The 55,627-nt window shown below is 60.7% G+C and carries 59 protein-coding genes (2 of these 59 only partly in view); 33 read left to right on the top strand and 26 right to left on the bottom strand.

All coding sequences use genetic code 11. From position 1 onward, the window contains the following. From flhB to AC2FML_RS16605, 7 genes are all read right to left on the bottom strand, one after another. Positions 1-864: the 5' portion of a flagellar type III secretion system protein FlhB gene (flhB, locus tag AC2FML_RS16635; protein WP_496783900.1), read on the bottom strand. 225 nt of this gene lie to the left of the window's left edge; 864 of the gene's 1,089 nt are visible here — the first part of the coding sequence; its start codon is at positions 862-864; its stop codon lies beyond the left edge, outside the window. Beyond that, positions 861-1,634, bottom strand: coding sequence for a flagellar biosynthetic protein FliR (locus AC2FML_RS16630; RefSeq protein ID WP_496783899.1), 774 nt, complete (start codon positions 1,632-1,634; stop codon positions 861-863). The genes flhB and AC2FML_RS16630 overlap by 4 nt, the downstream gene beginning before the upstream one ends. Continuing rightward, the gene (gene flhA / locus AC2FML_RS16625) at positions 1,631-3,658 is read right to left on the bottom strand and encodes a flagellar biosynthesis protein FlhA (RefSeq protein WP_174825253.1); all 2,028 of its coding nucleotides are present in this window, start codon (positions 3,656-3,658) and stop codon (positions 1,631-1,633) included. The genes AC2FML_RS16630 and flhA overlap by 4 nt, the downstream gene beginning before the upstream one ends. 63 nt (positions 3,659-3,721) lie before the next feature. Further along, the gene (locus tag AC2FML_RS16620) at positions 3,722-4,426 is read right to left on the bottom strand and encodes a lytic transglycosylase domain-containing protein (RefSeq protein WP_170372457.1); all 705 of its coding nucleotides are present in this window, start codon (positions 4,424-4,426) and stop codon (positions 3,722-3,724) included. A 72-nt stretch (positions 4,427-4,498) separates the two neighbouring features. Further along, the gene (locus AC2FML_RS16615) at positions 4,499-4,927 is read right to left on the bottom strand and encodes an Lrp/AsnC family transcriptional regulator (protein WP_093963783.1); all 429 of its coding nucleotides are present in this window, start codon (positions 4,925-4,927) and stop codon (positions 4,499-4,501) included. A 56-nt stretch (positions 4,928-4,983) separates the two neighbouring features. Further along, on the bottom strand, positions 4,984-6,303 hold the full coding sequence (locus tag AC2FML_RS16610; RefSeq protein WP_496783898.1) for an MFS transporter: 1,320 nt from the start codon (positions 6,301-6,303) through the stop codon (positions 4,984-4,986). After that, on the bottom strand, positions 6,303-6,557 hold the full coding sequence (locus AC2FML_RS16605; RefSeq protein ID WP_170343144.1) for a metal-sensing transcriptional repressor: 255 nt from the start codon (positions 6,555-6,557) through the stop codon (positions 6,303-6,305). The genes AC2FML_RS16610 and AC2FML_RS16605 overlap by 1 nt, the downstream gene beginning before the upstream one ends. Before the next feature lie 132 nt (positions 6,558-6,689). Between AC2FML_RS16605 and AC2FML_RS16600 the strand changes: the two genes are divergently transcribed. From AC2FML_RS16600 to ptsN, 7 genes are all read left to right on the top strand, one after another. After that, the gene (locus tag AC2FML_RS16600; RefSeq protein ID WP_170343143.1) at positions 6,690-7,304 is read left to right on the top strand and encodes a ribonuclease D; all 615 of its coding nucleotides are present in this window, start codon (positions 6,690-6,692) and stop codon (positions 7,302-7,304) included. Beyond that, on the top strand, positions 7,301-8,269 hold the full coding sequence (locus tag AC2FML_RS16595) for a KpsF/GutQ family sugar-phosphate isomerase (protein WP_496783897.1): 969 nt from the start codon (positions 7,301-7,303) through the stop codon (positions 8,267-8,269). Before AC2FML_RS16600 ends, AC2FML_RS16595 begins: the two co-directional genes overlap by 4 nt. A gap of 12 nt (positions 8,270-8,281) precedes the next feature. Then, positions 8,282-8,881: an LPS export ABC transporter periplasmic protein LptC gene (lptC, locus tag AC2FML_RS16590; protein ID WP_496783896.1), complete on the top strand. Its 600-nt coding sequence runs from the start codon at positions 8,282-8,284 to the stop codon at positions 8,879-8,881. Between the two features lie 39 nt (positions 8,882-8,920). Then, a complete protein-coding gene (locus AC2FML_RS16585; protein WP_170342617.1) occupies positions 8,921-9,376 on the top strand; it encodes an LptA/OstA family protein in 456 nt (151 codons plus the stop codon). Next, positions 9,376-10,134, top strand: coding sequence for an LPS export ABC transporter ATP-binding protein (gene lptB / locus AC2FML_RS16580; RefSeq protein WP_093963638.1), 759 nt, complete (start codon positions 9,376-9,378; stop codon positions 10,132-10,134). The genes AC2FML_RS16585 and lptB overlap by 1 nt, the downstream gene beginning before the upstream one ends. Positions 10,135-10,386: 252 nt before the next feature. After that, on the top strand, positions 10,387-10,950 hold the full coding sequence (hpf, locus tag AC2FML_RS16575; protein WP_170342438.1) for a ribosome hibernation-promoting factor, HPF/YfiA family: 564 nt from the start codon (positions 10,387-10,389) through the stop codon (positions 10,948-10,950). Positions 10,951-11,006: 56 nt separating this feature from the next. Continuing rightward, complete coding sequence (ptsN, locus tag AC2FML_RS16570; RefSeq protein WP_496783895.1) at positions 11,007-11,471, top strand: PTS IIA-like nitrogen regulatory protein PtsN; 465 nt, start codon at positions 11,007-11,009, stop codon at positions 11,469-11,471. Positions 11,472-11,531: 60 nt separating this feature from the next. Here ptsN and dalA read toward each other — a convergent pair whose 3' ends face one another. Beyond that, positions 11,532-12,050: a divisome-associated lipoprotein DalA gene (gene dalA / locus AC2FML_RS16565; RefSeq protein ID WP_093963636.1), complete on the bottom strand. Its 519-nt coding sequence runs from the start codon at positions 12,048-12,050 to the stop codon at positions 11,532-11,534. A gap of 169 nt (positions 12,051-12,219) precedes the next feature. Here dalA and AC2FML_RS16560 point away from each other — a divergent pair, with 169 nt between their 5' ends. Both AC2FML_RS16560 and AC2FML_RS16555 read left to right on the top strand, forming a co-directional pair. Further along, positions 12,220-12,819, top strand: coding sequence for a L,D-transpeptidase (locus AC2FML_RS16560; RefSeq protein WP_170343138.1), 600 nt, complete (start codon positions 12,220-12,222; stop codon positions 12,817-12,819). A gap of 138 nt (positions 12,820-12,957) precedes the next feature. Continuing rightward, positions 12,958-13,140, top strand: a complete 183-nt coding sequence (locus tag AC2FML_RS16555) for a hypothetical protein (RefSeq protein WP_005979327.1) — start codon at positions 12,958-12,960, stop codon at positions 13,138-13,140. Between the two features lie 74 nt (positions 13,141-13,214). Here AC2FML_RS16555 and hemH read toward each other — a convergent pair whose 3' ends face one another. Beyond that, entirely contained in the window at positions 13,215-14,264 is a 1,050-nt protein-coding gene (gene hemH, locus AC2FML_RS16550) for a ferrochelatase (protein WP_170367534.1), read from the bottom strand. A 55-nt stretch (positions 14,265-14,319) separates the two neighbouring features. Further along, positions 14,320-15,150: a methyltransferase domain-containing protein gene (locus AC2FML_RS16545; RefSeq protein WP_496783894.1), complete on the bottom strand. Its 831-nt coding sequence runs from the start codon at positions 15,148-15,150 to the stop codon at positions 14,320-14,322. A gap of 40 nt (positions 15,151-15,190) precedes the next feature. On the opposite strand from AC2FML_RS16545, the gene AC2FML_RS16540 reads away from it, so the two are divergent. The 4 genes from AC2FML_RS16540 to AC2FML_RS16525 are packed head-to-tail and all read left to right on the top strand — an operon-like array spanning position 15,191 to position 17,475. Beyond that, positions 15,191-15,895, top strand: a complete 705-nt coding sequence (locus AC2FML_RS16540; RefSeq protein ID WP_496783941.1) for a double zinc ribbon domain-containing protein — start codon at positions 15,191-15,193, stop codon at positions 15,893-15,895. A 37-nt stretch (positions 15,896-15,932) separates the two neighbouring features. Further along, entirely contained in the window at positions 15,933-16,190 is a 258-nt protein-coding gene (gene grxC / locus AC2FML_RS16535; protein ID WP_170342430.1) for a glutaredoxin 3, read from the top strand. Next, positions 16,190-17,020, top strand: a complete 831-nt coding sequence (locus tag AC2FML_RS16530; protein WP_496783893.1) for a carbon-nitrogen hydrolase family protein — start codon at positions 16,190-16,192, stop codon at positions 17,018-17,020. Before grxC ends, AC2FML_RS16530 begins: the two co-directional genes overlap by 1 nt. A 14-nt stretch (positions 17,021-17,034) precedes the next feature. Next, positions 17,035-17,475 carry a MarR family winged helix-turn-helix transcriptional regulator gene (locus tag AC2FML_RS16525; RefSeq protein ID WP_170343133.1) on the top strand — a complete coding sequence of 147 codons (441 nt, stop codon included), beginning with the start codon at positions 17,035-17,037 and terminating at the stop codon, positions 17,473-17,475. 3 nt (positions 17,476-17,478) lie between these two features. Here the strand turns inward: AC2FML_RS16525 and ubiG are convergent, their stop codons facing one another. Continuing rightward, positions 17,479-18,225, bottom strand: a complete 747-nt coding sequence (ubiG, locus tag AC2FML_RS16520) for a bifunctional 2-polyprenyl-6-hydroxyphenol methylase/3-demethylubiquinol 3-O-methyltransferase UbiG (protein ID WP_496735550.1) — start codon at positions 18,223-18,225, stop codon at positions 17,479-17,481. Between the two features lie 48 nt (positions 18,226-18,273). Here ubiG and pip point away from each other — a divergent pair, with 48 nt between their 5' ends. The 6 genes from pip to infB all read left to right on the top strand — a co-directional run bounded on the left by pip (position 18,274) and on the right by infB (position 25,659). Beyond that, positions 18,274-19,251: a prolyl aminopeptidase gene (gene pip, locus AC2FML_RS16515; RefSeq protein ID WP_496783892.1), complete on the top strand. Its 978-nt coding sequence runs from the start codon at positions 18,274-18,276 to the stop codon at positions 19,249-19,251. Next, positions 19,248-20,069, top strand: coding sequence for an ABC transporter substrate-binding protein (locus tag AC2FML_RS16510; RefSeq protein WP_496783891.1), 822 nt, complete (start codon positions 19,248-19,250; stop codon positions 20,067-20,069). The genes pip and AC2FML_RS16510 overlap by 4 nt, the downstream gene beginning before the upstream one ends. A 182-nt stretch (positions 20,070-20,251) precedes the next feature. Continuing rightward, positions 20,252-20,842 (top strand): ribosome maturation factor RimP, encoded by a 591-nt coding sequence (rimP, locus tag AC2FML_RS16505; protein WP_170342422.1) that lies wholly within the window; start codon positions 20,252-20,254, stop codon positions 20,840-20,842. Continuing rightward, complete coding sequence (gene nusA / locus AC2FML_RS16500; protein ID WP_496783890.1) at positions 20,842-22,524, top strand: transcription termination factor NusA; 1,683 nt, start codon at positions 20,842-20,844, stop codon at positions 22,522-22,524. The genes rimP and nusA overlap by 1 nt, the downstream gene beginning before the upstream one ends. A 22-nt stretch (positions 22,525-22,546) precedes the next feature. Continuing rightward, positions 22,547-23,170, top strand: coding sequence for an RNA-binding protein (locus tag AC2FML_RS16495; RefSeq protein WP_170456629.1), 624 nt, complete (start codon positions 22,547-22,549; stop codon positions 23,168-23,170). An 8-nt stretch (positions 23,171-23,178) separates the two neighbouring features. Continuing rightward, positions 23,179-25,659, top strand: coding sequence for a translation initiation factor IF-2 (infB, locus tag AC2FML_RS16490; RefSeq protein WP_496783889.1), 2,481 nt, complete (start codon positions 23,179-23,181; stop codon positions 25,657-25,659). Between the two features lie 51 nt (positions 25,660-25,710). Here the strand turns inward: infB and AC2FML_RS16485 are convergent, their stop codons facing one another. From AC2FML_RS16485 to AC2FML_RS16460, 6 genes are all read right to left on the bottom strand, one after another. Continuing rightward, positions 25,711-26,538, bottom strand: a complete 828-nt coding sequence (locus AC2FML_RS16485) for an alpha/beta hydrolase (protein ID WP_480722340.1) — start codon at positions 26,536-26,538, stop codon at positions 25,711-25,713. Between the two features lie 3 nt (positions 26,539-26,541). Then, positions 26,542-27,429, bottom strand: coding sequence for a tryptophan 2,3-dioxygenase (locus AC2FML_RS16480; RefSeq protein WP_170359924.1), 888 nt, complete (start codon positions 27,427-27,429; stop codon positions 26,542-26,544). A 64-nt stretch (positions 27,430-27,493) separates the two neighbouring features. Continuing rightward, a complete protein-coding gene (gene tdh / locus AC2FML_RS16475) occupies positions 27,494-28,522 on the bottom strand; it encodes an L-threonine 3-dehydrogenase (protein WP_170343222.1) in 1,029 nt (342 codons plus the stop codon). Between the two features lie 20 nt (positions 28,523-28,542). Beyond that, entirely contained in the window at positions 28,543-29,493 is a 951-nt protein-coding gene (locus tag AC2FML_RS16470) for a PLP-dependent cysteine synthase family protein (protein ID WP_170445310.1), read from the bottom strand. Next, on the bottom strand, positions 29,493-30,677 hold the full coding sequence (locus AC2FML_RS16465) for a glycine C-acetyltransferase (RefSeq protein ID WP_496783888.1): 1,185 nt from the start codon (positions 30,675-30,677) through the stop codon (positions 29,493-29,495). The genes AC2FML_RS16470 and AC2FML_RS16465 overlap by 1 nt, the downstream gene beginning before the upstream one ends. Before the next feature lie 117 nt (positions 30,678-30,794). After that, positions 30,795-31,361, bottom strand: coding sequence for a helix-turn-helix domain-containing protein (locus AC2FML_RS16460; protein ID WP_170343122.1), 567 nt, complete (start codon positions 31,359-31,361; stop codon positions 30,795-30,797). Positions 31,362-31,478: 117 nt separating this feature from the next. Here AC2FML_RS16460 and AC2FML_RS16455 point away from each other — a divergent pair, with 117 nt between their 5' ends. Beyond that, positions 31,479-32,654 (top strand): acetyl-CoA C-acyltransferase family protein, encoded by a 1,176-nt coding sequence (locus AC2FML_RS16455; protein WP_496783887.1) that lies wholly within the window; start codon positions 31,479-31,481, stop codon positions 32,652-32,654. Positions 32,655-32,748: 94 nt separating this feature from the next. Here the strand turns inward: AC2FML_RS16455 and ubiB are convergent, their stop codons facing one another. Beyond that, positions 32,749-34,278 (bottom strand): 2-polyprenylphenol 6-hydroxylase, encoded by a 1,530-nt coding sequence (gene ubiB, locus AC2FML_RS16450; protein ID WP_480637736.1) that lies wholly within the window; start codon positions 34,276-34,278, stop codon positions 32,749-32,751. A gap of 3 nt (positions 34,279-34,281) precedes the next feature. Next, positions 34,282-35,034 (bottom strand): bifunctional demethylmenaquinone methyltransferase/2-methoxy-6-polyprenyl-1,4-benzoquinol methylase UbiE, encoded by a 753-nt coding sequence (gene ubiE, locus AC2FML_RS16445; protein ID WP_170367545.1) that lies wholly within the window; start codon positions 35,032-35,034, stop codon positions 34,282-34,284. An 86-nt stretch (positions 35,035-35,120) separates the two neighbouring features. On the opposite strand from ubiE, the gene mutM reads away from it, so the two are divergent. From mutM to recF, 6 genes are all read left to right on the top strand, one after another. Continuing rightward, positions 35,121-35,972, top strand: coding sequence for a bifunctional DNA-formamidopyrimidine glycosylase/DNA-(apurinic or apyrimidinic site) lyase (gene mutM / locus AC2FML_RS16440; RefSeq protein ID WP_496783886.1), 852 nt, complete (start codon positions 35,121-35,123; stop codon positions 35,970-35,972). Positions 35,973-36,038: 66 nt separating this feature from the next. After that, on the top strand, positions 36,039-36,815 hold the full coding sequence (gene acuK, locus AC2FML_RS16435; protein ID WP_073279647.1) for an acryloyl-CoA hydratase: 777 nt from the start codon (positions 36,039-36,041) through the stop codon (positions 36,813-36,815). A 230-nt stretch (positions 36,816-37,045) separates the two neighbouring features. Beyond that, positions 37,046-37,309: a 30S ribosomal protein S20 gene (gene rpsT / locus AC2FML_RS16430; RefSeq protein WP_093963612.1), complete on the top strand. Its 264-nt coding sequence runs from the start codon at positions 37,046-37,048 to the stop codon at positions 37,307-37,309. 542 nt (positions 37,310-37,851) lie between these two features. Next, positions 37,852-39,243, top strand: a complete 1,392-nt coding sequence (gene dnaA / locus AC2FML_RS16425) for a chromosomal replication initiator protein DnaA (RefSeq protein WP_496783885.1) — start codon at positions 37,852-37,854, stop codon at positions 39,241-39,243. Positions 39,244-39,464: 221 nt separating this feature from the next. Continuing rightward, on the top strand, positions 39,465-40,586 hold the full coding sequence (gene dnaN / locus AC2FML_RS16420) for a DNA polymerase III subunit beta (RefSeq protein WP_170342392.1): 1,122 nt from the start codon (positions 39,465-39,467) through the stop codon (positions 40,584-40,586). Between the two features lie 59 nt (positions 40,587-40,645). Then, positions 40,646-41,746, top strand: coding sequence for a DNA replication/repair protein RecF (gene recF / locus AC2FML_RS16415; protein ID WP_496783884.1), 1,101 nt, complete (start codon positions 40,646-40,648; stop codon positions 41,744-41,746). Positions 41,747-41,751: 5 nt separating this feature from the next. Here the strand turns inward: recF and AC2FML_RS16410 are convergent, their stop codons facing one another. Beyond that, complete coding sequence (locus tag AC2FML_RS16410; RefSeq protein ID WP_496783883.1) at positions 41,752-42,318, bottom strand: carboxymuconolactone decarboxylase family protein; 567 nt, start codon at positions 42,316-42,318, stop codon at positions 41,752-41,754. A gap of 97 nt (positions 42,319-42,415) precedes the next feature. Between AC2FML_RS16410 and AC2FML_RS16405 the strand changes: the two genes are divergently transcribed. Both AC2FML_RS16405 and gyrB read left to right on the top strand, forming a co-directional pair. Continuing rightward, the gene (locus tag AC2FML_RS16405) at positions 42,416-42,988 is read left to right on the top strand and encodes a TetR/AcrR family transcriptional regulator (RefSeq protein WP_496783882.1); all 573 of its coding nucleotides are present in this window, start codon (positions 42,416-42,418) and stop codon (positions 42,986-42,988) included. 125 nt (positions 42,989-43,113) lie between these two features. Further along, the gene (gyrB, locus tag AC2FML_RS16400; RefSeq protein ID WP_170343110.1) at positions 43,114-45,531 is read left to right on the top strand and encodes a DNA topoisomerase (ATP-hydrolyzing) subunit B; all 2,418 of its coding nucleotides are present in this window, start codon (positions 43,114-43,116) and stop codon (positions 45,529-45,531) included. A 220-nt stretch (positions 45,532-45,751) separates the two neighbouring features. On the opposite strand, the gene AC2FML_RS16395 is transcribed toward gyrB, so the two are convergent. Then, complete coding sequence (locus tag AC2FML_RS16395) at positions 45,752-46,786, bottom strand: alpha/beta fold hydrolase (protein ID WP_496783881.1); 1,035 nt, start codon at positions 46,784-46,786, stop codon at positions 45,752-45,754. 133 nt (positions 46,787-46,919) lie between these two features. Here AC2FML_RS16395 and AC2FML_RS16390 point away from each other — a divergent pair, with 133 nt between their 5' ends. After that, positions 46,920-47,744, top strand: a complete 825-nt coding sequence (locus AC2FML_RS16390) for an alpha/beta fold hydrolase (RefSeq protein ID WP_496783880.1) — start codon at positions 46,920-46,922, stop codon at positions 47,742-47,744. Between the two features lie 258 nt (positions 47,745-48,002). Here AC2FML_RS16390 and AC2FML_RS16385 read toward each other — a convergent pair whose 3' ends face one another. Then, entirely contained in the window at positions 48,003-48,302 is a 300-nt protein-coding gene (locus AC2FML_RS16385) for a hypothetical protein (protein ID WP_170445366.1), read from the bottom strand. Between the two features lie 559 nt (positions 48,303-48,861). On the opposite strand from AC2FML_RS16385, the gene AC2FML_RS16380 reads away from it, so the two are divergent. From AC2FML_RS16380 to AC2FML_RS16370, 3 genes are all read left to right on the top strand, one after another. Then, positions 48,862-49,377 (top strand): DUF805 domain-containing protein, encoded by a 516-nt coding sequence (locus tag AC2FML_RS16380; RefSeq protein ID WP_170366793.1) that lies wholly within the window; start codon positions 48,862-48,864, stop codon positions 49,375-49,377. 74 nt (positions 49,378-49,451) lie between these two features. Beyond that, positions 49,452-50,222 (top strand): hypothetical protein, encoded by a 771-nt coding sequence (locus AC2FML_RS16375; protein WP_496735584.1) that lies wholly within the window; start codon positions 49,452-49,454, stop codon positions 50,220-50,222. After that, positions 50,206-50,742 carry a hypothetical protein gene (locus AC2FML_RS16370; protein WP_496735585.1) on the top strand — a complete coding sequence of 179 codons (537 nt, stop codon included), beginning with the start codon at positions 50,206-50,208 and terminating at the stop codon, positions 50,740-50,742. Before AC2FML_RS16375 ends, AC2FML_RS16370 begins: the two co-directional genes overlap by 17 nt. 222 nt (positions 50,743-50,964) lie before the next feature. Here the strand turns inward: AC2FML_RS16370 and AC2FML_RS16365 are convergent, their stop codons facing one another. Together AC2FML_RS16365 and AC2FML_RS16360 are read right to left on the bottom strand one after the other, a co-directional pair. Then, on the bottom strand, positions 50,965-52,230 hold the full coding sequence (locus AC2FML_RS16365; RefSeq protein WP_496783879.1) for a DUF1254 domain-containing protein: 1,266 nt from the start codon (positions 52,228-52,230) through the stop codon (positions 50,965-50,967). Positions 52,231-52,411: 181 nt separating this feature from the next. Then, the gene (locus AC2FML_RS16360) at positions 52,412-53,326 is read right to left on the bottom strand and encodes an SdiA-regulated domain-containing protein (RefSeq protein WP_496783878.1); all 915 of its coding nucleotides are present in this window, start codon (positions 53,324-53,326) and stop codon (positions 52,412-52,414) included. 172 nt (positions 53,327-53,498) lie between these two features. Here AC2FML_RS16360 and AC2FML_RS16355 point away from each other — a divergent pair, with 172 nt between their 5' ends. Beyond that, positions 53,499-54,257: a DUF4956 domain-containing protein gene (locus tag AC2FML_RS16355; RefSeq protein WP_170391755.1), complete on the top strand. Its 759-nt coding sequence runs from the start codon at positions 53,499-53,501 to the stop codon at positions 54,255-54,257. Here AC2FML_RS16355 and AC2FML_RS16350 read toward each other — a convergent pair whose 3' ends face one another. After that, a complete protein-coding gene (locus tag AC2FML_RS16350; RefSeq protein WP_496783940.1) occupies positions 54,258-55,121 on the bottom strand; it encodes a metallophosphoesterase family protein in 864 nt (287 codons plus the stop codon). It abuts the gene before it with no gap. Positions 55,122-55,188: 67 nt separating this feature from the next. Continuing rightward, positions 55,189-55,627 carry the final stretch of a hypothetical protein gene (locus AC2FML_RS16345; protein ID WP_496783877.1) on the bottom strand. Its footprint extends 995 nt past the window's final position, so 439 of the gene's 1,434 nt are visible here — the last part of the coding sequence; the start codon falls outside the window, past its right edge; the stop codon is at positions 55,189-55,191.

Below are 55,627 nucleotides of genomic sequence, written 5' to 3'. Positions count from 1 at the left end.
TGTTCCACGGGCGCGGGTCCATTTCAATGCCACCGCAAAATGGGTGGGATTGACGATGATCACATCGGCCTTTGGAACCTCGGCCATCATCTGGTTGGTCGCAATTTCTTGCGCGCGCTGGCGTCTTTGCTGTTTGACATGCGGATCGCCTTCCGAGTCCTTCGTCTCGTCCTGCAGTTCTTTGCGCGACATTCGATTTTTACGCATGTGCTCGGAATACTGCCACAGGTAGTCGATGACCCCGATGGTCAGCGTGACGGCGACGACGATGAACAGGAACCGAAACAGTAGGTTCATCATCGGCGGGATGGAGGCTCGTGCGGGGCTGGCTGCAGCCGTCAGGATGTCCGCCAGGTTGGATTTCAAAAACACGGCAAGGCAGATGCTGTAGATCACCAGCTTGATGAAGCTTTTGAGGAACTCAAAAAGTCCGGCACGACCGAACTTGTTCTTGGCATTGGATGGGATTGAAATGCGGGATATCTTCGGCGTCAGTTTGCTTGGGGCAAACACAAGGGCGCGCTGTGCCAAGAGGTTCAGCAACACAAACGCCGCTGGAACCGCCAACAGAACACCCGCGGAAACGGCAACCTTTTCCATCAGCCCGCCGACCGGTGCAGCCGCGCTGCCAGACGTCAACAACCGTGACAGTTCCGGGGCCTGATCAATCAGAACCATCAGGGATGATCCCAAATGTTCGGTCGAAAACTGCCCGACCGCCACAAGAGCGATTGTCAGGCCGGAATAGGCGGCAACGGCGGACAGGTCATTTGATTTGACGACCTCACCCTTTTCCCGAGCCTTCTGCAGTTTCTGCGGTGTCGCCTCGAAGGACTTGTCGGTGTCGTCGTCCGTGCTGCTCATTCCGGTGCTCCGATCGGATCAAGCAAGTACTGGAACAGAACGTCAGACCAAACCGCAAGGATGATCGGCGCTCCCGCGAACAGAAGGAACAATCCGGCAAAGGTGATTGCCGGCGCGCCTACAAAAGCGACCATCAGTTGAGGCATGGCCCGGTTGATGACACCCAGGGCCAGGTTGTAGATCAATGATGCAATGACAAACGGCATGGCCAGTCCAAAGGCCAATGCAAAGCTGCGCGATACCTGCGACACCCCCCAACGGGAAAGATCGGTCGCTGTTGGGGCCGCACCCACCGGAAAAAGTGAAAAGCTGTCGATCAGGAATTGGGCCGCCCGGATGTGAACGCCCATCAGTGCGGCAAGGGCCAACACGGACAGGGTCAAGAAATGACCCATCGCCGGGGCCGGATCCGCAGCGGCGCCACCCAGGATCTGCGACAACGACGTGGCTTGCGCGGCCATCGACCCGGCGGTTTGAAGGGCGAGTACCAGTAGCCGAAGTCCGATCCCCAGGGTCAGGCCGATCAGGATTTCGGTCAGTATCAATTGAACCAGCGGCATCAGGCCACTGTCGGGCTCGGCAATGGAAACCGACGGCGCGACGACCAGCGTGAATGCCATTGCGACCCCCAGCTTTACGCGGGTTGGAATGCTGCGCTCCCCGAAAGCTGGTAGCAGGGAAACCAGCGCTGAAACCCTGAGAAAAACCACAAATGAGGACCACAGGACGCCCCCCAGCTGAGCCAGCAAGTCCGGCGGCAGCCCAATCACGCCGGCACCGTTCCGACCAGAGCCGGCCGCGCTTCGAGCCCAATTTCCTCGAACGACAGGACTGGATTCGAGATTCCCCGCGCGTGCATGATGGTACGCAGCAACCTGCGCCGCCGCGTCGAGGTTACCAACGCCGGGAACACACCCTGATCCGCGCTGCGTGTTATCGTCGTGACGACGCCATCGGCCAGTTTGTTGAACAGATTGGGGGGCAGCGCCACATCCAATCCAGCATTCGGAGTGTCGATCTGGTAGGTGGAGAACGTCTCCTCCCATTCCGGCGCCAACTGGATCAGGGGAATCGAGCCGTCGCCACGCTTCAGGTCCGCCACCAGCTGGAAGCCCAGTCGCTGGCGCACGATCTCGCAGATCGCCTCAGGCTGCGTCGTGGTCATCCGCGCTTCGGCCACGCTTTCCAGGATCAGCGCCATGTTGCGGATCGAAACCCGTTCTTCGAGCAGCAGCCTCAAAACCGCGTGCAAGGTGTCGATCGGAACCTTGTCGGGGATCAGCTCATCCAGCAGCTTTCGGTTCGCCTCGGCCCGGACCGGGTCGCTGAGGCGGGTCATCTCGGACAGGAGCCGACGCAGGGATTTCAGGGTCAGCAGGCGCGGGAAGTTCTGCTTGATGATTTCCAGCAGATGGGTCGCCAGAATCTCGGGCGGGGTGACGATGGTTGCGCCGCTCAGCGCGGCGGCCTCTTGATCCTTGGGCAGGATCCATCGGGCGGGTGCGCCGTAGACCGGTTCGGTGACGTCATTGCCTTCCGGCAACAGGTCCAGCCCGTCCTGCACCAGTGCCAGGATCAGGTCGGGGTGAAGCACCCCCCGGGCCTGTTCGACGCCCTGAACACGAATGACGTAAGTGCCCGTCGGCAAGTCGGCCCGGTCTGTCAGCCGGATCTCCGGCAGGATCAATCCAAAGCTCGACGCGACGTAGGTCCGCATGTTGGCGATCCGAGCGTCCAATCCGGTGCCGGGGTTCAACACCATGCTGACCAGATCCGGGGCAAATTCGAGGTGAACGTCGTCGAGGTCAAGGACGTCTCCGATGCCTTGTGTTGCCTTGGGCTCGGCGTCCGAAGCCGGCATACGTGCCGACTCTGTGGCAGCTGATTGTTTTTTGTGAACAACAAATGCCGCATAGCCCAGGATCACGCCGCCGAGAATGAACGGCAGAAAAGGCAGCCCGGGCACCAGCGCAAACAGCACCATCAGGATCGCAACGGTTGCCAGCGCAGCCGGATGACGCCCCAGTTGCGAGAACAAGGCAGTATCGGTTGCACCCTGCGTACCACCGCGGGCCAGCAACAGGGCGGATGCGATAGAGATGATGACCGCCGGTATCTGCGTGACCAACCCGTCACCAACGGTCAGGATCGCATAGGTTTCAAACGCCGAGGCGACCGGCATACTGTGCACGATCACCCCCATGATCAACCCCATCACCAGGTTGAGCAGGGTAATCAGCAGCCCGGCAATTGCATCGCCCTTGACGAATTTGGATGCCCCGTCCAGCGACCCGAAAAAGGTGGTTTCCCGTTGCTCAAGCTCGCGCCGTTCCTTGGCTTGCTGATGGTCGATGGCGCCGGCAGACATGTCGCTGTCGATGGCAAGCTGTTTGCCCGGCATACCGTCAAGGGCAAAGCGGGCCCCGACCTCGGCCATGCGCGCCGCACCTTTGGTAATCACCATGAAATTCACGATCAGCAGCACGCCGAACACCACGAGGCCCAGGAAGATGCTGCCGCTCATGACGAATTGGGCAAAGCCCTCGATGACGTCACCGGCGGCGTTGGGCCCGGTATGACCCTGCCCGATGATCAGCTTTGTCGACGACACGTTGAGCGACAGGCGCAGCATCAGCGAAGCCAGCAGGATCGTTGGAAAGGACGAGAAATCCAACGGTCGCTCGATGAACAGGGTCAGGGTGAAAATCAGGATGGCCAGCGCGAACGAGGCCGCAAGGCCAATGTCCAGCACCCAGGATGGCATTGGCAGGATCATCATGACGATCACCGTCATCAAGGCCAACGCCAGTAGAACGGTGGGTGAAAACAGGGATCGGGCGTCAAGCTTTGGCACGCGTCACTCCTGATCGAACGCGATGAACGCAGCAGCAGCGGCGGAGGAGGGAACCAATGAGCCCAAGCGGCCCGTCCCGGTTCGGCCACGACCGGGCGGGATCAAAGGCGCGGCCGCCCGGGAAAAAGGATCGCGGCCCGGGGGTCCCGGTTGCGCCAGCCGCACGCCGTCGAGATTGGCGAGGATGGTTTCAAATCGGTCCGTATACGCCTGTGCAAGGCCGGGCGTACGCGAGTGATAGGCGCCAACCGCATGCCCCCACGAACCCTGTTCAGTAAAAAGCGACTTCAGGAACTGCGCCGCGTAGGCAGCGTTCAGATCCGGATCAAACATAGCGTCTATGGACCGGAAGGCTTTGCCATGCCAGCGGTAGTTGATCTGGAAACAGCCAATATCAAAACTGCGCGCACCCGCTTTGAACACGTCGAAGACAAAGGCCTTGGCCTCGGTCTCGGTGGCGAACCAGTACCCTTTGCCCTCGACATTGACGGTCCAGGGCCAGGGTGTCAGGCGGCCCCTCATGCTGCGCCCGGTCTCGGTTCGAGTGACGGCCAACAGGATATCCTGCGGCACACCTTCGGCCATAGCCGCCCGGCGCGCGGCCCGGTCGCAGACATCAGTCGCGTGGCCATCCGACCATGCCAGGGCGGCAGGCGCGGCGGCGGTTAGCCAAACGGCGATCGAGATGAAAAACTTGAGCTCTGGCATTCTGCCGGTCCGGGGATTCTTGTGTCCGGGCCAAGCTAGCCAGTTTTGGGTTTACAGAGGGTTATCGGGACCTCAGCCCCGATCGATGCGGCGGCCGAACACAACGCTGGTGTTGGTCCGCAGCACTCCCGGGATCGCCGCTAGCTCATCAACCAGAATGTCCAGATCCTCGATCCGCGGCGCTTCGGCGGACAGCAACAGATCGAATTCTCCATTGATCGACAGGCACAGCTTGACCTCTGGATAGGCTTCCAGCCGCTTGATAATGCGGGCGGTTTCTTTCTGCTGTACCTCCAGCAGGACAACGACCTGGACCTTGGGCGTGTCCTCGGCCTGGCGCAGGATCACCGAATATCCGGCGATCACACCGTTTCTCTCCATCCGGCTGATACGTTCATGCACCGTAGTCCGGGCCACCCCGAGCGTTGCCGCGATATGGGTGGTCGAGGCGCGCGCGTTGTGTTGCAGCGCGGCAATGATGCGGCGATCAAGCTGGTCCATCGATGCTCCGTGTTCCGAAGGGATGGTTCGGGTGTATGCCAGTTTGGCGCCTGCGCTCAAGGCTGATGCGGGTATCGGGGGTGAAGGTCGTCGATGATGATCGGGTGGGCGTGCTCTGCCGATCCGGACAGGTGCGGATGGTCGACCGGCAGGTCCGGATGCTGGTGGATGACCGCGCCCGGCTCGGCGCGAGGCCATGCCAACAGAGCTCCGACCAGACCGCACAGTGACAGAACGGTCAACAAAGCCATGGCCACTGTCGCACCGAACGCTGTCATGACCCATCCGGCCAGCGGGTAGAGAACCAACCAGCAGGCATGCGACAGGGTGAATTGGGCGGCGAAGACGGCCGGGCGGTCTTCGGCGTGGGCCGACCGGGTCAGCAGGCGCCCCGACGGGGTCAGGGTTGCCGAGTATCCGAAGCCGACCAGTGCCCAGATTGCGGACAGCCCGGCAAGGCTCATGGGTACAGCTGCAGACAGGATTGCAGCAAACGCCATGGAAGCGGTGGCAATTGTGGCACCCGCCAGCATCACTTTGCGGTCCTCGAACCGCCGCAAAACCGCCGGCAAGGCAAATGCCGCCAGCATTGACCCGCTGCCGAATCCGGCCAGCGCGATGGCCACGGCACTATCGGACAGCCCCAGGCTTGCACGCACGATGACGACGGTATTGACCAGGACCATCGCGCTGAGCGCTGCGGCGCTCCAGCTCAAAGCCAGCAACCCCCGAAGGCGTGGTGTGGCCAGATAGATCCGCAGACCGCGGGTTGTGCGGTCGAAGATCCCGCGCGGCCGGACGGGCGTGGGTGAGGGAAGGGCAACCGACATGACCAACAAGGCCGAGGCGACAAAGCCGAGACTTGTTCCCAGAAACAGGCTGTCGAAGCTGACGAAGATCAGCAGGAACGCAGCCAGCATCGGGCTCACCAGACTTTCCAGATCATAGGCCAGGCGCGACAGCGACAGCGCCTTGGTATAGTCCTGCTGGTCGGTCAGAACGTCTGGTATCGTGGCCTGAAACGCCGGGGTGAACCCGGCCGAAGCAGATTGCAGAACGAAGATCAGAACGTAGACCTGCCAGATTTCGGTCACGAACGGCAGGCACAGCGCCACTGCGGCGCGGACGAGGTCCAGCGTCACAAGGAGTTTTCGTCGGTTCAGCCGTTCCGCAAAGGCCGCCGCCACCGGCGCGACCGAAACATAGGCAACCATCTTTATCGTCAGTGCCGTACCCAGAACCAGGGCCGCAGAGCTTCCGGCCAGATCGTAGGCCAGAAGCCCCAGGGCCACCGTGGCAAGACCGGTGCCCGTCAAGGCCACGATTTGCGCAGCAAGCAGGTGACGATAGACCCGGTTTTGCAGAACGCTCAGCATCACAGGTACTTGGTTATGGCCTTGAAGGCGTCGACCGAGTCGGCGTCGCCCGAGGCCAGGCAATGGTCGACATGATCATGGATCAGTGTCCGCTTGGCATTCGTGATTGCCTTTTCCACGGCGAAAAGCTGCTGAGCGATGTCCGGACAGGGCTCCTGGTCGTCCAGCATGGCGATGACCTTGGCCAGATGCCCATGTGCGCGTTTCAGGCGCGCGATGATCTGCGGATGAGTTGAATGCTTGTGAGGGTTCATGCATTAACCCTATCCCCCCCATGGGGATGCATCAAGCCTGCCTGAGATCAATCGCGGCATCGGTCCGGATGGCGTTGAGTTTGCACGCCAAACACCCTATTTCGGGGACGATACCGAACGAAGGAAACACGTGTGGCGAACCATCTGTACAAGAACGACCTGCCCGATGGGCTGGATCTGGGCCCGATCGTGGCCATTGATTGTGAGACCATGGGTCTCAACCCGCACCGGGATCGCCTGTGCGTGATTCAGATGTCCGGGGGTGACGGCGATTGCCATATCGTGCAGGTCGAAAAGGGCCAAACCTCGGCGCCGAACCTGAGTGCCATGCTGGAAAACCCGGATGTGCTGAAGCTGTTTCATTTCGGGCGGTTCGACATTGCCGCGATGTATCATGCCTTCGGGGCGCTGGCCGCTCCGGTGTATTGCACCAAGATCGCCAGCCGCCTTGTGCGCACCTATACCGATCGTCATGGACTCAAGAACCTGTGTCAGGAGTTGCTGGGCGTCGATATCTCGAAACAGCAACAGATGAGCGACTGGGGTGCGGAGACCCTGACCGAGGCCCAACTGGATTATGCGGCTTCCGACGTCCTGTATCTGCACCGTTTGCGTGATGCCTTGAACGCGCGGCTGGCGCGTGAAGGGCGCACCGAGATGGCGCAGGCCTGTTTTGACTTCCTGCCGATGCGTGCCAGACTGGATCTGGCCGGATGGCCTGAAACGGATATTTTTGCGCACTCATGACAGACAATGAATCCTTTCTGAAGGTTGCCCGTCAGGTAATCACCGACGAAGCCCGGGCGTTGGATGTTTTGGCCGACAGCCTTGACGACCGGTTTGCCGAAGCCGTTCAGCTGATCCTGCAGGCCACAGGGCGGATCATCATCAGCGGCATCGGCAAGTCTGGACACATCGGCCACAAGATCGCCGCAACCCTGGCCAGCACCGGTACGCCGGCCTATTTCGTTCATCCGGCCGAGGCCAGCCACGGCGATCTGGGGATGGTGTCGAAAGGAGACGTGGTTCTGGCGATCTCCAATTCGGGCGAGGCGCCGGAACTGGCCAATCTTCTGGCCTTTACCCGGCGGTTCGGCATCCCTTTGATCGGCCTGTCCAGCAAGCCCGAAAGCTCGTTGATGAAACAGGCGGACGTGCATTTGCTGATCCCCTCTCTGGGCGAGGCCTGCGGCTATGGGATGGTGCCGTCGATTTCGACCACGCTGACGCTGGCCATGGGTGATGCGCTGGCGATTGCGCTGATGAAATATCGCGACTTCAAACCAGAGGATTTCCGCGCCTTTCATCCGGGCGGCAAACTGGGCGCGCAGCTGAGCGCAGTACGCGATCTGATGCACAGTGGCGATGCGGTGCCGCTGGTTTCTGCCGATACACCGATGAGCGACGCGTTGATCGAGATCAGCCAGAAAGGCTTTGGTGTGGTCGGGGTGACGGACGCGGAGGGCAAGCTTGCCGGCATCATCACCGACGGCGACCTGCGGCGCCACATGGAGGGGCTGCTGGACAATACGGCCGCTCAGGTCATGACCCGCAATCCGACCACGATCGCACCAGATTCGCTGGCCGAAGAAGCCGTGGCGATCATGAACGCGCGCAAGATCACCTCGTTGTTCGTCGTCGACCCCGAACAACCGGGATTGGCGCAGGGCCTTCTGCATATTCACGATTGCCTGCGCGTCGGGCTGGGCTGACAGGAGGCGCAGGTGGACCGCTATTCCCGAATGGTGCAGTTCCTGAAGGTTCTGTTGCCGCTGGCGGCGATTCTGCTGCTGTCCACGGTATTCCTGCTGTCGCGCAGCATCGAAACAAACGTCTCGGGTCCGTTCACCCAGCAGGATATCGACGAACGGCTTGAGGGGCAGCTTGTGACCCGCCCGAACTATCGGGGGACCACCCGCAAGGGCGAAGATGTCCAGGTCGAGGCGGTGCGGGCCAGCCAGGGAACTGCCGACAGCGATCCAAGAGCAACCGAATTCCGTGGCCGGTTCGGCCTGCTGAACGGTGGGGTGATCACACTGGACTCCAACTCGGGGTCGATCCGACCGGACAAGGCGACGGCCACCTTCACGGGGGACGTGGTGATCACCACCACGGACGGTATCCGGGTGACGACAGACCTGTTGAATACTTCATTGGACAAGATCCGGGGCGATACGCCAGGTCAGGTGCAGGGAACAGGACCAATCGGCAATTTCTCGGCCGGGCGGATGACATTCGGCGCTGAAAAAGACGGTGGACCGGTCCATATTCTTTTTACAGATGGCGTTAAGCTGTTATATGAGCCGAAAAAAGCCGAAAGATAGACTGTGTTTGATTTTCGTTTCGTCCTCGTTTGTTTCGCCCTGGCCGTGGGTTCGGTACCAGCGTCCGCGCAAGAAGCGCAGGTGGCCTTTGGGTCGGTGAAAGCCGATCCCAGTCTGCCGGTCGAAGTGACATCCGAGACGCTGAACGTCAATCAAGAGGACGGTTCGGCCGAGTTTCTTGGCAACGTCATTGTCGTGCAGGGCGAAATGCGCCTGTCCGCCGGTCGCGTGTTGGTGATCTACAACCAGGATCGGTCGGGGATCGAACGCATGGAGGCATCGGAAAACGTCGTGCTTGTCAGCCCGCCGGATGCTGCCGAAGGGGACTGGGCGGAATACACCATCGACTCGGGTGTGATCGTGATGAAGGGCAACGTTCTGCTGACGCAGGGGCCCAGCACGATCAGCGGCGACCAGATGATTGCGAACCTGACCAGCGGAACCGCGACCATGTCGGGGCGGGTCAAGACGATCCTTCAGCAGGGCGGCAATTGATGGCGGGCCCGCAACTGTCCGTTGCCGAAGGGTCTCAGGGTCTGAAGATTCAGAAACTACGCAAATCTTATCGCAAAAAGACCGTGATCCGGGACGTGTCGATGACACTGGATCGGTCCGAGGTCGTGGCGTTGCTAGGGCCGAACGGCTCGGGCAAGACGACCACGTTCTATTCCGTTGCCGGGCTGGTGTTCCCTGAGGCCGGAACGGTCACGTTGGACGGTCAGAATGTAACCACGCTGCCGATGTATCGCCGGGCGCGCATGGGCATTGGGTATCTGCCGCAGGAAATGTCGATCTTTCGCGGCTTGAGTGTCGAGGACAATATCTCGGCCGTGCTCGACATTGCGGTGAAGCATGTGCACCGCCGCAAGGAACGTCTGGAAGAGCTGCTCTCGGATTTTTCGATCGAGCATTTGCGACGGGCGCCTGCCCTTGCATTGTCGGGCGGTGAGCGCCGTCGCGTCGAGATAGCCCGCTGTCTGGCCGCCGACCCCAAGTACCTGCTGCTGGACGAGCCATTTGCCGGCGTCGACCCGATCAGCGTGGGCGATATCCGGCATCTGGTGGCGGATCTGAAAAAGCGTGGAATCGGCGTACTAATCACCGACCACAACGTGCGGGAAACGCTGGAAATTGTGGACCGCGCCTATATCCTGCACGACGGGCAGGTGCTGATGTCCGGATCGCCCGACGAGGTGGTGGAAAACGAAAATGTCCGCCGCGTGTATTTGGGTGAAAACTTCAAGATTTCATAGGCTTAGCTGTGATTGCGCCAGGCGCATGACAGAATTCGCGTATATACACTCCTGTTTTGATTGACTCTTCTGCCGCCTCTTGGCTCAATTGGGACATGGCATTTTCGCGGTTCCAGACTGGATCTCGATCTCCCTTCTCCGAAGGGCCCTACCGAGGACAACCGCGAAACATGTCTCTACCCCCCACCCGATAAAAACAAGCATGTCACCTGACGTGACGTCATAATGGGTGTGAATTGTGAAGGAGATCACATGCGTTACCAAATCAGCGGCAAACAGATCGACATTGGTGCAGCCTTGCAGACACACGTGCAGGACGCATTGGGCGAGGTCGTGAGCAAATATGCTCAGCGACCGACGGATGCCAACGTCGTCTTTTCCCGTTCAGCGCATGAGTATGTGTGCGAAACCACCATACATATGTCCACGGGCCTGACAGCCCAGGCCAAGGCACATGCAACCGAAATCTATGCAGCATTCGAGGCGTGCTGCGAAAAGATGGAGAAACAGCTGCGTCGCTACAAGCGTCGCCTCAAGGACCACCATCGTGAACGGGCTCAGCCGGTTGAACTCTTCGGAGCGTCATCTTATATCCTCGCCTCGAACGAATCGGACGTGGCCGACGAACCCGACTCATTGCAGCCCATCATCGTGGCTGAGATGGAAACCAAGATCCCATCGTTGAGTGTCGGCGAAGCTGTCATGCAAATGGAATTGGCCGGCGCCCCGGTGCTGGTGTTCAGGAATGAAAACAAGGACGGATTGAACGTCGTGTATCGCCGAGATGACGGCAATATCGGCTGGATCGATCCGTAACAGGCAAGAATTGGGCGGGGCCCCCGGATTCTGGGGGCGTCGCCGTGGAGCAAAACATGGATTTGTCGAGCATACTGAAGCCCGAAGCGGTGCGCGTGCTATCTGCAGCGTCCAGCAAAAAACGGTTGTTTCAGGAAATCGGTGACGTCGCTGCGGGCGCACTCGGACTTGATCCGCAGACCATCGTAGACTGCCTGCTGGAGCGGGAAAGCCTTGGGCCGACCGGCGTTGGCCATGGTGTTGCCCTGCCACACGCCCGTTTGTCCGAGATCGACTCGGTTTCCGGCGTGTTCGTCATGCTGGAAAAGCCCATTGACTTCGGATCGGTCGACCGTCAGCCCGTGGATCTGGCCTTTGCGCTGTTCGCCCCGGAAGACGCCGGTGTCGAGCACCTCAAGGCCTTGGCGCTGGTATCGCGCACGCTGCGCGACGGCGCGGTCTGCTCGAAGCTTCGGGCCAACCCGGATCCGGTCAAGCTGTATGCGATCCTGACCACAGCCCAGTCCATGCAAGCTGCCTGAGACCTGTTAGAAAGAAAAAAGCCCCCGGTTTTCGGGGGCTTTTTTCGTCTGGGGCCATGCTTAACCGCCGGTTCCCATCTCGAGCGTCCACCAGATCTTCCCGCCGTTTTCCTGGTGCCATGCAAACCCCATCTGGGTTGCTTGCGGGTCCATGATCACCGATCGCGGACCCGGTTCCTGCATCCACGCGGCCAGGGTTTCGGTTTCGGTCTCGTAGGTCTCGGAAATCGCTTCACCCAGGAAACGCCCCGCATAACCGGCACGGGCCACCCGGTCGAGCGGCGAAGATCCGTCCGAGCCGAAATGCCAGGGCCGGTTCTGCCGCGACATGTCCTTGGCGTGCGTCGCCGCCGCTGCGTTCAACTGCGCGTTCAACTGCACCGACTGCAGTCCCGACGCCTGCCGCAGGGCGTTTACGGAATCAAGCATGCGGAACTGCAGTTTTTCGGGATTTCCCCGGATCTTGTAGGCTTTGGGCAGCGGGCGCCCATCCGCACCAAGGGTTGAAGTGCCGCTCACGTCGGTACATGCCGCCAGCGCGACAAGGCAAATCAAGAGCAGGGAAAATATGCGCGTCATGATGAGTCCGGTTTGCTTGTTTCCAATTGGCAATACCCTGCCAGCGGCCCATGAGCAAAGGCTCAAATGCACGAACCCGCATGATTCTGCCGGTTTGATTTGCGACTGAAGCATTCTGGCAATAACATAGAGCGGATTCTTGCACATCTTTCGCAGAGGACCTGTCACCATGGTCAAGAAACGCGTTTTCTCTTCGTCCCGCCGCGGATTCCTCGCAGGCGCATCGTCTTTGCTCGCCAGCCCGGCGATCGCCCAATACATCCCGGGCGACCCATTGCGCCCTGCACCCGATCCTGAACCGGCCGTTCGCCGCAACGTGTCGGGGTTCAAGGCGCAGCAGTGGCAGCCCTACTTCTCGAACACCCGGAACGGGGCGATTCTGGTCGACACCGTTTCCCGCGCTTTGCACTACTGGTCGGAAGACCAAACCGTCTACAAGCTGTACCCGTCGTCGGTTCCGCTGACCGAAGAACTGACCCGCCGCGGTCGCACAAGTGTCATCCGCAAGGTCGAAGGGCCCAGCTGGTCGCCGACGCCGTCGATGAAGAAAAGAAACCCGGAATGGCCGGATTACATCCCTCCGGGGCCCGATAACCCGCTGGGAACGCACGCGTTGTATCTCAGCTGGAAGTATTACCGGATCCACGGAACCCACGATACGCGGAAAATCGGCCGCCGGTCGTCGAACGGGTGCATCGGGTTGTTCAACGAGAACATCGCAGAGCTGTACGCCATGGCGAAGGTCGGGACGCAAGTGTTGCTAATTTGACGACATTTTCGCGCGCCAACCCGCTTGCACTGCAAGTTGCAATTGCATTCGTTCTGCTTTGCTGATTAGAAAAAACCACGAGGTAAGTCTTAGGTGTGTGGTTCCGCAATTGGGATCGCGCAAACTCTGGAGGTTAATATGAAGAAACTTGTACTCGCTGCTGCACTGACCGCTGCTGCTTCGACCGCATATGCCGGCAACCTGGAAGAGCCGGTTGTTGAGGCACCTGTTGTCGTCGAAGAAACCCAGGGCTCGTCGCAGGGCATCATCCTGCCGCTGATCCTGCTGGTCGTTGTTGCCGCAGCTGTTGCCGCAGGCTAAGTCCAACGGACTACGACAAAAAAGAAAGGCGGTGGATTTCCACCGCCTTTTTTCGTGCTTGTTTCCGGGCCGGTTCAGTCCAGCCAGCCTTTGAGGTTGTCCTCGACAACCTTGCCCAAGGCCGCGATATGCGCGTCCTCGTCGTTGAGGCAGGGAATGTAGGTAAAGCTTTCGCCGCCGGCGTGCTCAAAGCTTTCGCGGATCTCTTCGTTGATCTCTTCCAGCGTTTCAATGCAGTCCGACGAAAATGCCGGGGCGATGACGGCGATGTTCTTTTTGCCCTGCCGAGCCAGTTCCGCGACATGGTCGACAGTGTAGGGCTTCAGCCATTCCTCGGGCCCGAATCGTGACTGGAAGGTGGTCACCAGTTGATCATCCGCCCAGCCCAGCCGTTCTTTCAGCAGGCGTGACGTCTTGGCGCACTGGCAGTGGTACGGATCACCCTGCATCAGATAGCGTTCCGGCATGCCGTGATAGGAGCACACCAAAACGTCCGGCTTGGCCTCCATCGCGGCATAGGCCGTCTCGACCGACTGCGCGAGGGCGTCGATATAGGCCGGTTCGTCGAAATAGGCGGGCACCGTGCGGCTGGCGGGCTGCCAGGCCTCGTCCATCAGTGCGCGAAAGAACTGGTCGTTCGCGGTGGCGGTCGTAGCGCCGGCATATTGCGGATAGAGCGGGAAGAACAGGATGCGGTCGCAGCCCTCGGCCACCATCTGGCGGACCTTCGACTTGGTCGAGGGGTTTCCGTAACGCATGCAGAAATCCACCATGACCTTGTCGCCATACCGGTCCTGCAACGCCGCACGCATCTTGCCGGTCTGGTCCTTGGTGATGGTCATCAGCGGGCTTTCGCCCTTGTCGTGGTTCCAGATCGACTTGTACGCAGCGCCCGAGCTGAAGGGACGTTTGGTCAGGATGATGGCCTGCAGGATCGGCTGCCATTTCCAGGCCGGATAGTCGATCACCCGCCGGTCGGACAGGAACTCGTTCAGATAGCGGCGCATCGGCCAATAGCTGTAGTCGTCCGGGGTGCCGAGATTGGCCAGAAGAACGCCGACGCGGCCCATCTTCACTTTTGGGTGGTCTGCCGGAGCGTGTTCCGGGCGGGTGGCATCGAACATGGTGAGCTTCCTGAATTCTGGTTTAGAGGCTGAAATAATCGGTTCGGTCAGCGGGTCAATCGGACAGTTTGCCTTCTTTCGTGCCAAGGGCGTCGGCCAGTCTCATCTGGGCCGAGCCAGGGCGCAACGGCTTGGGCTGGCTGGCATCCGGCGCCCAGCCCGTCAGGCAGATCAGCTCGAACGTGGCACTCAGCCGGCCTTCGGGAGATGTGAAATGCGCGGCGTAAATCTCTTGGGCCCGGGAAAAGACCGCGCGGCGCGACGGGAGTTTCAACCGCTGGGTCATGGCGTTGGTTTCACCCATCGCGCGCAGGTCCCGCATCAGGTGCCACAGGTCGCGATACGTCGCCGTCAGGGGCACTTTGTCCGCAACAGGCAATGCAAAACCCGCACGCTGCAGCAGCGCGCCAAGATCTCGCAACTCGGCCATCGGCGCGACACGGGGGCTGAGACCGCCGGTCACCTCGACCTCGGCCTGACCCAGCGCGGCCCGCAATTCGTATAGCGTTTCACCGCCCAGACACACCACCAACAACAACCCGTCGGGCTGCAGCGCGCGGGCACATTGGATCAGCTGTCCCACCGGATCGTTGGCCCAATGCAGGGCCATCGCATGGACCACCAGATCATGCGCAGCGGGCTTGAGGTCCAGCACGTCGGCATCGGCCATGACCCGGGCGCCCTTCAGGACCGGCGCCCAAATCTCGGGGTAGGGGGCTACGATCGCTGGCGCAGTAAAGGATTTGTTAACCATGGAAAGGCGATCCTGCACCTCGTCCATGGCGGCGTGGTGCAGAAAAAGGGCTTCGTCGCTGATCCGCGCGCGGTGTGCCGCAAGCGCTTTGCGATCGAACAGCGAGGGTGCATTGGGTGCTGGCAAATCCATAAGCCGCAATTATCGCATATGGCAGCGGATTCAAACCGCGATCGAGGTCGTGTATCCGCCACGCTGCATCGGCTGCGGCGAGATGGCGGCCTCGGATTTCGGGCTGTGCGGGCCGTGCTGGCGCGAGACCCCGTTCATCGGCGGGACGGTCTGCCACAGTTGCGGTGCGCCGGTGCCTGGCAGCGATGATGGTCACCGAATCGACTGCGACGATTGTTTGCGCCGCCCACAACCGTGGGCCGAGGGGCGCGCGGCATTGCTGTATCAGGGACGGGCGCGGTCACTGGTTCTGGCCCTGAAGCACGGGGATCGTTCCGAACTGGCAAAACCTGCGGCGCGTTGGATGGCGCAGGCCGGTCGCACCCTGTTTCGACCGGATACGGTGATCGCCCCGGTGCCGCTGCATTGGTCGCGGCTGCTGAAGCGCCGATACAACCAGTCCGCTCTTTTGTCGCTCCAACTGGGAAAGGAGGCGGGCCTGCCGGTCTGTCCGGATCTGTTGATACGCAAGCGGCGTACCCCACCGCTGGAAGGCAAAACGGCGGCCGAGCGTGCGGATACGCTGCGCGATGCGATCACCGTGCATCCGCACCGGGCGGACCGCCTGACGGGGCGCCACGTGCTGCTGGTCGATGACGTGATGACATCGGGTGCAACCCTGGCGGCCTGCGCCCGCGCCTGCCGGGCGGCCGGGGCGGATGATATTTCCGTGTTGGTACTGGCGCGCGTTGCCAAGGATGCCTAATTCCCCCTAGATTGCGCGAAATCCAAGGGAACGGACCATGAAACCGGTTGTCATATATACCTCGCCGCTGTGCGGCTTTTGCCACGCGGCCAAACGGCTGCTGAATCAGAAAGGCGTCGCCTTCGAGGAAATCGACGTTTTGATGAACCCCAAACGCAAACCCGAGATGATCCAGCGGGCGGGCGGACGGCGCACGGTGCCTCAGATCTTCATTGGTGACACACATGTCGGTGGCTGCGACGACCTGTACGAACTCGAACAGGCCGGCAAACTGGACCCGCTATTGGCCGCCTGATGAGAACCGCGCTGCTGCAGATCACCTCGTCGGACGACCCGACCGCGAACCTGGACATGGTGCGCGCCATGATGGACGAGGCCGCGGGCAAGGGCGCGGGGTTCATCCTGACGCCCGAGGTCACCAACTGCGTCTCGACCAGCGGAACGCGCCAACGCGAGGTGCTGCAGCACGAGGAAGACGACATCACACTGGCGGGCCTGCGCGAACAGGCGGCGGAATTGGGCGTGTGGCTGCTGATCGGATCGCTGGGGCTGAAGACTCATGACGCCGACGGGCGGTTCGCCAACCGGTCCTTCATGATCGACCCGCAGGGCGGGATCGTGGCGCGCTATGACAAGATCCACATGTTCGACGTGCAGGTCACCGAGACCGAGACTTTTCGCGAATCGGCCAGCTATCGGCCCGGGTCGCGGGCGGTGATTGCCGAGACCGCCTTCGGCAAGGTCGGCATGACCATCTGCTATGACATCCGGTTCCCGCATCTGCACGCCGCGCTGGCACAGGGCGGGGCCACGATCCTGACGGTTCCGGCTGCGTTCTCTCCGGTGACCGGCGCGGCCCATTGGGAGCCGCTTCTGCGCGCCCGCGCCATCGAGACCGGCTGTTGGGTCATTGCCCCCGCGCAGACCGGGGAACACCCCAAGACCCGCGGCAAGCCGCGCCATACCCACGGGCACAGCATGGTCGTGTCGCCCTGGGGCGAGGTGCTGATCGACGCAGGCACTCAGACCGGCATTCACTTTTTTGATCTGGATGATAGGTCTGTTACAGAGGCACGGCGGCGCGTGCCGTCCTTGACACATGTTCGCCCGTTCGACGGGCCCTGATCCAGAACCGGGTAATGACTGACGAAACCAACGCCCTTGCGGTCGCGCTGTTCAGCGAGATCCTGACCGCGGACCAATTACTGCGGAATCGGCTGAGCCGGGTTCTGCCCAAGGGCATGGAAATCTCGCATTTCTCGGTGCTGAACCACTTGGTGTTCGTGGGGGGCGAGCGGACGCCCGCCCAGCTGGCCAGCACATTCCACGTGACGCGTGGGGCGATGACCAACACCTTGGCCAAGCTGGAATGGGCCGGATACATCCACATCCGCCCCGATTGGGACGATGCCCGCCGCAAGATGGTGGCGATCAGCCCGGCCGGCCGCCGGGCGCGGGATCAGGCGATCTCGGCCATCGCGCCTCTGATCAACCGTGTCGTGGGCGAGCTGGGCCTTGAGCGTGTGCGCACGACCCTGCCGGTTCTGCGCGACCTGCGCATGAAGCTGGAAGAGGAATAGGCCTCAGCCCGGCTTCACGCTGGCGGTGACGTAGTTCACGCTCAGGTCCCGGTCCGAGATCGACCAGCTCCAGGTGATCGGGTTGAACACGAATCCCTTGCGGTCCACCGGGTCCAGACCAGCCTGGCGCAGCAGGTCGAACAGCTCGTCCGGGGTGATGAACTTGGACCATTCATGCGTGCCGCGCGGCAGCCAGCGCATGACGACCTCGGCCCCGAAAATCGCCATCGCATAGGATTTCGGGTTGCGGTTGATGGTCGAACAGATTTCCAGCCCGCCGGGTTTCAGCAGCTGTTGCGTGGCGGTCAGATAGGCCAGCGGGTCGGCCACATGCTCGACCACCTCCATGTTCAGGACCACGTCGAACTGCTCGCCCGCGTCGGCCATCGCCTCGGCGGTGGTGTGGCGATAGTCGATCTGCAGGCCGGATTGCTCGGCATGGATGCGGGCCACGGGCAGGTTGCGCTCGGCCGCGTCGGCGCCCACGACCTCGGCGCCCAGCCGCGCCATCGGCTCGCTCAGCAGCCCGCCGCCGCAGCCGATATCCAGCAGGCGCAGGCCCTCGAACGGTTTCGCACCCGTCAGATCCCGGTCAAATTCGCCCGCGATCTGCTGTGTGATATAGTCCAGACGGCACGGATTGAGCATGTGCAGAGGTTTGAATTTCCCGTGCGGGTCCCACCATTCGGCGGCCATGGCCTCGAATTTTGCGATCTCGGACGGGTCAACCGTGTTCGGATGCGCTTGCATTCCTGTCTCCGTGTGCTCTTTTACGCTGTAGGACTATATAGGGCCATAATGGACAAGTACCCGGACCAAAAGCGCGCAGTGCAATATCTTTACCCGCCGGTCGATCCGTTCGACCAGCGCGTGGTGGATATGGGCGACGGGCACCGCATCTATGTGGAACAATGCGGCAATCCCGACGGGATTGCGGTGGTGGTTCTGCATGGCGGCCCCGGTGGCGGCTGCAGCCCGGCCATGCGGCGCTATTTCGACCCCGAGGTCTACCGGGTGATTCTGTTCGACCAGCGCGGCTGCGGCCGGTCGCGGCCCACGGCCTCGGTCGAGAACAACACGACTTGGCACCTGGTGGCCGATATCGAGCGTCTGCGGAAACTGTTCGAGATTGACGACTGGATCGTGTTCGGCGGCAGCTGGGGCGCCACGCTGGCGCTGATCTATGCCCAAACCCATCCCGACCGGGTGACCCGTCTGGTTCTGCGCGGCGTGTTTCTGGCCACGCAGGCAGAGCTCGACTGGTTCTATGGCGGCGGGGCCGGCAAGTTCTGGCCCGAGCAATGGGCGCGTTTCACCTCGCTGCTGCGCGACTCGGAACTGTCCGACACCATTGGCGCCTACAACAAGCGGTTGTTCTCGGGCGATCGCGCGACCGAGATCCTGTACGCCCGCGCCTGGTCGCACTGGGAAAACGCGCTGGCCTCGATCCACACGAACGGGGCCGTCGGTGAAAGCCCCGGCGAATATGCGCGCACCTTCGCGCGGCTCGAGAATCACTATTTCATCAACAAGGCGTTTCTGGAATATGACGGCCAGATTCTGGATCAGATGGACCGGATCGCGCATATTCCCGGCCATATCGTACAGGGCCGTTACGACATGATCTGCCCCCCGCAGGCGGCCTGGAGCCTGGCCGAGAAATGGCCCGAGGCCGAGCTGAAGATGGTGCGGCAGGCCGGTCACGCCCTGTCGGAACCGGGGATCAGCGCCGAACTGGTGCGCATCATGGACCGAACCGCGCAGGAGGTGGCATGACCCGCATCGACCGCCGTGCTCTGTTCACCTCGGGTGCCGCCGCAGCCCTGCTGGCCGCGACGGGGGCCTCGCTGGCGGATACGCCGAAATCGGGCGGCGTGCTGCGCATCGCCGTGCCGCGTGACGACAGCCTGGACCGGCTGGCCCGGGGCGCGGTGTTCGACACCCTGACCGAGATCGCGCCGGACGGCACTCTGCGCGGCGAGCTGGCGACCGCATGGCAGACCGATTCCGAGGCCCGGGTCTGGACCTTCGACCTGCGTGCGGATGCAGTGTTTCACGACGGTGCGGCGCTGACGGCCGGGGATGTTCTGGCGGTCATGTCCGAGGTCGGGCGCGCCGAAGCCCTGGCGCCGGACCGCATACGGATCGAACTGGCCGAGCCCAACCCCGGCCTGCCTTTCCTGCTGGCCGATACCCGGTTCGTCATTACCCGCGACGGGCAGAGCGTTTCGCCGCTGCGGCAGGCGAACGGCACCGGGTGTTACCGGGTCGAACGGGCCGAAGACGGGCGCCATTTCCGCGGCCGCCGGGTCGCGGGCCACTACAAGGATGGCCATGCCGGCTGGCTGGAGGCGGTCGATATCATCGTGATCCCCGACCCGGCCGTGCGGGCCGAGGCGCTGCGTGACCGTTATGTGGACGTGTCGGTGCTGCCGGCGGCGCAAGGGCTGCGCGGTCTGGGTGGCGTGCGGTTCTTCCCCAACGAATCAGAGATGTCGCTGGCAATCTCCGGCACTGTGGGTCTGCCACGCCGGATCGGGCGGGGCGCGCCGTTGGACGATGGGCGCATCGCGGAACGCTGGTGGATGGCCTGAGACCGACCTGAAAACTGACGCGGATTGTCCGTTGGTTGACGGCAGGGGTTGCAGACTCGGGGCGTCCTGCGTATATGCAGTTGCAACAGCGGCGTGTCGGACTTCTGGTCCGAGGCTCCACCGGAAAATTCGACGGGCCGCGCGCCCGTTTTTTTGTGCCCGATTGAAGGGTAGAGCACCATATGACAAACGACCTGATAGCCAAGGCGGCGATCGACCGACGACTGGCCGAGATTATCACTCCGGTGATCGAGGATCTGGGGTATGAGTTGGTCCGCATCCGCCTGATGAGCGGCAAGCAGACTACGCTGCAGATCATGGCCGACAAGCCCGATGGCGGCATCGAGGTGGATGATTGCGCCGAGATCTCGAACGCGGTCAGCGCCACGCTGGACGTCGAGGACCCGATCCTTGACGCCTATACGCTGGAAGTGTCCAGCCCCGGCATCGACCGCCCGCTGACGCGGCTGAAGGATTTCGAGATGTTCGAGGGATACGAGGCCAAGCTGGAAACCACCGAACTGATCGACGGCCGCCGCCGCTTCAAGGGGGAACTGGCCGGTGTCGAAGGGGATGAGGTTCTGATCAACATCCCCAACGGCGAAGAGACCGTGACAATCGGCCTGCAATTCGACTGGCTGAGCGACGCCAAGCTGGTCCTGACCGATGACCTGATCAAGGAAATGCTGCGCCAGCGCAAGGATGCCGGCGCCCTGAACGAAAACGCTTTCGACGAGATTGAGACCGAAGGGTCCGAAGAGGAGACGAACTGATGGCAATCACCTCAGCAAACCAGCTTGAGCTGTTGCAGACCGCCGAGGCCGTGGCCCGCGAAAAGATGATCGACCCCGGTCTGGTTGTCGAAGCGATGGAGGAATCGCTCGCGCGTGCCGCCAAGAGCCGCTACGGTGCCGAGATGGACATCCGCGTGTCGATCGACCGCAAGACCGGCAAGGCGACTTTTACCCGCGTCCGCACCGTGGTCGATGAGGAAGAGCTTGAGAATTATCAGGCCGAGATGACCGTCGATCAGGCGCGCGCCTATTTCGAGCCCAGCAAGGATGGCCGCGCGGTCTGGCTGCGCGACGGACAGCCGATCGAGGATTTCTCGACCGGTCCGCAGGTGGGCGACGTGTTCCAGGAAGAGGTTCCGCCCGTGGAAATGGGCCGGATCGCCGCGCAGTCGGCCAAACAGGTCATCCTGCAGAAGGTCCGTGAGGCCGAGCGCGACCGCCAGTACGAAGACTTCAAGGATCGTGTCGGCACCATCATCAATGGCGCGGTCAAGCGCGAGGAATTCGGCAACGTGATCGTCGATCTGGGCGGGGCCGAGGCGGTTCTGCGCCGCAACGACAAGATCGGCCGCGAAAGCTATCGCCCCAATGACCGGGTGCGCGCCTACATCAAGGAAGTGCGCCGCGAAACGCGCGGTCACCAGATCTTCCTGTCGCGCACCGCGCCCGAGTTCATGGCCGAGCTGTTCAAGATGGAAGTGCCGGAAATCTATGACGGCATCATCGAGGTCAAGGCCGTGGCCCGTGACCCCGGTTCGCGTGCCAAGATCGCGGTCATCTCGTATGACAACTCGATCGACCCCGTCGGCGCCTGCGTTGGTATGCGCGGCAGCCGCGTGCAGGCCGTCGTGAACGAGCTGCAGGGCGAAAAGATCGACATCATCCCGTGGAACGAAGACCAGCCGACCTTCCTGGTGAACGCGCTGCAGCCCGCCGAGGTTTCCAAGGTGGTTCTGGACGAAGAGGCCGGCAAGATCGAAGTCGTCGTGCCCGAGGAACAGCTGTCTCTGGCGATCGGTCGTCGTGGTCAGAACGTGCGTCTGGCCAGCCAGCTGACCGGTTTGGACATCGACATCATGACCGAGGCCGAAGAATCGGCGCGCCGTCAGAAGGAGTTCGAAGCCCGCACGCAGCTGTTCATGGACAGCCTGGACCTGGACGAATTCTTTGCCCAGCTGCTGGTCTCGGAAGGGTTCACCAACCTGGAAGAAGTGGCCTATGTCGAGCTGGACGAACTGCTGGTCATCGATGGCGTCGACGAAGGCACCGCAAACGAGCTGCAGGCCCGTGCGCGCGAATTCCTTGAGGCACAGGCCAAGGCGGCGCTGGACAGCGCCCGCAGCCTGGGTGCTGAGGACAGCCTTATTGAATTTGAGGGCCTGACACCCCAAATGGTTGAGGCGCTTGCCAAGGACGGCGTCAAGACGCTGGAAGACTTTGCAACCTGCGCTGACTGGGAACTGGCCGGAGGCTGGACCACGGTTGATGGCCAGCGAGTCAAGGATGACGGTATTCTCGAACCCTTTGGCGTGACGCTGGAAGAGGCACAGGATCTGGTGATGACCGCCCGGGTCATGTTGGGCTGGGTTGACCCCGCCGATCTGGAGCAGCCCGAGGCAGACGTCGAGGACGAAGCAGCAGACGAGGAGGCCGAGGCCTGATTCCAGGCCTCGGGTGGCACACATGGGTCGCGGTGGCGTCCAAAAGGAACGGTCCGAAGGGCCAGAGCGGAAATGCATCGCCACGGGCGAGGTGCAGCCTCGGTACGGGCTGATCCGCTTTGTAACCGGCCCGGATGGGCAGGTTTTCCCGGATGTCGCGTCCAAGTTGCCGGGTCGGGGCGTTTATGTCTCGGCGGATCGCAAGGCGCTGGGCACGGCCGTCGGCAAGAAGCTGTTTGCACGCGGGTTCAAGGCGCAGGTGACTGTACCGCAGGACCTTGTGGACGAGGTGGAGCGTCAATTGTCGCGCCGCGTGATCGAATTGATCAGCCTGGCGCGAAAGTCCGGCGATGCGGTCGCCGGGTATGAAAAGGTCAAGTCCTGGCTTGATCGCGAAGAGGCCTGGGTTCTGATTCAGGCGGTCGATGGTTCCGGGCGCGGCAAGTCCAAGCTGAGCACGCCGCATTTCGGGAAATACATTGGCTGGCTGACCGCAGACGAGCTTGGGGCGGCATTTGGGCGCCAAACGGTGATTCATGCGGCGCTCGCCTCTGGCGGACTCGCCAAACGTGTTGTAGAGGAAGCGCAGCGCCTGCGTGGCTTGCGCGATATGGATGACGGCGGCAAGGGCCGCGCGGAAGGGTAAGAAGCTTTATGAGCGATAGTGACGGCAAAAAGACATTGGGTCTTCGTGGTGGGGCACGCCCCGGGAATGTGAAACAGAGTTTCAGCCACGGACGTACCAAGAATGTCGTGGTGGAAACCAAACGCAAGCGCGTGGTGGTTCCCAAGCCGGGAGCGTCCAAGCCCAGCGGTGGCGCTGCGCCGTCGGGTGATCCTTCGCGCCGGCCGGCCGGGATTTCCGATGCCGAGATGAATCGGCGCCTGAAGGCGTTGCAGGCGGCCAAGGCCCGTGAGGTCGAGGAAGCCGAACGCCGCGAGGCCGAGGAAAAGGCGCGCGCCGAAGAGCGTGAACGCCGCCGCGCCGAACAGGAGGCCAAAGAGCGCGAACAGCGCGAGGCCGAGGAGAAAGCCCGGCAGAAAGCCGAGGAAGAAGAGCGCAAGCAGAAAGAGGCCGAAGAAGCCGCTCAGCGCGCCGCAGCAGAAGCCGCGGCCGCGAAAGAGGCGCCCAAAGCCAAGGCCCCCGCGGACAGCAAGCCTGCGCCAGCGGAAACACCGCGCAAGGCGGATCGCGAACAGCGTCAGACCCGCGGCAAGGGCCGCGACGATGGCCGCCGTTCGGGCAAGCTGACCCTGAATCAGGCGCTGTCGGGCGGTGAAGGTGGTCGGCAGCGTTCGATGGCATCGATGAAGCGCAAGCAGGAGCGTGCGCGGCAGAAAGCCATGGGCGGCTCGGTCGAACGGGAAAAGGTGATCCGCGAGGTTCAACTGCCCGAGGCGATCGTCGTATCGGAACTGGCCAACCGTATGGCCGAACGCGTCGCCGATGTCGTCAAGTCGCTTATGAACATGGGTATGATGGTCACGCAGAACCAGACCATCGACGCCGACACTGCCGAACTGATCATCGAAGAATTCGGCCACAAGGTCGTGCGGGTTTCGGATGCGGATGTCGAGGATGTCATCTCGGATGTCGAGGACAAGGATGAAGACCTGCAGCCCCGTCCGCCGGTCATTACCATCATGGGTCACGTCGACCACGGCAAGACCTCGCTGTTGGACGCGATCCGCGACGCCAAAGTCGTTGCGGGCGAGGCCGGTGGCATTACCCAGCATATCGGCGCCTATCAGGTGCAGACCAACGACGGCACAACGTTGACCTTCCTGGATACGCCGGGCCACGCGGCCTTTACCTCGATGCGCTCGCGCGGTGCTCAGGTAACGGACATCGTGGTGCTGGTTGTCGCGGCGGATGACGCTGTGATGCCGCAGACGGTCGAGGCAATCAACCACGCCAAGGCCGCCGGTGTTCCGATGATCGTTGCGATCAACAAGGTCGACAAGCCCGAGGCCAACCCGGACAAGGTGCGCACCGACCTGCTTCAGCATGAGGTGATCGTCGAGAAGATGTCCGGCGAGGTTCAGGATGTCGAAGTGTCGGCCATCACCGGACAGGGTCTGGACGATCTGCTGGAAGCCATCGCGCTGCAGGCCGAGATTCTGGAGCTGAAGGCCAACCCGAACCGCGCCGCGCAAGGCGCCGTGATCGAGGCGCAGCTGGACGTGGGCCGTGGCCCGGTCGCGACCGTTCTGGTCCAGAAGGGCACGCTGCGCCAAGGCGACATCTTCGTCGTGGGCGAGCAGTACGGCAAGGTCCGCGCGCTGATCAACGACAAGGGCGAGCGCGTCCAGGAAGCCGGGCCTTCGGTTCCGGTCGAGGTTCTGGGTCTCAACGGTACGCCCGAGGCCGGTGACGTTCTGAACGTGACCGAGACCGAGGCGCAGGCCCGCGAGATCGCCGAGTACCGCGCGCAGGTTGCCAAGGACAAGCGCGCCGCCGCCGGTGCCGCGACCACGCTGGAACAGCTGATGCAGAAGGCCAAAGAAGACGAGAACGTGGCCGAGCTGCCCATTCTGGTCAAGGCCGACGTGCAGGGCTCGGCCGAGGCGATCGTCCAGGCGATGGAGAAGATCGGCAACGACGAGGTGCGCGTGCGCGTGCTGCACTCGGGCGTCGGCGCCATCACCGAAACCGATATCGGCCTGGCCGAAGCGTCGGGTGCTCCGGTCTTTGGCTTCAACGTCCGGGCCAACGCATCGGCGCGCAACACCGCCAACCAGAAGGGCGTCGAGATCCGCTACTACTCGGTAATCTACGATCTGGTGGATGACGTCAAAGCCGCCGCCTCGGGCCTGCTGAGCGCCGAGATCCGCGAGAAGTTCATCGGCTATGCCGAGATCAAGGAAGTGTTCAAGGTCACCGGCGTCGGCAAGGTTGCCGGCTGTCTGGTCACCGAGGGCGTTGCCCGCCGCTCGGCCGGCGTGCGCCTGCTGCGCGACAACGTGGTGATCCACGAAGGCACGCTGAAGACGCTGAAACGCTTCAAGGACGAAGTGGCCGAGGTTCAGTCGGGTCAGGAATGCGGTATGGCGTTCGAGAACTACGACGATATCCGCCCCGGCGACGTGATCGAGATCTTCGAGCGCGAGGAAGTCACCCGCACGCTGGATTGATCCGGTCGAAATCGAAAGAAACGGCGGTCCCCAGGGCCGCCGTTTTCGCTTTCAGGGGTGGTCGTTCAGAAACGTCCCGTCCTTGAGGATGATGTCGAAATGGTGCGTGCCCGGCTGCAGGTCGAAGCTGACGGCATGGCCGGCCTTGCGCAACGCTTCGGCATAATCGCGGCTCTGGCGGATGAACTCGCCCGTGTCCCGCTCACCCACCGTGACCCGATAGCGCGGCCCGGGTGCGGGCAGGTTCAGGGTGGGGGACAGGTCGTGCAGCTCGACCGGGGTCAGCTGCAGGGGATCGTTGACCGGGGTCAGACTGATCGGTTCCAGGTCGTAGACGCCGCTGATCAGGATGACTTCGCGCACCCGCAGGCCGATCCGGGCGAATTGGTCGGCCGAGGTCGCCATGACCATCGCCGCCAGATGCGCGCCGGCGCTGTGCCCGGACAGGGTGACATGCGAGGCGTCGAACCCCAGCGACTTGGCCCGGGTGGCCAGCCACATCAGCGCGGTCCGGCATTCATCGACCATCTGGCCCAGCCGCGCGTCGGGGGCGAGCGTGTAGTTCACCGTCGCAAAGGCCTGCCCGCCTTGGACCAGCGCGGGCGCCATCATCGCCGAGTCGCGCTGGCTGAGCGCCTGCCAATAGCCGCCGTGGATAAACACATGCAGCGGTGCGCCGGGCGCGCGGGCGGGAAAGAAATCCAGCACCTGCGCGGGAGTGTCGCCATAGCCGAGGGTCTCTTGCACCGTCAGTTGCGCCCGCGCCTGCGCGCTGAGCGCTGAATAGGCCGCCAGATAGGGCGCAAGGTCGCCGCCGATCATCGAACTGGGCGCGTATTCGCGCTCCAGCTCGGCTTGGGTAAATCCGCGATACAGCATGGCTCAGCCCTGTCCGCCGTACATCAGGTCGGTGCGCACGTCATAAAGGTCGTGGAAGAATCGCAGCTCCAGCGCCTTGCGCAGAAAAGCCACGCCGCTGGAGCCGCCAGTGCCTGGCTGCATGCCGATCACACGTTCCACGGCGGTCGCATGGTCGAACCGCCACCGCTGGAACAGCGATTCCACATCCATCAGCTTTTCTCCCAGCGCATACAGGTCCCAGTACCGGCCCGTGTTCCGGTAGATCTCGGCCCAGATCTTCACGATGCGCGGATCGCCGGAATAGGTCTTTGAATAGTCCCGGTCCAGCAGGTCCTGCGGCACGTCGAACCCCTGCCGCGCCAGCATGTGCAATACCTCGTCATACAGCGACGGTTTGACCAGAGCGGCGGTCAGCATCTCCATCACTTCGGGGTCGTGCTCATGCACCTTCAGCGTGGCGGTGTCCTTGTTGCCCAGGATGAACTCGATCTGGCGATAGCCGTAGCTCTGGAAGCCGGATGAATTGCCCAGCGCCTTGCGGAAGGTCATATAGTCGGCGGGCGTCATGGTCAGCAGGGTTTCCCACGCGGCGATCAATTGGCGCTGGATCGCCTTGATCCGGTCCAGGTTCTTCATCGCGGGGCCGAACTCATCCTGCTGCAGAAACCGGCGCACCTCGACCAGCTGATGGTGCATCAGTTTCAGCCAAAGCTCGCTGACCTGATGGATGATGATGAACAGCATCTCATCGGGTTGGGCCGGGTCCTGAAAGGTTTTCTGCAAGTTCAGCAGGGTCTTGAGTTGCAGGAAATCGCCATAGCTTTTGCGGTGCGTGTCCGCGAAATCGGTTACCAGCGTGTCTTCGATTCCCCGCTCCAGCGGGCGGTCGCCCTTGGCTTTGTCGGCCATTTCATTTCCTCCCCGGCATGTGTGCGCACCTGTCTAGAAGGTGCGTTTGCAACTATCCAGAGGGTCAGGCCCAGTCCAGCACCACCTTGCCCGATTTTCCTGACTTCATGGCGGCAAAGCCCTGCGCAAAGTCATCGGCGGCAAAGCGATGGGTGATGACCCGGCTGACATCCAGCCCGTTCTGCAGCATCGCGATCATCTTGTACCAGGTCTCGAACATCTCGCGGCCGTAGACGCCTTTAATGGTGATCGCCTTGAACACGATGCGGCTCCAGTCGACGGGCGATTTTCCGGGCGGAATGCCCAGCAGGGCGATCTTGCCGCCCATCACCAGCGCCTCGACCATCTGGTCCAGAGCCGCCTGCGAGCCCGACATTTCCAGCCCCACGTCGAAACCCTGGCTCATGCCCAGGTCGGAAATCACCGATTGCAGCTCTTCCTCGGCCACGTTCACCGCCCGGACCGAAGGCACGACATGCTGCGCCAGCGCCAGCCGGTCGGGGTTGATGTCGGTGATCACCACATGCCGGGCGCCGGCGTGGCGGGCCACCGCGGCGGCCATGATCCCGATCGGGCCGGCGCCGGTGATCAACACGTCCTCGCCCAGCAGGTCGAAGCTCAGCGCGGTGTGCACGGCATTGCCCAGCGGGTCGAGAATCGCGCCGATTTCGTCCGGAATGTCGTCGGGCAGGGGCACCACGTTGAAGGCCGGCAGCTTGAGATATTGGGCAAAAGCGCCCTGTTCGTTCACCCCGATCCCGCGGGTGCCCGGGTCCAGGTGGAACTTGCCCGCGCGGCTTTGGCGGCTGTCGGTGCCGATCAGGTGACCCTCGCCCGAGCACCGCTGGCCGATCTTCAACCCGGTCACGTTGCGGCCCAGCTCGACGATCTCGCCGGCGAATTCGTGGCCGGTGATCATGGGGACGGGCACCGTGTGGGACGCCCATTCATCCCAGTTCCAGATATGGATGTCGGTGCCGCAGATCCCGGTCTTCTTCACGCGGATCAAAACTTCGTCGGGGCCGATCTCGGGGACCGGGGCCTGAACCATCCACAGTCCTTCTTCGGGCCTGGACTTCTCCAGCGCTTTCATCGTGTTGGGTCGCATCCGGATCACTCCCACAAATCGGTCGACAGGTATTTCAAGCCGCTGTCACACATCACGATGGCGATGCAGCCACCGCGTTCGGGGCCACGCAGCAGGTCGATGGCGGCAGCCAGGTTCGCCCCGGCGGAAAAGCCCGCAAAGATGCCTTCGGTGCGGGCCAACAGGCGGGCGGCGTCGCGCGCTGATGCGCCGGTGACGGACAGATGACCGGCCAATTTCGCTCCGTTCAGATGCGTCAGAACCGACATCGCATAACCACCGCCCTGGATCGGATGATCGGGCGCACGGACGGGTTCACCGGCCAAGGCACGAGCGCCGTCGGGCTCGACCGCATAGCACCGCACCCCAAGGGGTGACAGGTAGTCAGAGACCCCGGCAAGTGTGCCGCCAGAGCCGGCAAAATCACAAAAGGCTGTCACGGTACCTGCTGATTGGGCCCAGATTTCCGGACCCGTCCCGGCGGCATGGGCCTTGGGGTTGCCCGCGTGGCCGAACTGATCGGCGCGGAATGCGTTGCGCTCGGCGGTGATGCGGCGGGCGGCGTCATCCACCAGCGCCAGGTCGGCGCCCGAGACTTCGCCCGGTTTGCCGCCTTCGGCCTGAGGGACGATCACCACCTCGGCGCCCAAGGCGCGCATCATGCGGGCGCGTTCGACCGAGTTCCCTGCGCTCATGACCGCCACGAACGGGTGCCCCAGAATGCCGCAGACAATCGCCAGGCCGGTGCCCATGTTGCCTGAGGTCAGCTCGACCACCGTCTGCCCCGGGATCAGGCTGCCGTCGGCGCGGGCCTGTTCGATGATGGACCGGGCGGCCCGATCCTTTTTCGAAAAGCCCGGCAGCAGATAGTCCAGCTTTGCTAGAATACGGCCGTCCAGATCCAGTATTTGGCAAACCCGGGACAGCTCGATCAGGGGCGTATCGCCGATCGCGTCGATGACCGAGTTCAGAACCATCAGATGACCCCCAACGCCTTGCCGACCTTGCCGAAGGCGGCCAGCGCGCGGTCCAACTCGTCGCGGGTCAGCGCCGCGTTCATCTGGGTGCGGATGCGGGCCTGGCCACGCGGGACCACCGGGAAGAAGAAGCCCGAGACGTAGACGCCTTCGTCGAACAGGCGGGCGGCCATGTCCTGCGCCAGCTGCGCCTCGCCCAGCATCACGGGGATGATCGGATGTTCACCCGGCAGCAAGTCGAACCCCAGCTTCTCCAGCCCGGCGCGCCAGTATTTCGCGTTGCCGAACAGTTGCTTGCGCAGCATGTCGCCCTCTTCGACCAGGCGGATCGCCTCGAGCCCGGCGGCGACGATGGAAGGCGGCAGCGAATTCGAGAACAGATAGGGCCGCGCCCGCTGCCGCAGCAGGTCGATCACTGGCTGCGGCCCGGCGATGTAACCGCCGATTGCCCCCCCAAGTGCCTTGCCCAATGTCCCGGTCAGAATGTCCACGTCCACGCCGAAATGATCCGGCGTGCCCGCGCCTCGCGGCCCCATGAAGCCGGTGGCGTGGCAGTCATCGACCATCAGCACCGCGTCGTATTTGTCGGCCAGTTCGCGGATCCTGGGCAGGTTGGCCAGGTAGCCATCCATCGAGAACACTCCGTCGGTGGCGATCATGATGTGCCGCGCCCCGTCCTCGCGCGCCTGTTTCAGCCAGGCCTCGAGGTCGTTCATGTCATTGTTCATGTAGCGATAGCGTTTGGCCTTGCACAGCCGCACCCCGTCGATGATCGAGGCATGGTTCAGACTGTCCGAGATGATGGCATCCTCGGGTCCCAGCAGGGGTTCGAACAACCCGCCATTGGCGTCGAAACAGGCCGCGAACAGGATCGAATCGTCCTTGCCCAGAAACTTGGCCAACCGCTGCTCCAACTCGCGGTGGATGTCCTGCGTGCCGCAGATGAACCGGACCGAGGCCATGCCGAACCCCTTGGGCTCCATCGCGTTCTTCGCGGCCTCGATCAGCGCCGGATGGTCGGCCAGACCCAGGTAATTGTTGGCACACAGGTTGATGACCTGACGTCCGCCCACCGTGATCTCGCCGCTTTGGGGCGAGGTGATCATTCGTTCCGTCTTGTACAGGCCTTCCGCCTTGATCTGCGAGAGGGTGTCCGAAACGTGGGACAGGAATGCATCAGCCATGGCGATCTCCTTCTTCTGAGTCGCGTATCTAACATAACGGACGCGCTTCCCAAATAGGAGATTTTCAGTATGGCGGAAAAAAATCCGTGAAGGCGGAAATTGGCCGATATGTGCGGATCAGGCGTTCTTGACGATCAGGAACACGCGGGCGGGTCCGTCCGGCGCCGCGATGGCGTGGGCCACATCGGCCGCATACCGGGCCGTGTCGCCCTGGCGCAGTTCCATCGTCGCGGCGCCCGAGGTGACGCGGACGGTCCCTTCCAGCACGGTCAGCTGTTCGCGCGCACCGCGGGCATGGGGCTGGCTGTTCAGTGCGCCACCTGCGTCGAACCGGATATCATAGACCTCGTGGCCGCCGGCCTCCTCGGGTGGCGAGAGGATGCGGATCCGGCAGGATTGGCCCATATTGTCGATGCTGGGCACCTCGGCGCTGCGCAGCACTTCGATCTGGTCGGTGGTCTCGGACTCTTCCAGAAGACCGGCGAAATCGACCTGTAGCGCACGGGTCAGGTTCCACAGGGTCGAGATCGTGGGGCTGCTTTCGCCGCGTTCGATCTGGCTGACCATCGACCGGGACACGCCGCTGAGATTGGCCACCGCTTCCAGTGACAGTCCCTTGGCGCGCCGGGCCTCTTTCAGGCGGGCGGGCAGGCGTGTCAGGATATCGTCTGAGTTTTCCGTCATGGCGGAATTTCTTGCGCGTCCGGGCGTGAATTGTCAATTCCGCCGATGACGGAACGTCCCGCGCGACAGGCCCATGCTGCGGGTGCATACTGCGCGCAAATCCAAGAGGAGAGAGACATGACCGACATCGTGATTCTGGACGGTGCCCGCACCGCAATCGGTACGTTCGGAGGGTCGCTGGCCGCGACCCCGCCGATTGATCTGGCCACCGTCGTGACCAAGGCCGCGCTTGAGAAATCCGGCGTCGAAGGCGACCGGATCGGGCATGTGGTGTTCGGACATGTCATCAACACCGAGCCGCGCGACATGTACCTGTCCCGCGTCGCGTCGATGCAGGCGGGCATTCCGAACGGCACCCCGGCGATGAACGTGAACCGGCTGTGCGGGTCGGGCGCGCAGGCCATCGTATCGGCAGTTCAATCGCTGATGCTGGGGGATGCCGAATTTGCCGTGGCCGGCGGCGCCGAGAGCATGTCGCGCAGCCCTTACATCGTTCCGCAGGCGCGTTGGGGCGCCAAGATGGGCGACATCAAGTCGCTGGACATGATGCTGGGCGCGCTGAACTGCCCCTTTGGCACCGGGCATATGGGCGTCACCGCCGAGAACGTTGCCGATGAACACCAGATCACGCGCGAGGAGATGGACGCGTTTGCGCTGGCCAGCCAGCAGCGCGCGGCGGCTGCGATCGAGGCGGGCTATTTCGACAGCCAGATCGCGCCGGTGCAGGTCAAGGTCAAGCGCGACATGGTCGATTTCAAGGTCGACGAGCATCCCAAGGCCACCACGGCCGAAGCCCTGGCCGGGTTGCGCCCGGTGTTCCAGAAGGACGGGCGTGTGACCGCGGGCAACGCCTCGGGCATCAATGACGGCGCGGCGGCGATGGTTCTGGCCACGGCCGATGCCGCCGAGAAAGCCGGCCTGACGCCCAAGGCGCGCATCCTAGGCTATGCCCATGCCGGCGTTCGCCCCGAAGTGATGGGGATCGGCCCGGTTCCGGCCGTGCGCAACCTTTTGGAGCGAACCGGCCTGTCGGCGGGCGATTTCGACGTGATCGAAAGCAACGAGGCCTTTGCCGCCCAGGCGCTGGCAGTGAACAAGGAACTGGGGCTCGATCCAGCGAAGGTGAACCCAAATGGCGGGGCCATCGCCCTGGGTCATCCGGTGGGGGCCACCGGGGCGATCATCACGCTGAAGACTTTGTACGAGTTGGAGCGCATCGGTGGGTCGAAAGGGTTGATCACCATGTGCATCGGTGGCGGGCAGGGGATTGCCATCGCCATCGAACGGCTCTGATCCGAGGCTGGGCCGGGGGGCTGTCTGCCCCCCATCGCGCCGGGGCGCGATTCCCCCCGAGGATATTTTTGGCCAGATAAAGCGGCGGCGTCTGTCAGCCCAGGCCCGCAAGGATCAGGACGGCCACTGCCCCGGCGGCTGCTCCGATCGCGGCGGGAATGGCCTTGGGCCAGAAATCTGACCCGGAGGGATCATCCTTGCGGGTCTGAGCGATCAGGGCATTTTCGACCAGATCAGGCAGGCGGGGCCCGAACCGTGCAAGAACCAGCGCTGTTTTTCCTAAATCACGAAGGGCGGCGCGGGGGCCGATGGACTGCTTGATATAGTCCTCGACCACGGGGCGGGCGACCTCCCAGATGTTCATATGCGGGTCGAGCGAGCGGGCGACGCCTTCGACCACCACCATCGTGCGTTGCAGCAGGATCAGTTCGGTGCGGGTTTCCATGCCGAAGCGTTCGGTCACCTCGAACAGGTAGTTGAGCAGGCGGCCCATCGAGATATGGGTGGCATCCATGCCAAAGATCGGCTCGCCGACCGCGCGCAGGGCGCGGGCGAATTCATCGACGTCCTGGTTAGCCGGGACATAGCCGGCCTCGAAATGCACCTCGGCCACGCGTTTGTAGTCGCGGCGGATGAAGCCGAAGAGGATCTCGGCATAGACGCGGCGGGTGTATTCGTCGATATGGCCCATGATGCCGAAGTCATAGGCGATGATGTCGCCGTTCGCGGCGACCTTGAGGTTGCCCTGGTGCATGTCGGCGTGGAAGAAGCCATCGCGCAGGGCGTGCAGCAGGAATAGGCGCAGCACACGCTCGGCCAGGTCGCGGCGGTCGTGATTTGCGGCGTCCAGCGCGTCGTTGTCGCCCAAGGGGATGCCGTCTGCCCAGCTGAGCGTCATGACCCGGCGCGCGGACAGCGACCACACCACGGGCGGCAGCCAGAAGCCTTCGTCATTCTGCGTGTTGGCGGCAAATTCCGAGGCTGCCGAACTTTCGAGCCTGAGATCCAGTTCGCCGCGGACGACGCCGTCGAAATGCTCGATCACGTCCATCGGGCGCAGTCGGCGCGCACCGGGGGCGAAAAGCTGGACGATCCGGGCGGCGAAATAGAACGCATCCACATCCTTGCGGAACGCGCGTTCGATGCCGGGGCGCAGGACCTTGACGGCCACATCCTCGCCTGTGCTGGCCAGTTTGGCCTTGTGGACCTGCGCGATCGAGGCGGCCGCGATCGGTTCGCTGAACTCCCAGAACATCTCGTCCAGAGGTTGGCCCAGCTCCTTTTCGACCTCGGCCATGGCCACGTCGCGTGGAAAGGGGGGCAGCTTGTCCTGCAGGACGCGCAGCTGTTCGGCCAGCTCTTCGCCGACGACATCGGGGCGCGTGGACAGGACCTGACCGAACTTGATGTAGGCCGGGCCCAGGGCGGTCAGCGCCCGGGTCGCCGGCGGCATGGACGGGTCGCCCTTGTAGCCCAGCCATTGGAACGGTTTGCCCAAGGTGTGGGCCACGATCCGCAACGCGCGCGGGGCTTCGAAAGCGTCGAGCACCACGTTCATTGCGCCCGTGCGCTCCAGCGTGGCGCCTGTGCGGATCAGGCGGATGATGTTGTGGGGGCCGCGCATGCGTCAGATCTTCCAGCCGGAATGCAGGGCCGCGATGCCCATGCTGAGGTTGCGGTATTTCGCGTTTTCGAATCCGGCGGCGCGCACCATGCCCAGAAAGGTATCCTGATCGGGGAACTTGCGGATCGATTCGACCAGGTATTGATAGCTGTCGTAGTCGTTCGCGATCAGCTTACCCATGCGCGGGATCACGTTGAAGCTGTAGAGGTCATAGAGTTTCTGCAGCCCGTCATTGGGCAACTGGCTGAACTCCAGCACCATCAGGCGGCCGCCGGGCTTGAGCACGCGGTAGGCCTCGTTCAGGGCTTCTTGCGGGCGGGTCACGTTCCGGATGCCGAAGGAAATGGTGTAGACGTCGAAGGTATTGTCCTCGAACGGCAGGGCCATCGCGTCGCCCACCACCCAGTCCAGGCTGTCGGCCATCTGCGCGGCCTCGGCGCGCTTGCGCCCCTCGACCAGCATCGGCTCGGTCAGGTCCAGCACCGTGGCATGGCCGTGGCCCGCCCGCTTGAGGAAGCGGAACGAGATGTCGCCCGTACCGCCCGCCACGTCCAGCAGGCGCTGGCCGGGGCGCGGCGCCAGCCAGTCCATCATGGCGTCCTTCCAGACCCGGTGGATGCCCATCGACATCACGTCATTCATCACGTCGTATTTCGACGCGACCGAGTTGAATACGCCCTGCACGCGCCCGGCCTTTTCGGCCTCGGGGACGGTTTCGAAACCGAAATGAGTGGTCTTGTCGCTGTTGTCGGACATAAGCCTTGCCGTTCGTCGAATTTCGTCTCTGTTATAGGGCCTGGAAACCGGGGCACAATGCGGCCCTTTGGAATAGGAGCCGTCTAATGCCCGAATTGCCCGAGGTCGAGACAGTAAGACGCGGCCTTGCCCCGGCGATGGAAGGCGTGGTGATCGAAAGGGCGGACGTGAACCGCCCCGATCTGCGCTGGCCGTTCCCCGAGCGGATGACCGAACGGCTGACCGGCCAGCGGGTCGAACGTCTGCGGCGGCGGTCGAAATACATCCTGGCCGATCTGAGCGGCGGCGAAACCCTGTTGATTCATCTGGGCATGTCGGGCCGCATGACTGTGTCCGGCGATCCGCTGGGCCAGTTCGTGCATCATCACCCGATGCCGCAGAAACATGACCACGTGGTGTTTCATATGGCCAACGGCGCGCGCATCACTTTCAATGACCCGCGCCGGTTCGGGGCGATGGACCTGATGCCCACGGCCACCGCCGAGCAGCACAAGCTGCTGGCCGTGCTGGGGCCGGAGCCGCTGGGCAACGATTTCAACGAGACCTATCTGATCGACGCCTTCCGCGGCCGGGCCTCACCGGTCAAGGCGGCGCTGCTGGATCAGAGAATCGTTGCCGGGCTGGGCAACATCTATGTCTGCGAGGCGCTCTACCGCGCCAGAGTGTCGCCACGTCGCAAGGCGGGTCAGATCTCGGCCGGGCGGGTCGAGGCCTTGGTTCCGGTGATCCGGACGGTGCTGGCCGAGGCCATCGAGGCCGGCGGATCCTCGCTGCGTGATTTCCGGCAAGCCGATGGAGAGCTTGGATATTTTCAGCACAGTTTCGACGTCTACGGGCGCGAGGGCCAGCCCTGCCGGACCGAGGGCTGCGGGGCCGAAATCCGCAGAATCACCCAGTCGGGACGCTCAACCTTCTATTGCGCGCAATGCCAAAGATAGCTTGATCCGAGTTTTTCGCGTGATAAGGAATTGGACCTGAACGGAACAACCGAAAGCTCAGACCTCATGGCTTTTGAGACGATCATCGTCGAAATCGAAGACCACGTCGCCCTAATCAAGCTCAACAGACCCGATGCGTTGAACGCGCTGAACACTCAGCTTCTGGGTGAGCTGTGCGAGGCGCTCGAGGACGCGGACACCAATGACAAGGTGCGCTGCATCGTCATCACCGGATCGGAAAAGGCATTCGCCGCGGGCGCGGACATCAAGGAGATGTCCGAGATGAGCTTTGTCGATGTCTACACCACCAACCTGTTCGCCGACGCCAACGACCGGATCACCGCGATCCGCAAGCCGATCATCGCGGCGGTGGCGGGCTATGCGCTGGGCGGCGGGTGCGAGCTGGCCATGATGTGCGATTTCATCATCGCCGCAGACACCGCCAAGTTCGGCCAGCCTGAGATCAATCTGGGCGTCATCGCCGGGATGGGCGGCAGCCAGCGCCTGACGCGGTTCGTGGGCAAGTCCAAGGCGATGGACATGAACCTGACCGGGCGTTTCATGGATGCCGAAGAGGCCGAGCGCTCGGGCCTTGTGTCGCGCGTGGTGCCGGCCAAGAAGCTGATCGAAGAGGCGACCGGCGCGGCCCAGAAGATTGCCGAGAAATCGCTGCTAACCGCGATGGCCGCGAAAGAGGCGGTCAACCGCAGCTACGAGGTGCCGCTGAGCGAGGGCATGCTGTTCGAGCGGCGCGTGTTCCATTCGATGTTCGCGACCGAAGACCAGAAGGAAGGCATGGCCGCATTCCTTGAAAAGCGCGCGGCCCAGTTCCGCGACAAATAACCGGCGCCGACAAGACTGCAGGATCAGGCGGGCGTTGCCCGCCTTTTTTCATGGCGGGCAACAAGGCCAAGAATCGGCTTGGCAAAGTCTGAAAACTTGGCTATTGACCGCCACCATACATGCGCGTGCGGCCCGCTTGGCCCGATTCACACTCGTGATTTCTGATCCGGTGCGGGTAATTCCGTGACGTGCAACCCTAGACAAACGTACCGAACAAAGGTCAGAGACACATGGCAAACTCGCCCCAGGCAAAGAAACGCGCTCGTCAGAACGAGAAGCGTTATGCAATCAACAAAGCACGCCGTTCGCGCATCCGCACCTTCCTGCGCAAGGTCGAAGAAGCTATCGCATCCGGCGACAAGGACGCGGCAACCGCCGCTCTGCGCGCGGCCCAGCCCGAGCTGATGCGCGGCGTCACCAAAGGCGTGTTCCACAAGAACACCGCAGCCCGCAAGATGTCGCGCCTGTCGGCGCGCGTCAAAGCGCTGGGTTGACCTAGCGTCAACATTTGCTGGTTCATTCCGGTTTCGAAGGCGTCGCCCCGTGCGGCGCCTTTTGCGTTGTTGCCAGAATGCCGCGCCTTCACGAAACCGAGAGATTCTTTCGCCCAAAGACCCGAGTCAATATCAGAGTTTCGTTGCCCGGCCCCACTGCCTCTTGCTACGACAGTTTCAGCGATTCACTCGCTTGGGGGGACAGGCTGTTCCTGCGATCGGACTGACGGGCATCAGAATGATCCAGGGGCGAATGTCGGCAACCGGTGCCAACCGGTTTGACGATCTGCTGCGGATCTCGGCTGCTCCGATGATCTTGGCCCTGTCGAAAACTGGAACTGCGTGGCGCAAACCGCGGTTTGGGCGGCCGTACTTTTTGGTCGTCGTCAAACAGGCAAGCGTCGTGACCACTGATATTCCCGCCGATTCTTGGGGTTTCGGCGACAGAATATCTGTGCGCGAGTGAACGCAAAAGAACCGGGATACCGGTCACAATCATAAGGCCGATTAGGTCAAAAATATTGGGATGCGTGAGGCGCTGGATGACACAAGAAAAATGGGGACAACTGCGTAACAAATTGCTGAAGGCCGTGGGCCGGAACAATTTTACGACTTGGATTGAACCACTGGAATTTCAGGAATTGAAGGGAGGCGTGGCCGTATTTTCGGTTCCGACCAACTTCATGGGGAACTACGTCAGTCAAAATTTTGCAGACCTCATTCTGTACGAGCTGAACACGGCCGGAGAGTCGGTTCAGCGCCTGGCTTTCCGGGTGGCCGCCAACTCACCGGCGCGTCCCGCCGCCGCGGTTCGCCCGGTCGAAGACCAGCCCGAGCCTGTCAATATCGAGCTGGCGCCGGAAAGCAACGGAACCAATGAGGCGCTCGAGTCGCTGCAGGCCGCGCCATTGGATGCACGTTTTACCTTCGACACCTTCGTCGTCGGCAAGCCCAACGAACTGGCCCATGCCGCCGCGCGCCGTGTTTCCGAAGGCGGCCCCGTCACATTCAACCCGCTGGTTCTGTACGGTGGGGTTGGGCTCGGTAAAACGCACCTGATGCATGCCATCGCCTGGGAGCTGAAGACCAAACGCCCCGAGCTCAATGTGCTGTACCTGTCTGCCGAACAGTTCATGTACCGCTTCGTACAGGCCCTGCGCGAACGCCGGATGATGGATTTCAAACACCTGTTCCGCTCGGTCGACGTGCTGATGGTCGATGACGTGCAGTTCATCGCCGGCAAGGATTCGACGCAGGAGGAGTTCTTTCACACCTTCAACGCGCTGGTGGATCAAAACAAGCAGATCATCATCTCGGCCGACCGCGCGCCGGGTGAAATCAAGGATCTGGAGGAACGGGTCAAGTCGCGTCTGCAATGCGGACTGGTGGTTGACCTGCACCCGACCGATTACGAGTTGCGCCTGGGCATTCTGCAGAACAAGGTGCAGCAATACGCCAAGACCTATCCCGACCTGAAGATCGCCGATGGCGTGCTGGAATTCCTGGCCCATCGCATCTCGACCAACGTACGCGTTCTGGAAGGGGCGCTGACCCGGCTGTTCGCCTTTGCCTCGCTGGTCGGCCGTGAGATCGACATGGAACTGACGCAGGACTGTCTGGCCGACGTGCTGCGCGCCTCGGAACGCAAGATCACCGTCGAAGAGATCCAGCGCAAGGTTTCCGACTACTACAACATCCGCCTGTCCGACATCATCGGGCCGAAACGTCTGCGGTCCTATGCCCGCCCGCGTCAGGTGGCGATGTATCTGTGCAAGCAGCTGACCAGCCGGTCGCTGCCCGAGATCGGCCGCCGCTTTGGCGGGCGTGACCACACCACCGTCATGCACGGCGTCAAACGCATCGAAGAGCTGAAGCTGACCGACGGTCAGATCGCCGAAGATGTGGAAATGCTGCGCCGGGCGCTCGAAGCCTGAGCCCCTGCAATTCGAAAAGCCGTCCCGGCTCTGCGCGGGGGCGGTTTTTCTGTGCGCATTTTTCCACGATTTCCACGGAACTGGGGCGCAGGGCCGCTCGGGACCTTGACGGTTTGCGCGTTCCGACCCAGAAATCGGTAAAAAATCCTTGTGCCTCAGGGCTGAACCGCTAACTTGCCAGTCCCGCCCATGTAAGCACTCAAATCAGAGGAATTGAGGGTATGAAGATCAGCATCGAACGCGGCACGCTGCTCAAGGCCGTTTCGCAGGCCCAATCCGTTGTGGAACGCCGCAACACGATTCCAATCCTGGCCAACGTGCTGATCGAGGCCGAGGGCGATCAGGTTCTGTTCCGCGCGACCGATCTGGATATCGAGGTGGTCGACAAGGCCCCCGCGCAGGTCGAAAAGGCGGGTGCAACCACGGTTGCGGCAACGACTCTGCACGAGATCGTGCGCAAGCTGCCCGATGGCGCGCTGGTCACGCTGACCGCCGACAGCGCGGCTGGCCGACTGACGGTCGAGGCGGGGCGGTCGAACTTCTCGCTGGCGACCCTGCCGAAAGAGGATTTCCCGGTGATGGCGTCCTCGGAGTACCAGTCGAACTTCACCGCTTCGGCGGCTCTGCTGCGGCGGCTGTTCGACAAGTCGAAATTCGCCATCTCGACGGAAGAGACCCGGTATTACCTGAACGGCGTCTACATGCACGTGACGGATGGCCCCGAGGGCGGCAAGGTGTTGCGCTGCGTGGCCACGGACGGGCATCGTCTGGCGCGGATCGACGCGGATTGCCCTGACGGGGCCGCCGATATGCCTGGCGTGATCGTTCCGCGCAAAACGGTGGGCGAGTTGCGCAAGCTGCTGGAAGATGACGACATGGACATCGCGGTGTCGGTCAGCGAAACCAAGGTGCGCTTTGCCACACCCGACATCACGCTGACCTCGAAGGTGATCGACGGGACCTTCCCCGACTACACCCGCGTGATTCCGCAGAACAACACCCGCAAGATGGAAGTCGACGCGGCCGAGTTCGCCCAGGCCGTCGACCGGGTGGCAACCGTGTCGTCCGAACGGTCCCGTGCGGTAAAGCTGCAGCTGGACGGCGACAAGCTGGTCCTGTCGGTGAATGCGCCCGACAGCGGCGCCGCCGAGGAGGAGCTGGCCGTGGCCTATGGCGACGAACGGCTGGAAATCGGCTTCAACGCCAAGTACCTGCTGGAAATCGCAAGCCAGGTGGACCGCGAGAACGCGGTGTTCCTGTTCAACTCGGCGGGCGACCCGACCCTGATGCGCGAAGGCAATGACCAGAGCGCGGTCTATGTCGTGATGCCGATGCGCGTCTGATCGCGCGGGCGCGGGATGCGTCCGGCGCGCGTGTTTGTACAAGGATGAAGGGAGGGGTCATGGCTTTGGCCCTGACCGAATTGACGGTCTCGCATTTTCGGTCGCACAAGCTGGCGCGCATGGCGCTGGACGGGCGGCCGGTGGCCTTGTTCGGGCCGAACGGGGCCGGCAAGACCAATATTCTCGAGGCGGTATCCCTGTTTTCACCCGGCCGCGGCATGCGCCGGGCCAGCGCCGCCGAGATGACGCGCCGGCCCGAGGCGCTGGGCTGGAAGCTGAGCGGTCTTCTGGACGTTCAGGGCCGCCGGTCCGAGATCGAAACCTGGTCCGAGGGGGGCGCAGCGCGGCAGGTCCGGATCGACGGAAAGGCAGTCAGCCAGATCGATCTGGGCAAGCTGGCGCGGGTCGTCTGGCTGATGCCCGCGATGGACCGGCTTTGGATCGAAGGCGCCGAAGGCCGACGGCGCTTTCTGGACCGGGTGACGCTGAGTTTCGATCCGAGCCATGCCGAGGCCGCGTTGATCTATGAAAAGGCCATGCGCGAACGGAACCGCCTGCTGAAAGAGCAGGTGCGAGACGCGCATTGGTACGCGGCGCTCGAGGCTCAGATGGCCGAAACCGGGCATCGCATTCATACCGCGCGGCTGGGTGCTCTGGCGCAGTTGCGCGCGGCGCAGGAACAGGCCGAGACCGCCTTTCCCTCGGCGGAACTGGAACTTGTTCAGTCCGAAGGGGACATGCCCGAAAGCGCGCAGGATCTGTTGGAGGCGCTGGCCGAAAGCCGGTTCCGCGACCTAGCGGCGGGGCGCACATTGGTGGGGCCGCACCGGTCGGATCTGAATGGGGTTTTTGCCGCAAAAGGCGTTGCGGCCAGTGAATGTTCGACCGGAGAGCAGAAGGCGCTGCTGGTGTCGTTGATTCTGTCCAACGCGCGGGCGCTGGCCGCGCAGGTCGGAGCGCCACCGATCCTGTTGCTGGACGAGGTTGCGGCCCATCTGGACGCGGACCGCCGGGCGGCGTTGTATGACGAAATCTGCGCGCTGGGGGCGCAGGCCTGGATGACCGGAACAGGCCCCGAGTTGTTCGCCGAACTGGGCGACCGGGCGCAGTCTTTCGTGGTCAATGACGCGGGTGACGGCTCGACCGTCACCCCCGCCTGAGCGGATCAGGCCGGCTCGCCAACCTTGCGTTCCCACAGGAAGGGACGCATCACCTCGTCCACCGGCGTCTGGGCCATGTGGTTGACGTAGTTCGACATGGTTTTCTGCGCCAGGCCCAGGATCACGTCCAGAACGGCGCGGTGCGAATAGCCCGCATCAAAAAACGCCTGCAACTGCGCGTCGGTGACGTTGCCGCGCTGGTTCATCACCTTCACCGTGAACGTACGCAGTGCTTCGAGCTTGGGCGAGGGCAGCGGGGTTTCATTGCGCAGCGCTTCGGTGATCTCGTCGGACACCTTCATCATCTTGGCGATGCCGGTATGGGCCGGAACGCAATAGTGGCATTCGTTTTCCACGTTGATGGTCTGCCAGACGACCGTTTTCTCGTCATTGTCGAAATCGGTCTGCAGGAACAGGTGGTGCAGAACCTGGTAGGCCTCAAGGTGCTGTGGGCTTTCGGCCATGACCTTGTGCAGGCCCGGCAGGCGGCCAAACGCGGCCTGCGATTTCTCGAGCAGGGGTTTCGAACCTTCAGGGGCGGTGTTGAGGTCATGCGAGGGAAAATCGGCCATTTCGGGTCTCCTTTTCTGACGGCTGAGTCCGAAATAGGCTTTATTGAGCAATCACTCAAGTATATATTTGAGTAATCGTTCAAGAATTGGTGATCACATGCCCCGCAAACCTGCCTATGACCGTGACGCGCTGATCGCCCAGGCCCGAGACCTGTTCTGGCGTCAGGGTTGGGCGGGCACGTCCCTGAAGGATCTCGAGCGTGCGCTGAAGTTGAAGCCAGGCAGCTTTTACGCCGCCTTCGGGTCAAAGGACGCCTTGTATGCCCTGACGCTGGAACGCTATGCGGATGAAGGTGTTGCCCGGCTTGAAGCCTTGGCCGAGGAGTTTGGGCCGCTGGGTGCGCTCAAGACCCAGCCGCGGTTGGTGGTCGAGGCCGCGAACGCGCCTGCAAAGGCCTGCATGCTGGCCAAGACCTATGCCGAGTTGAGCGCAAAGGACCATGATCTGGCGCAACTGGCCGCGACCCATCTGTCGCGGATGAAGGCCTGTTTCGCCGATCTGTTCCGGCAGGCGCAGGCGCAGGGGCAGATCGGCCTCGACCATGATCCCGAACGGCTGGCGGCGCGCTATCAGTCCGACTTGTTGGGCCTGCGCCTGTCGGCCGAGCGCGGCGATGTCGATGCCCGCCAAATCGCTGCTGATATCGCCGCCGATCTGGATAAATTGTGACCGTCCGGGGCGGACGGACTAGCCTGCCCCGCGCCCGAAAGAACCGGCACAAAATCTGGGGGGATGACGTGACATTCCCCACCAGAGAACGTATAAGTTACCAAAATAATATAGGTACTGACGGCATGTCCGAAGACGCACAGGCAAATCAGGAATACGGCGCAGATTCCATCAAGGTTCTCAAGGGGTTGGAGGCTGTCCGCAAACGCCCCGGTATGTATATCGGTGACACCGACGACGGGTCCGGTCTGCACCACATGGTGTACGAGGTCGTGGACAACGGCATTGACGAGGCTCTGGCCGGTCACGCCGACCATGTGACCGTCAAGATTCACGCCGATTCCAGCGTCTCGGTCAGCGACAATGGTCGCGGGATTCCGGTGGACATCCACCCCGAAGAAGGCGTCTCGGCGGCCGAGGTCATCATGACCCAGCTGCACGCCGGCGGGAAATTCGACTCGAACTCGTACAAGGTGTCGGGCGGTCTGCACGGCGTGGGCGTTTCGGTGGTGAACGCTCTGTCCGATTGGCTGGAGCTGCGCATCTGGCGCAACGGCAAAGAGCATTTCGCCCGGTTTGAAGGCGGAGAAACCTCGGAGCATCTGAAAGTGGTCGGCGAATGCGGCGACCGGACCGGGACCGAGGTGCGGTTTCTGGCTTCGACCAATACGTTTTCGAACCTGGAGTATTCGTTCGAGACGCTGGAGAAGCGGTTGCGCGAACTGGCCTTCCTGAACTCAGGCGTTCGGATCATCTTGATTGACGAGCGGCCGGCCGAGCGGCTTGAGACCGAACTGTTCTACGAGGGCGGCGTCAAGGAATTCGTGAAATACCTCGACCGGTCGAAAACTCCGGCCATGCCCGAGCCCATCTATATCAAGGGCGAGCGCGACGATATCGGGGTCGAGATCGCGATGTGGTGGAACGACAGCTATCACGAAACCGTCCTGCCATTTACCAACAACATCCCCCAGCGGGATGGCGGCACGCATGTCGCTGGCTTCCGTGGAGCGCTGACCCGCACGATCAACAACTACGCACAGTCCAGCGGGATCGCGAAAAAGGAAAAGGTCAGCTTCACCGGCGATGATGCGCGCGAAGGCCTGACCTGCGTGCTGTCCGTCAAAGTACCTGACCCGAAGTTTTCCAGCCAGACCAAGGACAAGCTTGTCAGCTCGGAAGTGCGACCGGCTGTCGAAGGGTTGATGAACGAGAAACTGGCCGAGTGGTTCGAGGAGAACCCCAACGTGGCCAAAACCATCGTCGGCAAGATCATCGAGGCCGCCTTGGCGCGCGAAGCGGCGAGGAAAGCCCGCGAACTGACCCGACGCAAGACGGCGATGGACGTCAACTATCTGGCCGGCAAGCTCAAGGATTGCTCTGAGAAGGACCCGGCCAAAAGCGAAGTTTTCCTGGTCGAGGGGGACTCGGCCGGCGGATCGGCGCAGACCGGTCGCGATCGTCTGACGCAGGCGGTTCTACCTTTGCGCGGCAAGATTCTGAACGTCGAACGTGCGCGGTTCGACCGAATGCTGTCCAGCCAGGAAATCGGCAACCTTGTGATGGCGCTTGGCACCGGTATCGGCCGGGACGAGTTCGACATCTCGAAGCTGCGCTACCACAAGATCGTCATCATGACCGATGCTGACGTGGACGGTGCACATATCCGGACCCTGTTGCTGACGTTCTTCTACCGCCAGATGCCCGAGTTGATCGAGGGTGGATATCTCTACATCGCGCAGCCGCCGCTGTACAAGGTTTCACGAGGAAAGTCAGAGGTTTACCTGAAGGATCAGGCGGCGCTTGACGACTATCTGATCAACCAGGGTGTCGAGGGCGCCGTGCTCAAGTTGGGCTCGGGTGAAGAGATCGTGGGTCAGGATCTGACCCGTGTGGTGGACGAGGCGCGTCAGCTCAAGCGCGTGTTGGATGCCTTCCCGACGCATTACCCGCGGCACATCCTTGAACAGGCCGCCGTTGCCGGGGCGTTTGTGCCCGGGGCGGTGGATGCCGACCTGCAGGGTGTGGCCGACAAGGTCGCGGCGCGGCTGGACCTGATTGCGCTGGAATACGAGCGCGGCTGGCAGGGCCGGATTACGCAGGACCACGGTATCCGACTGGCGCGCATCCTGCGCGGCGTCGAGGAAGTCCGCACGCTGGACGGTCCGATGCTGCGTTCCGGCGAAGCGCGCAAGACAGGCAGCTTTACCCAGAGCCTGCAGGACGTCTACAACCTGCCGGCCACATTGGTCCGCCGCGACCGGTCGCAGGTCATCCACGGCCCGCTGGATCTGCTGCGCGCCATTTTGGAAGAGGGCGAAAAAGGCCTGTCGCTCCAGCGCTACAAGGGCCTGGGTGAGATGAACCCCGATCAGCTGTGGGAAACTACGCTGGATCCGGATGCGCGGACATTGCTGCAGGTACGTGTCGATGACATGGTCGAGGCCGATGACTTGTTCACCAAGCTTATGGGCGACGTGGTCGAGCCGCGCCGTGAATTCATCCAGAAAAACGCGCTGAGCGTGGAAAACCTGGATTTCTAATCGTGTGTAGACCAGCGGCAAGTCATAGCAGGCATGCAACATGTGGAAACATATTTGCCGCTGGAAGAATGCCCAATTTGGTCTGCGAACAGTCGTTGAAGTGAATAGCGGCGAGCGGCAATCGAACCTTCGCGACGCTCGGCGTGAACGATTGCTCTGCGGACAAAGCTGCCATTGCCACGTTAGATCAGATTAATAGGTTTGCAGTTTCATGCTCTAATCAGAACAGATGCCCATACGTGCGAATTGCATGCTGTCTGTTTTGCAGTTCAAGTTTGGCGTAGATTTTACTTGTGTGGTTTCGAACGGTTTTTTCACTCATTTGAAGACTGTTAGCAATTTCTTTACTACTCATTGCCTGACAGATAAGTCTCAGCACGTCCTGTTCGCGTTTTGTCAAATCGTTAAAGTCCGTCGTTTGACCGGAAGAGGTGAACTCAAGCAAACTCTTGGAAAAAGCGCGCCAAGCAGGTTCATCGCGTTGGATAATGTGGTTTTTCCCCTCCAAAGCAGACATTATCGCTCCGGGAATTTTCTGAGCGAGACGTTGCCCTTCTTCAAACGGAATAACCTGATCATCCCTTGAATGGATCACCAGTGTCGGCACTGAAACCTTTGGCAGAAGGCACTCAACATTTACGTCAGCGCGCGCCATAAGCAGGTCGGCCCCTGTCTCAGGCAAGACGGTCTTTTGGCAAAGATCTGTGAACCATGAGCGCTGTTCGACTGCCGCGCCAGGAAGAAATCTTGATGTGAATACATCTTGGAATGCTGGGTTGTCATTCTCCCAACCCAAGCGAAATATATCGATTACAGTCTTGTAGTTCTTGGCGGCAACCGGTCCACGGTGGTTACTGCCCCTTGCATAGCCGCCAACAAGTATCATCCCAGCGACCCTGTCGGGATACATGAGCGAATACGCGATAGAAGTCGCCGCACCCTGAGAAACACCCAGAAGATAGAATGGTTCATTTATTTCAGCGGCGTCGATTACAGCTTCGAGATCATCAACCCAGTAATCAATACTCAGATTCTCAACTCGCTTGTCAGATAATCCGCAGCCTCGCTCATCATATCGAACAAGGGTGAATTGACTTTCTAACATTTCGATCCAGTGAGACCAAATTGGACTGTCGAGATCATAACTGAGATGCGTAAGCCAATTAGCCGCCTTTACCATGGGCAGGCCGTTTCCGGATTTGCTCCACGCCAGCGACGTACCATCGCTTGAGGAAGTGTATCTAACGGTTCGCATGTCCTTTTTTAGTCATTTTGGGGCAAATGTCCCAACAATTTCCCGTCGCTTTGAGTCTAGCCGGGACATGTGTCCGATAGGCTGAAGGACAGATGCGTGACACCATTGTGAAATTCAGATTGGAGGTCATCACATGAATAAACAATTTGACGCATCACTACACGCTTCGCCGTCCCGGTCCCAAATTTCGCCCGCTCCCTGCGTGGGGCTACATTGTTCCGGTGCTGACGGAAGCCAGTGGCGCACTCTGTTTGCCCGGATGAGCGATGAAACCAAAACAATAGCGCCCGACCTAATTGGAACCCTGTCTCGGGGTCATAAAATCCCCGACCGGCCGTTCACATTGGAACACGAAGCAGCTTCGATCATCACTGAGATTGAGAAGCTTGGCAGACCCGCTCACTTGATTGGACACTCGTATGGAGGAGCGCTGGCGTTGCATATCGCCAGAGCTCGACCCGACCTTGTTCGATCACTTTGTCTCTATGAACCAACTTTGTTCAGCCTACTGAAAGCCGGAAACGCGGCTGACGGTTCATTGTATTCCGAGATTGTAAGCCTCACAAACGCAATACGAACGGGAATAGAAGAGGGATGCGAAGAGTTCAGCGCTCAGGTTTTTACTGATTTTTGGGGAGGACTTGGCTCTTGGCAAGCCCTGAGCCGTGAACGCAGGTGCGCTATGATTGATTGGGTTCACAAAGCCCCAAGCGATTTCGATGCGCTTCTGAATGAACCTGATCCAGAAAATATTTTTCATGAAGGAATTCCCTCTACGATCATGCTCGGATCGGAGACTCATGCGCACACGAAGCGCATCGCAGAAATTCTGGCAAGCCAAGGTAAGCTTGCTGAGCTAAAGGTTCTGAAAGGTGCCGGCCATTTGGGGCCCTTTACCTTCAAGGAAAGTTTCGAGATGGAGGTGCTGTCACATATTAGAACTGTTGAGCATCGGTGAAATCGCCGCAAACCACGGCTTGGCTGACTCCGAGACCAAATCCTCTAGAAGTATCCAAGGCAGTCCCAACGGCAAAAGGAACACCCCGGACAAGGGGTCTCGTTCCTGTCCCAGCCAGCCAAATTTGCCCGTCAAAAATGCAATCAATGCCAACAGGTACAGAATGCGAATACGATGATGGTGGTTCTACAAACCAAGTCGAGCCTCAGCAGATCAAGCCAGTGCTGCGCAGCCGATTTCGGCTACGCAGCAGACTGCTCACAATGCGCCTTCGTCGCCCAGGAATTCGATACCAGCTGTCGCGCCATCACTGTAAGCAATGCAATTCCAAGGAGCACGATCCTCGCCAACGCCGACTGTGACCTGTGTTCCCGCCTCGCTAAATTCGGATGAGAGCACAACGACTTGCGAATTGTTCGTTGTTTTGGCCACATCTCGCAAACACGCCTGCTGAGCGGGTGTGAGTTCGGCGGACGCACTGGATGTACCTGTGTCGTCGCAGGCCGCAAGCAGTGCGAAACAAGTTGCGCTCGCAATCATCACCATCTTGTTGGTCATCTTCTTCTCCCTCTGAGTCTGTTGAAATTAGCGAAATTGGATACGCTTGTTTGAAGCTCTCGCGTTTGGGCACCGACAGAACACACAACGTTCCTGTGACGACCTTTCCCAAAACTTGCCAAGGGAGGCTTGGCGGGCAGATCACTATTACGTTGACTGCCAAGACCTCCAACAACGTGGGATGGCCGAATGAAATCACTGGCAAAAGCTAGAGCAAACTCTGGAAAGAGGGCGAGTACGTTAAGTCTAAGCATCGCGCTCTCCCAACGACTGATCCGTGTAAAGTGCCTTCCGGCTGCCAGCACTCACTCCAGCGGCCGGAAGGGCTCGGCAAAGCGAGCAGCAACGACAACAACGGAGGTAAAATAAAGTTGTGTCGAATTCGCATGTTTGAATCTAATTTTTAATAAATCAATATTTTTTCCGCGTGTAAATTTCCCTACGCTCTCGTACGATAGGCCTCTGCGTTCAAACAAAAAAGTAAGTGGGAGCTACGAGTGTGTTCCCCTGAGCGGCGAAGCGATTTGAGGCCGCACAAAAACAATGAAGGGATTGAAAGATGGGATTTGGTGAAGCCGTTAAGACGTGTTTCTCGAAATACTTCCAGTTCTCCGGTCGGGCTATACGCTCAGAATACTGGTGGTTCTTCTTGTTTGTGGTTCTCGTGAGTGCTGCCTTAGCGGTGCTGGATACGATCATATTCGGGACCAACCCCGAAACAGGCCAGGGATCTCGGGTCCTGTCCTCTGTTTTTCAGCTGGCTGTTCTCATACCTATGCTGGCCGCCGGTTGGCGGAGACTGCATGATACAGGACGACCTGGCTGGTATTTGCTGCTGCCGATGGCGCTCAGCATTACAACGCTCTTTGTTATGCTGGGTGGGGTGGCGTTCTTCTCGGTATTGGAGCAAGGGACCGAAAACCCCGATGCATTGCGAGGACCTGCGGCCGTCCTGGGCGTGACCGGTATTGTTGTTGTCTCAATTCTTCAATTGGTTCTGTCCATCCTGATGATCTGGTGGCTGACGCGACCTTCCCAAGAAGGCGCAAACGAATACGGCGCACCTGTTTCCTAACCTGGTTGCCTGGGTAACGGGCCGGCAACTCTGGCTGAATGACAGCACGAACCACAACATCATGGAGAGAGATGATGAGTTTCAAAACGATTTACTTTGGAACGATGATGATGGCAGGAGCGACCACAGCATCAGCGGAGTGGTCGTTCAACTCCGGGCCTAACCCCAATGCTTTTATTCAGACCGGAAACATGACGCTGGAACTTCAGTGTAATCGTATCCGCTTTGCTCCGGCTGGATATGAGGATAGCCAGGACATCGTGGAAAAGCAGGGGCTCTCCATTCGTTTCTTGAAGAACGGCACCACCGAAGTTGGAGCATTTCAGGTCGGCGCAGAAAACGCTGCCCTGCAGATCGTCGACAACTATCCAGTCGAGGTCGGTTTCAATAGTCAACAGGACTATGATTTTGTACTGGACCAGCTTGCGGCCAATGCATCGGTTAATCTGTCGATGATTGATCAAGATGTCAGCTACGGAATCTTTGACTTGAAGGGTTCCGGCACGGCAATTCGGTCCCTTCGTTCCGCCTGCGATTCAGGTGCTAGCCAAGGGGCCTCCTACGAAGCACCCGAAGGCATTGTCTATTGTGGTGGCGGAGCGATAAAACGCCAAATCGAATACCTAATTCTGGACAATCCAGAGGGGGAGTGGGACGCGCGAGTAACGGTCAACGGCGAGTCGATCAGAGCCATGACGGCCTACAGTTACTTCGGAAACTATGAGCCGCCCGCCGGATTTGTCGTCGCCCTGCTTGGGGAGGACAGGTCCGAGTTTCTGATTTTTAGCGAAGGCTCGGCAAACTGGCTGGAATATGGGGACTACACGTATGATCAGTGCAATTGATACCTCCTTCCAACCAGCTTCCCAAATAGCGCGTCATATGAAATGTTTGGTCGCCGGGGTTATGCTTGCTTCGGGCCTGGTTTGGACCTCACCAGTTGTCGCGGCTGATGTATCGCAACTTCCGCCCGGTTTGCAGGCGAAGGTTGATCTGGCGGCACAGGCCTGCGCGGAGTTCAACGACGGTCAGTTTGACTTAGATTGGGGTGCGGTTGAGAGGGTAGATCTCGACGGAGATCTACAACGCGACTGGGTTCTGAATGAATCTGGTTTCGCGTGTTCCAGCGCCGCATCTCTTTTTTGCGGAACTGGCGGTTGCATGTCGCACTTTTGGGTAAGCGAAGAGGTGCACTCCTTGCTCAACCAAGGCTGGACAGTCGTTGATTTTGGGCGTCAACGCGTTGTTGTTGCGGATATTCATGGATCCAATTGCGACGGAATAAACCCAACGCCTTGCGTCACCGCCAGTGTTTGGGATGCGGACGCTAAGACGTGGCGTTCGTCTGCTGGCGATTGGGAATAAGTTGCATTTGGGCACCGCACAATAGCCTGAGAGCCTGTTTGTTCGATGGGTTCTCTGTAGTATGCAAACTTATGGGCAAATCGTGCAAAGTTATGCGCAATTACCGCGCAGAGTTGTGGGCAAGCTTCCAAGATTTTCTTCAATGAAATCAATGTTGGGAATGCTGCGTTATGCGCACACCTACATCGCTAGTAGCGTCGCCCGATAGTCGCGGTTGTCGCTTTATTCTACCAGTTCCAGATCACCGGGACGCCAGGTCTTGTCGAACCAAGGCTCGAGCGGGCCGTAGAGGCGCATCATCACGTTGAAGCTTTGCCCAGGCATGGTTTGCGCCCAGTTGTTCTCCCAACCTTCTGGGGCTTCTGGACCAAAATAGATGCTGGTACTCCCATCCTCATTCGGTTTTATCCCCGGTCTATTAGAGTCGATACCACCGGATTGCTGGTCAGTTTCAAGGATTGACCGAGTCTGTCCACTATACAACATAAACGACGCAAAGTTTTTAGCGGGAACCGGCGCCGGTAGCGTTACCTTATAGGTTTTTGAGCCGTCAAGGTACTGTCCGTTGTTGTCTCGCGCTGTCATCGCATAGACAGACCCCGTCCCGACCGGTGGCGAGGTCATCGCAGGCGTTATGCCCGTTGCCATATAGAAAAAGTACGACCGATCATCGAGGATACGCGCGCCGTCCTCAAGAAAAAGATAGCTCTGGCGTTGGAACGGTGAGTTCCATTGCCGGTCGTCATAAAAGAAAACTCCTGGATCACGCGAGGCATACGTGATCGCTCGCGCCGTGGCGTTTGCGATTGCTGCTGCCTCCTTAAATATGCCCTGCATACGGGCATCGGGTTCGAAGGGCTCGCCCTTCCTGATCCCTATGGAAGCAAACGTTCCTACAATTTCCGGACTGAACGCACCAATTGGATTGTTTTCGAGCGCGACGTGGATCTCTTCAAAGAAGTCTTCGTTGTTCGCGTGAACTGTGTTGTGTTGAACACCGGAGATATTCAGGAAAGTTTCCGCGGGAGGATTGTCCGCTTCACTAAGCGGATAAATATTCAGACCCGCCTTGATCTCGGCAACAGGGCCAGCCGTATCTCCGTCTGCGTCTGGCGAGCGTCTTAGCAACAACCAGTGCTCATATGTCTTTGTGCGTAGTTCGAAGTAGCCCTCGGGCACCGGCGTTTCATCGTCGTTGTGCAAAAGTAGATACTTGCCACCTTCTCCCTTATCCGCGCCAAGCGCCCCGATATCCGTCACATAGTCAAACGCGGCGTCATCAAGTAACCCAAGCAGGCCTGCCGGAACCTCAATCACCATCGGGCCATCCGAGATATCGACATTCGAACCAATGTAGATTGTGGTTGTATTGGGCGTCAGCCAGATGGACCGCGCGTCCAGCAGGTCTTCTGCAATCACGACGTCATTGGGATTGACGCCCAAGTCTTCGTATCCCTGAAACATAGCCCGAAGCGAAGCGATCTTCATGCCGTCCAGGAACCGGCCCAACTGACGGCAGTTTTGCTCGGGACGCTCCTACGGCCAAAAAACGTGGCTTGGGAGCGGACCTGAACGAGCGGTTCTGAGTGGCGCGGATCAAGGAAGTTGGACCCAATGCGGGCTTTCTTGGCCAAGTCATCCCTGCGGGGTGAGTGCCGTACAGTAGCGATCAAAACTCAGGGATATTGAAAACATACAGGCGCGATTTCTCGGCATCGTCCGTGAGGATGTAGAGAAGCCCTTTGGCCTCATCCAAGGCGATCCCTTCGGGGTGCTTCACGACCTTTCGGTCTCCATTTTTCATATACGTCAGTTCGATCGCATCTGCTGTTCTCGTCTCTGGATCGTACAAAAAGATCTGGCGACCCTTGTCGCTGAGAATCCACAGCACACCCGACACGGACCAAGCCAAACCGCTTACATCCAGTTCATCGTCATTCACGCGATCCGAGACAAAACCAGATCCACGATCCAAAGGGATGACTTCCTGGATTTCAGTCAGGTCCGGTGACACGACCAGCAACAGACGCGGTTGTCCTTCAATGACAACGAATACTCGCCCAGTGTCCGGGTCGACGGTGATGCCCTCAGGCCCCTTGTTCAGCGGGTTGCCGACAAGCAGTTCGGCAGCGGCCGGGTACCCCTTGAGGGACGCAAGTGGGACCCTTGTCAGCTGGATAGGGTCGGTTGGTTGAACGACCAATATCGATCGATTGGTTTCCTGAAGGAGCAAAACTGACCCGTCTTTTCGCGACGCGACGCCCTCCAAATCTGATCCGGTCAAAGGCGGCAGCTGGAAGGAGTTTCCCAATACTCCGTCGACTCCAAGCAGGTGCAGTTTCGGCTCAGCGTCGCTTACAGACCAAAGAAAGCCTTCAGCGTTGGACAGCGACAAACCGGAAGGTTCGGAAAATCCCTTTGATTTGTCCGCCACCTTGAATCTATCGACCAGAACCAGATCAGCATTTTTTGCAAAGGCAGAGCCAGACCAAGGCAAAAACGCTGCCGCGAGGAAGCTGGCCGCAAGAGCGGGTCTTCCAAATTTGCACAAGCGCCGTGAAACTTCAGGTTTTGACGGAAACACGCGCTTTCTGCCCTTCGATTTTCTCGTGTGTGTGACACACCCCTTTATCGCATTCGTATCACAACTTGTCTGTGATGTCGGAAGAATGCGCTTTGAACTCTTTACCTGATCCTGCTTGTTGGGATTCACTTGTGACGGGCATTGTCTGGGCGCAAGCAGGAAGGAAGATGAATTGCATACGATTTTCCCGTTTGTGACTGTGTTGTTGATGCTGCTGTTGCCCGGTGCCGCGATGTCGCAAATCGACCCGGCGACGATGCTAGCCGGGGCTTCGGAATCGGAGATTCTGATCGAACGCAGATGGACGCAGTTTCGCGGCAAACAGGAACTGTATTTCTTTTCTCTTGATGTGCTGGTCACGATCGTTCTGGCTGGCTTGATCGTCTATCATCCGGTGCGGCGCAAAGCCCGTAGAAGTGTCGGCGACATCGTCATGCCCAGGCTTTTCTTCCTATATGCGCTGATCGGCATGGCGGTGGGGTTCCTGGTCGTCCAGCACGGGTCAATGATCGGGTTCGTTATCTTCGGCATCGGAGCGTTGCTCAGGTTTCGCTCCAATTTGGATGATCCGATAGACACTGTCGAATTGATCGTCGTAACCGTTCTTGGGCTTGCGGTCGGGTTGGGCCTGCCGCTGATGGCCACATTGGTGGCGGTTGTCTGTTGGTGTTTCATTTGGCTCGGAGGGCGAAACAAGGGCATTGAAATATCGCTTAAGGCTTCGGACGAGGAGCACTCATTGAACGTCAGCAGCGCCATTGAAGCGATGGCCGCCGACGCCGGCTGGAAGCTGATCAGAAAACACCATGTACCCGGCAAATCCCGAATTTCATTGCTTTTCATTACCTCGGGTGGACTTTCCGAGGCCCGCATCGAAGAGATGATAAACGATTTGGTCCCCGAAAAAGTCGAGTTGAAACTCAGCTTCTAGTCATTTCACAAGGTCTAAACGTTTCAACACCGCATTCGGGGATCCGATCTCTTTCGGGAGCGACTTGAAGTCGACAGACCTTTCGAAATCCGGCCCTCGATATACTGCTATCCCAAACTCTCCGTTCGGCTGGAAGGTGACATGCGTGAAACTGTGAGGTGACCTGGCGCGATCACCGATTAGCCGCCGCGGGCCACCACCCAAGCAAGCTTGCGAAACATAGGCCACGCCGTCTTTCCAGCCAGGGTAAAAAGCATGATGGTGTCCAGACAGGTGCAGAACGACGCCGCTTTGCAGATAGATTCTTTCAAGCGTCGGGTCACCGATGATTTCGCGTTCGCGCTGGATCGCAAACGGCCACAGCGGGAGGTGGCTGAACGTGACAATCGGGTCTCCACCTGCCCCAAGTTGCACAAGTTGGTCCGGCTGATCGCCGGATAGTGGCCCAAGGGTCGTGGCATCCAAAGACGCAAAGGTTATCCCCTGCATTTCAAACGCGTAGAAGAACGGATAGTCATCCGACATCAGGAAGTTGACGTTTGGTTTTCTCGGGCCCCATTCCTCGGCGTATATTTTTCTCTCGCGCTCGAACCCGCGATAGGCCGACGCATCATGGTTTCCCGGCGTGACCGCAAATGGAATTCCGGCAGCCTCCAGCGGGTCGGATACCGCCATGTGAAACGCCTTCCACATCTCTCTGACCTGTTTGTCTGAAAGGTTGGGGATGCGCTGTCCGGCGACCATATCGCCCGTCGAAATCACCAGATCGGGATCAATCTCGATTATCCGCCTGATCGCCTTTTCGATGCGGGCATCGTATTTGACCGAGCCATAGCTGCCGTTCAGATCCGATATGACGATCACGTCCAAAGCGGCCGCTTTGCAGGCGAGCACGACCGTCCAAACGACCGCCGCGACAGTGATCGAACGCTTACGGATCATTGCAGTCCAGGCCCTCCGCCTCGGTATTTTTGTTCAAAAAGAATGTGACAGGGTCCAAGTCAAACACCAGATCGCCTTTGGCACAATTGCTCTTGAGGATGGATGTTGCCAGCGCAGTGTTTTTGACGACCTGCGCAATCTGACGGTCCGACAACCCAAAGCTTTGTGACAACCAGCCGTAAACCGGGCCTTGCGTTTGAAGGTCACTGTTCAACGCAACCAGCCGCCGGTATGTGTTTGGAGAGAAATGCCGCATTTTCTCCAGCATCTGAGTGGATTTCGCGAAGTTGGCATATTCGACCCGCCCACCGGCATCGTTGTCGTTCAGATTGCTGCGACGGATCAATATTGCATCGGCGGGAACGTCTCCATCATTCGGCTGATGGTGCTTCGTTTTCTGGTTCTTCAGTTTTCCGTCTTCGACCCAA

It is taken from the genome of Ruegeria sp. BHSC029 (assembly GCF_059613085.1).
This window is presented reverse-complemented; position numbering and strand designations above follow the sequence as displayed.

Bases quoted from the DNA above. Each gene is read 5' to 3' on its own strand.
- AC2FML_RS16460 (WP_170343122.1), bottom strand. From the start codon at position 31,361: ATGACGGAAAACTCAGACGATATCCTGACACGCCTGCCCGCCCGCCTG.
- AC2FML_RS16380 (WP_170366793.1), top strand. From the start codon at position 48,862: ATGGGATTTGGTGAAGCCGTTAAGACGTGTTTCTCGAAATACTTCCAG.
- AC2FML_RS16480 (WP_170359924.1), bottom strand. From the start codon at position 27,429: ATGGCCGACAAAGCCAAGGGCGACCGCCCGCTGGAGCGGGGAATCGAA.
- AC2FML_RS16610 (WP_496783898.1), bottom strand. From the start codon at position 6,303: ATGCTGAGCGTTCTGCAAAACCGGGTCTATCGTCACCTGCTTGCTGCG.
- AC2FML_RS16605 (WP_170343144.1), bottom strand. From the start codon at position 6,557: ATGAACCCTCACAAGCATTCAACTCATCCGCAGATCATCGCGCGCCTG.
- rpsT (WP_093963612.1), top strand. From the start codon at position 37,046: ATGGCAAACTCGCCCCAGGCAAAGAAACGCGCTCGTCAGAACGAGAAG.
- AC2FML_RS16555 (WP_005979327.1), top strand. From the start codon at position 12,958: ATGAAGAAACTTGTACTCGCTGCTGCACTGACCGCTGCTGCTTCGACC.
- hpf (WP_170342438.1), top strand. From the start codon at position 10,387: ATGCGTTACCAAATCAGCGGCAAACAGATCGACATTGGTGCAGCCTTG.
- dnaN (WP_170342392.1), top strand. From the start codon at position 39,465: ATGAAGATCAGCATCGAACGCGGCACGCTGCTCAAGGCCGTTTCGCAG.
- AC2FML_RS16410 (WP_496783883.1), bottom strand. From the start codon at position 42,318: ATGGCCGATTTTCCCTCGCATGACCTCAACACCGCCCCTGAAGGTTCG.
- AC2FML_RS16375 (WP_496735584.1), top strand. From the start codon at position 49,452: ATGAGTTTCAAAACGATTTACTTTGGAACGATGATGATGGCAGGAGCG.
- ubiG (WP_496735550.1), bottom strand. From the start codon at position 18,225: ATGCAAGCGCATCCGAACACGGTTGACCCGTCCGAGATCGCAAAATTC.
- AC2FML_RS16465 (WP_496783888.1), bottom strand. From the start codon at position 30,677: ATGGCTGATGCATTCCTGTCCCACGTTTCGGACACCCTCTCGCAGATC.
- ubiE (WP_170367545.1), bottom strand. From the start codon at position 35,034: ATGTCCGACAACAGCGACAAGACCACTCATTTCGGTTTCGAAACCGTC.
- AC2FML_RS16390 (WP_496783880.1), top strand. From the start codon at position 46,920: ATGAATAAACAATTTGACGCATCACTACACGCTTCGCCGTCCCGGTCC.
- AC2FML_RS16525 (WP_170343133.1), top strand. From the start codon at position 17,035: ATGACTGACGAAACCAACGCCCTTGCGGTCGCGCTGTTCAGCGAGATC.
- AC2FML_RS16595 (WP_496783897.1), top strand. From the start codon at position 7,301: ATGACAGACAATGAATCCTTTCTGAAGGTTGCCCGTCAGGTAATCACC.
- AC2FML_RS16385 (WP_170445366.1), bottom strand. From the start codon at position 48,302: ATGACCAACAAGATGGTGATGATTGCGAGCGCAACTTGTTTCGCACTG.
- AC2FML_RS16510 (WP_496783891.1), top strand. From the start codon at position 19,248: ATGACCCGCATCGACCGCCGTGCTCTGTTCACCTCGGGTGCCGCCGCA.
- rimP (WP_170342422.1), top strand. From the start codon at position 20,252: ATGACAAACGACCTGATAGCCAAGGCGGCGATCGACCGACGACTGGCC.
- AC2FML_RS16545 (WP_496783894.1), bottom strand. From the start codon at position 15,150: ATGGATTTGCCAGCACCCAATGCACCCTCGCTGTTCGATCGCAAAGCG.
- dnaA (WP_496783885.1), top strand. From the start codon at position 37,852: ATGACACAAGAAAAATGGGGACAACTGCGTAACAAATTGCTGAAGGCC.
- ubiB (WP_480637736.1), bottom strand. From the start codon at position 34,278: ATGCGCGGCCCCCACAACATCATCCGCCTGATCCGCACAGGCGCCACG.
- AC2FML_RS16395 (WP_496783881.1), bottom strand. From the start codon at position 46,786: ATGCGAACCGTTAGATACACTTCCTCAAGCGATGGTACGTCGCTGGCG.
- AC2FML_RS16615 (WP_093963783.1), bottom strand. From the start codon at position 4,927: ATGGACCAGCTTGATCGCCGCATCATTGCCGCGCTGCAACACAACGCG.
- hemH (WP_170367534.1), bottom strand. From the start codon at position 14,264: ATGTTCGATGCCACCCGCCCGGAACACGCTCCGGCAGACCACCCAAAA.
- AC2FML_RS16455 (WP_496783887.1), top strand. From the start codon at position 31,479: ATGACCGACATCGTGATTCTGGACGGTGCCCGCACCGCAATCGGTACG.
- AC2FML_RS16620 (WP_170372457.1), bottom strand. From the start codon at position 4,426: ATGCCAGAGCTCAAGTTTTTCATCTCGATCGCCGTTTGGCTAACCGCC.
- gyrB (WP_170343110.1), top strand. From the start codon at position 43,114: ATGTCCGAAGACGCACAGGCAAATCAGGAATACGGCGCAGATTCCATC.
- tdh (WP_170343222.1), bottom strand. From the start codon at position 28,522: ATGAAAGCGCTGGAGAAGTCCAGGCCCGAAGAAGGACTGTGGATGGTT.
- grxC (WP_170342430.1), top strand. From the start codon at position 15,933: ATGAAACCGGTTGTCATATATACCTCGCCGCTGTGCGGCTTTTGCCAC.
- lptB (WP_093963638.1), top strand. From the start codon at position 9,376: ATGGCGGGCCCGCAACTGTCCGTTGCCGAAGGGTCTCAGGGTCTGAAG.
- pip (WP_496783892.1), top strand. From the start codon at position 18,274: ATGGACAAGTACCCGGACCAAAAGCGCGCAGTGCAATATCTTTACCCG.
- AC2FML_RS16485 (WP_480722340.1), bottom strand. From the start codon at position 26,538: ATGCTGTATCGCGGATTTACCCAAGCCGAGCTGGAGCGCGAATACGCG.
- recF (WP_496783884.1), top strand. From the start codon at position 40,646: ATGGCTTTGGCCCTGACCGAATTGACGGTCTCGCATTTTCGGTCGCAC.
- AC2FML_RS16495 (WP_170456629.1), top strand. From the start codon at position 22,547: ATGGGTCGCGGTGGCGTCCAAAAGGAACGGTCCGAAGGGCCAGAGCGG.
- flhA (WP_174825253.1), bottom strand. From the start codon at position 3,658: ATGACGGTGATCGTCATGATGATCCTGCCAATGCCATCCTGGGTGCTG.
- dalA (WP_093963636.1), bottom strand. From the start codon at position 12,050: ATGACGCGCATATTTTCCCTGCTCTTGATTTGCCTTGTCGCGCTGGCG.
- mutM (WP_496783886.1), top strand. From the start codon at position 35,121: ATGCCCGAATTGCCCGAGGTCGAGACAGTAAGACGCGGCCTTGCCCCG.
- AC2FML_RS16370 (WP_496735585.1), top strand. From the start codon at position 50,206: ATGATCAGTGCAATTGATACCTCCTTCCAACCAGCTTCCCAAATAGCG.
- acuK (WP_073279647.1), top strand. From the start codon at position 36,039: ATGGCTTTTGAGACGATCATCGTCGAAATCGAAGACCACGTCGCCCTA.
- AC2FML_RS16365 (WP_496783879.1), bottom strand. From the start codon at position 52,230: ATGAAGATCGCTTCGCTTCGGGCTATGTTTCAGGGATACGAAGACTTG.
- AC2FML_RS16470 (WP_170445310.1), bottom strand. From the start codon at position 29,493: ATGGTTCTGAACTCGGTCATCGACGCGATCGGCGATACGCCCCTGATC.
- AC2FML_RS16530 (WP_496783893.1), top strand. From the start codon at position 16,190: ATGAGAACCGCGCTGCTGCAGATCACCTCGTCGGACGACCCGACCGCG.
- AC2FML_RS16560 (WP_170343138.1), top strand. From the start codon at position 12,220: ATGGTCAAGAAACGCGTTTTCTCTTCGTCCCGCCGCGGATTCCTCGCA.
- ptsN (WP_496783895.1), top strand. From the start codon at position 11,007: ATGGATTTGTCGAGCATACTGAAGCCCGAAGCGGTGCGCGTGCTATCT.
- nusA (WP_496783890.1), top strand. From the start codon at position 20,842: ATGGCAATCACCTCAGCAAACCAGCTTGAGCTGTTGCAGACCGCCGAG.
- AC2FML_RS16405 (WP_496783882.1), top strand. From the start codon at position 42,416: ATGCCCCGCAAACCTGCCTATGACCGTGACGCGCTGATCGCCCAGGCC.
- infB (WP_496783889.1), top strand. From the start codon at position 23,179: ATGAGCGATAGTGACGGCAAAAAGACATTGGGTCTTCGTGGTGGGGCA.